Origin of the sequence: Acinetobacter sp. ASP199, assembly GCF_022700675.1 — a bacterium.
Lineage (GTDB): Bacteria > Pseudomonadota > Gammaproteobacteria > Pseudomonadales > Moraxellaceae > Acinetobacter.
Genome location: NZ_CP062182.1, coordinates 576715 through 634385, shown reverse-complemented (window position 1 = coordinate 634385; position 57671 = coordinate 576715). Strand labels below are relative to the sequence as shown.

The window sequence follows — 57671 nt, the reverse complement described above, 5'->3', positions numbered from 1 at the left end:
AGTGTTCAGCCCAAGGAGACTGCGTTGCATTGATATAGAAACCGGCACCCTGTCCGATGTCCCAGTTGTCTCCTTCAGCTACCCCCTCACCACGTGGCGAGGTATCTGGTGTAATCAGGATTAAGCCTAGCTGTGCTGCCAAACGCTGCGCATGCGCTTTAATCGCAAAGGTTTCTTCAGTACAGGTTAGACCTGCCAAATAGAATAACGCTGGACAGCTTTGTCCTGCCAAGGCTTGAGGCGGCAAAAAGATACCAAAGCGTGCCGGTTTTTTCAGCACTTTAGAATCAAAGCGATAGATGCGCTGTTCACCTTCAAAACTTCTATTATTCTGTAGCAGTTCCATCATGATTCCTTTTTCTATTTTCTAAAGTCATTGATCCGTTTAGGGTGTCAAAGCGACTGACCGGGAAGTTGAAACTGTTGTCGCTGGCGGGAAAAGACGTTGTTCAAGCTGAGGTAACATCAATTCCATATTCTTACCGATGACCCACTGCGGTTCCGACGGTTCAAAACCTTGTGCACTTTCCCACTTCGCTACCGTCTGGCGGGCTTGTTCAAAAGCTTCCTTGAAGCTGTCTTGCTCACGCATCGCTTCATCAAAGAAAGCACGGCCAAAGTAGGTATAGTCAGCTTCATTGGAACAGCCAAAAGACTGGCGATCTGCTGCTGAAGCGGTGATCACCAAGGTATTTTCATTTTGTAGCGCAGAGACAAAACTACCGGAATAACAGGCAGAAATCACAATGACCCGCCAGCGGATACCGGCTGCATCCAGCGTGTCACGCAGCCATTTTGGATCGACCTGCGCCAGATCTAGCGGCGCATTTTCCATTTCAAACACATTTGGCAAACCATGCGAGGTCATGTACAGAAATAGCACATCACTTTCACGATTCATCTGCTGACCAATACGGCGCAAAGCCAGCTCCATACTGGTTTTTGAAGCAATTGGCATTTCGGTGCGAGCCGCTGGATGGTTGACCAAAGCAATCGAACGACCAAAGGTTCCAAAACGGGTATCAAACTGCTCTTTGATCCGTTCAATTTCTGAATAGAACACATCTTGATAACTTGCACCTGCCACACCCAGGAAATACCAGTGCGACTGGGCAAACTCACCATATTCAATAGCATCCAGTGCTTTATTCAGTAAATTAGGTTGCGCATAGAAAGCATCTTCAGCAAAGCTTGGCGGTACCTCTTCTACTTTCCAGATCGGTTGGTCCTTTACAGAAATCTGCCAAACGACCAAGGTAAACAGGGTTGCCAGCATAATTAGTGCCCGTTCCCACCACGGCCATTTCAGCTCACGTGAGAATACCCAGACCACAGCCAGACTTTGCCAGACAAATAGCATCACAAATAAGGTCGGGATATAGTCATACAGGATGTACGGCAGATAGTCGAGATCGCCCAGATACTGTATCAGACACTGGAACAGCATGATGTGCGTATCCAGTACCAGCCAGAGCAAGGCCGGCACCAGCATCAAACGCGGATTATTGATCCGCTGTGACAGAAAAATCCCGACAATCAGGGCAATAAAAGGCCAGAGTGCGTAGCTAATCAGGCCTTGGGAGTTAAATTCCCCAATCCGGCCTGAACTGAGCCAGCTGAACAGGCTGTTGGCACAACCGCCCAGAATGCCCCAGAACACCAGTTGAAGAATGGAGGGACGTACCATTTGCAGGGAACGCCTCGACCCCAGAAACAACCATATTCCGGCAATTTGATTGCTCTTAAAATCGTGCCAAAAATTAATGGATGGTTTGAAGTCGATCATAGGATTTCGGGGAGATCAAGTGGCTCGCTAATTCGCAGAATAAGTTTATGCTTGATAGGACTTTTATCAATGCTATTTTTAACTATATAACAAATCCTTGGCGAATTTTGAAGCAATTATCTTATTCAGCTACAAGATCATGCTGAAAATACGCATCAAAGCGACAAGCATCCCCTTGCCATTGATGATCGGGTGCTTTATCAGCCAGAAAAACGGCAAGACGTGGACGTTTCACCACCACCCGTTTAGCAATTTTCTGGGCCAGTTCCAGCAGGTTATCACCGAGGTCCATTTCACCATCTTCGGGCAAGAGCATATGCAATAGCTGCATCTGTTTTTTAACCTGTGCCTGTTTCTTAAGTGCCTGCTGATTCTGGTCACGCTGCGGGAACATCGGATCCAGATAAACGACATCCACCACGGCGTTTTCTGCTGCCTGCTGGATTAAATAGTCAGCAGAATCAGAGAAGATCAGATGAATACGCGATACAACCGGATTCAGGAAAGCATCATTCTGTGCACGTGCATGAGTATCTTCCAGCAAGGTAAACAGAATCGGATGACGTTCGACCAGAGTGACATACGCTCCAAGATGTGCCATCAACAGGCTGTCATGACCAAGACCGGCAGTCGCATCAATCAGGGTCGGCTTTTCACCCAGGTTGCAAGCACGTGCAATCATTTCCGACTTCAGTGAAGCACGTTTTAAACGCCCCACTTCCGCTTTCCAGTCCGGTTGCATTTTCATGCCATTGGCACACAGCCATAAACCGTCCGCGTCTACACACAGTGCCAGTTCAGGATTCAGACGAAAGAAACGCGCATTGAGTTTTTCCACGGTTTCAATCTGAACCTGTACAGCACGAGAACAAAGCACAGCCTCAAAGTGCTGTGCTTTCTCGATATATGCAGCCTCGGTGTATAAGCGAATCTCGCTTACCATAATGTCCAGCCTGTGTATGCAAACAATAAAATGAGCAGTCCCGATACAATACGGTACCAGGCAAAAATCATGAAATCACGCTTCGCGACATAAGCGACTAACGCACGGATCAATAACAATGCTGAAATAAAGGACACTAAAAGACCAACAGTGAGTACCACCCAGTCCTGAGTCCCAGTAAACACGTCATAGCTCTGGTACAGGTCTAACAGGCCCGCACCGACAATTACCGGGATACCCAGAAAGAAGGAAAACTCAGTCGCTGCCTTACGTGATACACCGAGGAACATCGCACCAATAATGGTGGCACCAGAACGTGAAGTACCTGGAATCAGCGATAAGACCTGAATCAGACCAATCCAGATAGCATCTTTAATGGTCAGGTCTTCAACTTCTTGGGCACGGACTTGAGGTGGATTCTTTTCGATCCAGATGATGATCAGACCACCAACAATCAAGCCAATCGCAATCGCAATATTGTTGAATAACAATTCTTTTACAGTCTGACCAAGAGTCAGCCCGATAAGTACGATTGGAATCGAAGCCAGAATCAAACCAATACCGAGACGGCGTCCTTGTGGCTCACCGCTGACAATCCCGGTGGCGGCTCCCCACAGACGTTTCCAGTATTCATAAATTACTGCTGCAATTGCCCCCATCTGGATGGCAACCACGAAAACGTCACTCTTTTCCTTGGTCCAGAAGTTCATCCATTCTGAAGCCAGAATTAAATGCCCTGTACTGGAAATTGGTAAGAACTCAGTAATACCCTCAACAATACCCATGATTGCCGCTTTCAGCAGCAGTAAGAAATCCATGCTTAATCCTGATTAATTATGCTTTGCCTTGTTCTGGAATTTTTTTCCATGCGTTATCGCGTAAATACACCGGTAGTGCCAATTCAGCACTGACCCAATTTTCTGATGCTGCTGCCACACGCGCAATGGTCGCAATATCCTGTGCAGTTGCGATAACATCCTTATATTCAGTGACTTCTGTTTGAACCAGATGAGCCCCTGAACCCACTACAGCAAATTTTACTGTGGCCCTACCCTGTTCATAACCAAGCAACTGTTCTTCATCGATTGCCTGCATGATGCCCTGTGCATCCAGCTGATAGCTGGCGATGTAAACTTCATTCATGCGCGCATCGAGTACCGCAGTCACCTCTGTCAGACCATGCAAACGGTATGCCGCTTGTGCCAAGGCCTGTAAGGTCGAAACCGGTACCACAGGCAGGTCATTCGACCACGCCAAGGCTTGTGTTACCGCGGCATTAATACGCACACCGCTAAATGAACCCGGTCCACGACTAAATGCAATCGCAGTCAAATCAGAAACCGCCAGGCTTAAATCTTTTAAAGCCTGCTCGATCATTGGGAGAATTGTTTGCGTTTGTGCCTTTGCGCGCGCATCAAGTTGAAAAAATAATTCTTGAGTGTCATCAATCACAGAAACGGAACACTGCTCATTGGCAGTTTCCAATGCCAGCACTTTCATGCACAACCTTAATTCAGAGAATATAAAAAACGCAGATATGATACTCCACTCATATCCGCTACGCGAGATTTTCCCGAAACAGATACAAAAAAACCTGGCCATCGCCAGGTCAATAAATAGAGGGAGAAGAATTGCTTAAAGCTCAACCTGTTCCAGTTGCTGGAACTTCTGAAAATGGTTGGCATAGTGCAGTGCGCTCATTTTCAGCTTTTGTACAGTGTCTTCATCCAGCGTTTTTACCACCTTGCCCGGCGATCCCATCACTACAGAATTGTCCGGAATCACTTTTCCTTCTGGAATCAGCGCATTCGCGCCAATGATGCAGTTCTTGCCAATCACGGCATTATTCAAAATCACTGCCTGAATCCCAATCAGACTGTTATCACCGATGGTACAGCCATGCAGCATGGCCTGATGACCAATCGTCACATAATCACCAATATGCATTTCAATCCCCGCATCAGTATGCAGTACGGCATTTTCCTGCACATTGGTATAATCCCCAAGATGGATTTTGCAGTTATCACCACGCACCACGGCGCCAAACCAGATACTGACCTGTTTGCCTAATTCAACCTGACCAATCACGGTCGCTGTGGGTGCGACCCAACCATCCCATGGTTGTTGCAGCGCTTTTGGAGAATGTCCCTGAAATTTGTACAACATGCCTGAATATCCTCTTCAGTCCTGAAAGAATTTTGATCGTTTAAAAGCTGGTGAATTAAGTAAGAATGGCCAGTCTTTTTTATAGTCAAGGCCATACTGAAATAAAGAAATCAGCATACGTGCAGTCAGCCCCCAGACCACTTCATTTTCCACGCGCATACTCGGGAAATATAACGACTGCTGGGCAAAGCGTACTTCATAAGGTGTGGGTTTGGCTTCAAGTAAATGCCGCAGTGAGGCAAAGAAAATCCGGTCAATTTCGGTCGGCTGCGGAATCAGCTGAACTTTTGGTGGAATCAGTCCGACAATCGGTTTGACCAGCATGCCATTGCGTGCCTTTTGCATGGGCAGATCACCAATGAGCTGCACATCAAAAGGGTTCAGTGCGGTTTCCTCATAGGCTTCGCGTAGCGCTACGACGATATTGCTGGTGTCCTGCGGATCACGCTTACCGCCCGGAAAAGAAACCTCACCGGCATGATTGGACAGATAAGCCGAACGGCGGGTGAGTAAGACCTTGGGATTCGACTCATCCGTAATCGCAATTAACACGGCAGCATGCGCTGGCTGAATCCGCCTGGAAAAGCGCAAACGTTGCTGTAATCTATGTGTTAAATCGCGTTCATCCATCCACGCTTTCCTCATTCTCATTATGATTTCATCATAGCTGATTTTTGATTCCTGGGGATAGAATTGATGCCAAATTTCAATTTTTCAGTTATCCTGAGTCTACTTTTTGTCATTGATGATGAATATGAACTTCTGTACGGCCTGTGGACATAAGACAACTGAAAAAATACCTTTAGGGGATCAAAAACTTCGTCATGTCTGCAGCTCCTGTGGTTTTATTCATTATATTAATCCAAAGATTATTTGCGGGTCACTGGTGGTGTGGGAAGATAAAGTGCTGCTCTGCCGACGCGCGATTGAACCACGTTATGGTCTATGGACCTTACCTGCCGGCTATATGGAACTGTTTGAAACCATGGAACAAGGTGCAGCACGTGAAACCCGCGAAGAAGCCGAAGCTGAAGTGGAAATCGAACAGCTATATTGCATGTACAATATTCCACGTATCGGTCAGATTTATGTGCTGTTTAAAACTCAACTGGTGGAAGGCAAATTTGGCGCGGGTGAAGAAACCATTGAATCACGCCTGTTTGACGAAGCTGATATTCCCTGGGCCGAACTGGCATTCCCGAGTGTAGAAAGAACCTTACGTCATTATTTTGAAGACCGTAAAAATAATGTTTTCCCGATGCATCTCGAAACCCTAGGTTCACGTCTGGATCACACCGGTTAAAACAATAAACTACTGAATGCTACATATAAAAAAATGAGCGCCACTAAACGCTCGTTTTAGTTTTTGGAAAATGATGCTGTTTGCTTTAGCTATGAAACTGATGCAGCAACTTCCAAGGGTGTTTTCAAGACTTTATTCTGTAAATACTTCAGACCTTCGTTCATCTTTTCCTGCACCAACGGCGTCAGCGTATCCACCGTATGACCTTCTGTAGAAACCTCAGGCAATGCCATTAAATGTGCAGTGACATTTGGCATCTCTAACACTTTACGTACATGCTCAGCGAAACTGACCTGACCAATAAACGGCGCGACTGTATCCAGTTCACCCTGCTGATTGACATAACAAATCAGGCAAATCTGTACCGGGCGCTTTGCTTCAATTGCTGCACCTAGAATCCTGCCATGGACCTTCTTGATTGCACGTCCATCTGAAGTGGTGGCTTCAGGGAAAAACAGCACTGGAATGTCCTGTTTTAAAAATTCGGTAATCTGTTCGCGGATTCGGACTGAATCTCCCGACCCACGCTTGATAAATAAAGTTCCGCCGCCCTTTGCCAATTTACCAAGCAGCGGCCACTGTTCAATCTCGGCTTTAGCCAGGAAAAATACCCGTGCACCCGAACCAAGTACTGCAATATCCAGCCAGGACACATGATTACTCACCCAAAGTGCGGGTTCTCGTGGAATGGTGCCATGTACCTGCACTTCAATATTAAATACCTTGCATAGCTGGCGGCAGAAATACTGCACATATCGTGTGTTATGTGGATTATTCGGATTCTTATATAAACCGTGTCGGTAAACCAGATAGAACCCTTCACTTACTGCTGCGACAGAAGCAGCTATTTTTCTGCTATACAGCAAGAATTTTGCTAAACCACGAATTTCAGATGTTTCATTATTTACAGTCGAGTGCATACAAGGATCACTATTTTCCAGGTCGATTCAGGTCATCATTTTCACGTATCTTTACCATTCTATACTGTTCATTCTGAACATGCATTGATTATAAAAACCGTTCATACGGATTAAATTCTGCAATTTTTATTCAACTATACGGTGAATCATTATATTTCCATTGAATTTGTAAATTATGGAGTTTTATCATGCAGCAAGATCCCAATGGTACGACTAAAGCCCTTCAACCCACACAAGCACTAAAATACATTTTCGTGGCAACCGCATTCTATGCGGCTGTTTGGGGCGGTCTGACTCAACTTTTTGTTGCTGCACTCTAACCCAAAACTCACAGAGCCATGCTATCTGTCCCTGTCTTTTTCCACTAAAATGAATTCTATTAAAAATTTTTTTAAGTAGAGTGTGGACTGAGTGGAATATTTTGAACAGCATCGTGCCAAAGATCGTGTTATTCTGGTCAGTGTGACCGTGCAGATGCTGGAGGATCTGGATGCAGAAGAATTTCACCTGTTGGCCAGTTCAGCAGGTGCAGAAATTCTTGAGCATATGCATGCTCAGCGTTTAAGACCCGATCCTAAATATTTTATCGGCTCCGGCAAGGCTGAGGAAATTGCAGAAAAAGTTGAAGCACTTGAAGCTGATCTGGTAATTTTTGATCATACCCTGACTCCTGCTCAGGCACGTAACCTTGAGCGCGTCGTTAAATGCCGGGTGGTCGACCGTACTGAACTCATTCTGGATATTTTCGCGCTGCGCGCCCGCACTTACGAAGGTAAATTACAGGTCGAACTGGCCCAGTTACAGCATCTTTCTTCCCGCCTGATTCGCAGTCGTGGCAATCTGGATAGCCAGAAAGGGGGTATTGGTCTACGTGGCCCTGGTGAAACTTTACTGGAAACTGACCGCCGTTTGCTGCGCGTACGGATGGGACAACTGAAAGCCCGACTGGATAAAGTCCGTCAAACCCGGATGCAAGGCCGTGTCGCCCGTCAGAAAGCTGCGGTACCGACTATTTCTCTGGTGGGTTATACCAATGCCGGGAAATCTACCCTATTTAATATTCTCGCAGATAGTGATGTCTATGCAGCTGACCAGCTGTTTGCCACTCTGGATCCGACCTTGCGCCGTCTGGACTGGGAAGGCATTGGCACCGTTGTGCTGGCGGATACGGTAGGATTCGTACGGAATTTGTCTCACTCCTTGGTGGAATCTTTTAAAGCAACTTTGGAAGAAACTTTAGAAGCTACCCTGTTGCTGCATGTGATTGACTCCAGCAGTTCAGAAATTCTGGAACAGATTGATGCAGTAGAAAGTGTGCTGCATGAAATTGGAGCAAATGTACCGGTACTTCGTGTCTACAATAAAATTGACCAAAGCGGTGAAGAAGCCAAGATTATCTATCACAAACCTAATCAGCCAGAACGGGTCTATGTGTCTGCTCATACTGGAGAAGGGATTAACCTGCTACGTAAGGCGGTGCATGAAGCGTTGATGGGAGAACTGCAAAAGTTTGAACTTAAGTTACAGCCTGCACATGGCAAACTACGTAATCAGCTTTATGATCTGAATGTGATTCAGTCCGAGCATTATGACGAGCAAGGTCAGCTGCATTTGCAGGTCAGTATTGCTCCACAGAAATTGGCACAGATCATCCGGCAGGCACATCTATCCCTAGAAGATATTTTGGGTGAGCAAGCAGTTCAGTTTCAACGGCCACTTGAAGAATTTGAAATACCGCGTAAGATCGACTAAAACTCGATAAATCAAATTAAATAGACTCTAAAATGAACTGGATTAAGCACATAGATTGGCCAGCATGGATCGGCACGCTGCTTTTGATTATTGTTTTTCGGGAAGCAGCTGTATGGATCATGACCCAGCTAGAGCACCCTGAGTTAGGCAATCTGGTTGGTTTGATCAGCCTCCTCATCGTGCTGTTTAGCTGGCGTCGCTGGAGCAAAATTCCTGCCCGTCTGGTGGATACCAATAACAAGATTATGAAAGAAAGTGCCTTCGCATTTTTACCTGTCAGTGCCGGCTCATTGATGATGTTGGTACATATGGGGCATAAAATTCCAGCCTTTTTACTCATTTTGTTTGTTAGTACGCTCATTCCATTATGGGTCTATGCAAAAATGGCCAAACGCTGGCTTTAGGAGATCATTATGTTGTCTGTACTCTATGGTTTCCTGATCACGCTGGTGGCCTATCTTGCGGCCAAACCATGTAACCGTGTGATTCCTAAAATTCCTGTGATTGTCTTTGGCATGTTCTTTGTGCTGGCTATTCTGTTTGTACTCGGTGTTCCTTATGAACATTATACTGAAGACACCAATCCACTGTTTAACCGTCTTTTAGGCTACGTTACGGTGGCCTTGGCAATTCCTCTGGCAGCGATGCGCTATGATGACCTGCCATTAAAAGGCGTGATTGGAATTCTGATCTTTGCCAGTATCAGTGCAGTTGCCCTGCCAATGGGACTCGCTTATCTGTTACATATGGCAGCCGGTGACATTATGGCCTTTGCCACGCGTGCAGTCACCACGCCGATTGCCATTAATATCGCGACTTTACTAGATGCTCCAATAAGTCTGGTGATTCTGATTGTAATTCTGTCTGGTGTGATTGGTGCTGCATTTTCACCACTAATTCTACGGCATATCAATGACGAACGTGCTTCTGGTCTTGCACTGGGTCTGGCAGCTCACGCGATTGGCACAGCGCAAGCCTGGCAGCGTGGTAGTGTTGCAGGTCGATACGCAGCATTCGGCATGGCAGTGAATGCTGTTTTTACCGCCCTCTGGCTACCGACCTTTATTTTATATCTTCAGAATGTTTAATCTGACTACATCGTCATTTTTGGATGACTATATCTATTTTATATAGTCATCTTATTCTCCTACAGATAGATATAAAAATTTAAACAACTGATTTTTAATGGCAAATCAGTCACTTCATCAATTTATTTAGGTTTCATACTAATAATTAAATTGGCCTAAATGACAGATTTAAACTTAATAGTTTTATGGATTTATAATATTTTAAACATTTTAATATTGCTTAATCTACCTTATTTTCAACTCAACTATAGTTTGTCTCTTTAGTCACTTATTCTTAATATCTTCCTCTTAGTGTTTTCTATATTATTCAATATATATTAACAATCACATTTTCACTTCCAAGAATCTTGCTATAATCTCTTAGACTTAAATATGAATCTCCACCTATATTCAACTTGCATTTTTTTATATAAGGTTGTATGAATAATAAACATATAGATGTTTTTCATCTTTATGTATTAAAACTTCATATACAGCAAGAATGAAGTAAATCAAATGGATATTTGATTTTGAAATATAAGGAAATTAAATGAAAACCATGAGTGTTTTCAGGATATCAGGTACTGATTTATCATCGGGTCCAGTTTCTTGTGGAGAGGATTGGATAACCATCTGGCAACAGATGCATGATAATTCAGACTCCGCCATAAACCTGATTAAACCGGCGAAATATAAAGGAAGCAGCTTATCTAGAAATTTAAGCAGATCTTTATCTCACCCAGTTTTTGGTAATAAGCCAATGGAACGAGGTGCTGATCATTTGCCCTCCACTCAGTACGCATTTGAAATACTGGAGCCAGAAGCCTTCAACAAATTAAAATTCACTGCATTACATCATGCTGGAAATGCTACGCTACAAACGGCATCCGATATATATATTCATGACCTGATTAATCAGGTTGCTGTCGATGGTAATCCCTTAAATTTATATGACCATACTCAAATTTCGGTCATGGGACTTAAACACAACTGAATTCTTAGTGCAGACTGAACGAAAAATAATTAGTGACCGTCTGTAATAAACAACATGGGGATGATTAATATGAAAAAATCTAAAATCGCAATGATGCTAATGGGTGCATGTATGACTGTGTCAGCTTTTGCACAGGATTTGACCGGCACTTGGCAACAAATTGATGATAAAACTGGCTCCCCTAAAGCCATCATTGAAATTCGTCAAGAAAATAACGGTAGCTATGTGGGTAAAATCGTTAAAGTAACACCTCGCCCTGGTTATACCCCACAAAAAACCTGCAATAACTGCCCGGCACCATATACCAATCAGCCGATTCTGGGCATGGATGTCCTCACTGGTTTGAAACATGTAGCAGGTACCAATAACTATGAAAAAGGTCGTGTGATTGATCCACTTGCAGGCAAAATTTATGATGCCAAAGTACGTTTAAATGCGAGCGGTAAACGTCTGACGCTACGTGGCTATGTCGGTGTATCTGCTTTAGGCCGTAGCCAGACCTGGATTCGTCAGGACTAATCTACACCTGATTCAGCGAAATAAAAAAGCCATGTTTCAACGTGGCTTTTTTTATATTTGAAGATTTTAAACGACCGGATTATCGACGGCGAACATCTGCTGGTCTTCTAATCGATAAGCCAGCAATTGATTGCCCCAGACACAGCCACCATCCACATTCTGAATACGTTCAGAGATCGTCTTACCCTGTAATCCTGCCCAGTGCCCAAAGACAATCTGGTGCGTTTCGGCAGCTTTCGACTCAAACTCAAACCAGGGTCTGAAGCCTTCCGGCATTGGATCATTCAGTGAATCTTTAAAACTGTATTCCAGACGTCCTTCCGCATCGGTTAAACGCATCCGGGTCAGGTAATTCACAATACAACGTATACGCTCATGACCCTGCAACTGATCTGACCAGAGTGCGGGTTCTTTGCCAAACATGTCTTTCAGGAAAGCATCCATGACTTCAAAATCATCATGTGCGATCACTGCTTCCACTTCTTTGGCTAATTCGGCAGTCTTGACGACATCCCAGAGCTTCGGAATACCAGAATGTGTTAATACCGTCTGTTCATTTGGAAACAGGCACATCGGCTGTTTACGCAACCAGTCAATCAGGTCATCACTGTCGATGGCATCAATTACATCACGGACATTGTCCTTGTCTTTAATTGGCTTAATTCCACGCGCACAGGCTAACAATGTTAAATCGTGGTTGCCCAGTACTGTCGCAGCCACACCATTATCAACCAACTTTTTAATAAAACGCAGTGCACCAAGCGAATTTTCACCGCGAGCTACCAGATCACCTGCAAACCAGATAAAGTCCTGATCCGGATCAAAACGGATTTCTTTCAGCAATGCCTTCAAGGCTTCAAAACAGCCTTGCACATCACCAATCACATAATTGTATCGAACAGTGCGGGTCATTCTTTTTAAGCTACCATTTGATCAGATAAAGCTACAAATTGAGCAAGTGTCAGAGTCTCTGGACGTGCCATTGGATCTACACCTGCCTTTTCAAAACCATCCTCAACCAGCATGCCTTTCAGGCTATTACGAAGTGTTTTACGACGCTGGGTAAATACATGGGATACCAGACGTGCCAAAGCTTTTTCATTTTTTGCCACGATTGGCTTCACGTCATACGGCTCTAAACGGAACACCGCAGACGTCACTTTTGGTGGCGGATTGAAAGAGCCCGGCGGCACTTCAAACAGGAAAGTCGGTTTACAGTAATACTGGATCATTACGGACAAACGACCATATTCTTTGGTGTTTGGTGAAGCGGTAATACGATCCACCACTTCTTTTTGCAGCATGAAGTGCATGTCTTTAACTTTGTCACCGAATTCCAAGAGATGGAACAGCAATGGTGTCGAAATATTATAAGGCAGGTTTCCGACTACACGTAGCGGACGGCCGTCTTCAAATAAATTGGTGAAGTCGTATTTCAGTGCATCTGTTTCAACAATGGTTAAACGTTCAGGATGTGGTACACGACCCGGTAGACCCGCTGCCAAATCACGGTCAAGCTCGATCACTGTTAAAGCGTCACATTCACCAATTAAAGGTGAAGTCAACGCTGCCAGACCCGGACCAATTTCAACAATATTTTCGCCTGCACGTGGATTTACTGAACGTACAATTTTGGCAATGACACGTTGGTCATGTAAGAAGTTTTGACCAAAACGCTTACGCGTGTGATGCCCTTCATCTTTCGGGTTTAAGGCATTAATCTGATACATAGACATTTCCAACGTGTAATAAAGACGAGATCACTGACGCGCTAAATCCAGCGCCAAATCCACAGCCACATGTAAGCTTGAGCTTTTCGCAAGGCCTGTACCTGCAAGGGAGAGTGCTGTGCCATGATCGACAGAAGTTCGAATAAACGGTAAGCCCAAAGTAATATTGATGGCTTCACCAAAACCCTGAGATTTTAACACAGGTAAGCCCTGATCGTGATACATCGCCAGAACAGCATCCGCATCTTTTAAATTTTCCGGAGTAAATAAGGTATCAGCAGGCAGACTCAGGCTCATATTGATGCCTTGAGCACGGTAAGTTTCCAGCACTGGATTGATCACTTCAATCTCTTCCATTCCCAGATAACCGCCCTCACCGGCATGCGGATTCAGACCACAGACCAGAATATGCGGATGCTCGATCTTGAATTTTGATTTCAGGTCATGAATCAGAATATCAATCACCTGTTGCAAGCGCTCAGACGTAATCGCATCTGCGACTGCACGAAGCGGAAGATGGGTGGTTGCTAAAGCGACACGTAAGGTCTTAGTCGCCAGCATCATCACTACACACGGCACGCCAGCAAATTCCTGATAGTACTCAGTATGACCGCTAAAATGAATGCCAGCATCATTAATCACCGATTTCTGCACCGGTGCTGTTGCCACGCCGACACTCTTTCCAGTCATGGCATAATCAGCTGAACGACGTAATTGTTCCAGCACATAAGCTGCATTCTGCCTATTGAGTTCACCCAATATGACCGGCTCTGCCAAAGGCACATGCTCAACATAGAGCAGACCTTTTTCTGAAGAGGAAGTTTGCCCGGTATATGCAATCAGCCCTACTGCCAGATTTAACTGCTCGGCACGCTGTTTAAGCATTTCCATATCTGCCAGTACCACAATTGGACGCTCATCAACACGATCCGCCAAACTTAAACAGATATCTGGACCAATTCCGGCAGGTTCCCCACTGGTGACATATAAAGGCAGCATCTTTTTCTCTATTCACTAAGGCCTTCAATAGTATAGCCTGTTTCCATAAGGCGTGCCTGCCATGATCTATCTGTACAGTATTTTGGTTGGTTACTCTTCTGGAGAAAATCTGCGTTACAAATCTCGCCAGCTATTTTTAGGTAATCTGCTTAATTTTTCTTCCCTTATGCATGTAGATTATATAAAATACAGCGCTTGAAATTTTTAATTTTCATTTGTGATTCTTCACGTATTCGTTTAGAATCTCGTCTCCTTTTTGTTTGGGCCGCTTCCATAGCCCAAACCAACTATAATAGGTAGTGGTTTAATGAAAACTCTCAGCGCTAAGCCAGCTGAAGTTCAACACGACTGGTACGTTGTTGATGCTTCTGGCAAAACTCTAGGTCGCCTTGCGACGGAAATCGCTCGTCGTTTACGCGGTAAGCACAAGACTTCTTATACTCCTCACGTTGACACTGGTGACTACATCGTTGTTATCAATGCTGAGCAAGTTCAAGTGACTGGTAACAAATCACTTGATAAGAAATACTATCGCCACACTGGTTTCCCTGGTGGTATCCGTGAAACTAACTTTGAAAAATTAGTTGCTCACAAACCAGAAGAAATCTTCCAACGTGCTGTTAAAGGCATGTTGCCAAAAGGTCCTCTTGGTTATGCAATGATCAAGAAAATGAAAGTGTACGCTGGTGCTGAGCATCCTCACACAGCTCAACAGCCACAAGTTTTGGACATCTAAGGGATACAGCACATGGCTACTAACTATGGTACAGGTCGCCGTAAGACCGCAACTGCACGTGTTTTCCTATCTGCTGGTACTGGTAAACTCGTAATCAACAACCGTTCTTTAGAACAATACTTCGGTCGTGAGACTGCTCGTATGGTTGTTCGTCAACCTCTAGAGCTTCTTGAAGCGACTGAGAAATATGACCTTTACATCACTGTTGCTGGTGGTGGTATCGGTGGTCAAGCAGGCGCTATCCGTCACGGTATTACTCGTGCACTGATCGCTTCTGACGAAACACTTAAACCTGCTCTTCGTCAAGCTGGTTTCGTTACTCGTGATGCTCGTGAAGTTGAACGTAAGAAACTTGGTTTACGTAAAGCTCGTAAACGTCCTCAATTCTCTAAACGTTAATTCGTTTACCGAATCGGACAAAAAACCCTGGTATATCCAGGGTTTTTTTATGGCTTTAAATTGACCATTTAGCAGGATTCCAGGTTTATTGTTCATGAACATCTTTACCCCACACCCCTTCATGACACCAGAAAGACTTGGTCAGATAATAGTTGGCTATACCTATAATAATAAATACTATGATTAAGCCTAAATTCATAATCATCTTGTTTTGCTCCTTTCATTTTTTCTTATAATCTACCCTGTCAAAAGCCAATTGGTCTTTTATGCTTCGTGCTTTTTAGGTTTATTTTTAGTATCCTATTCTACTCACTAAAATTTGTTCAGGATTTATGTCAGTCGAAAGCGCGCCACTTCAAGGAATCACCTTATATAGCCATGCCGATGACTTTCGCTCCCATTGGATTCGCTACGTTCTTACCGAAAAACAAATTAAATATCATTTAATTTTGGTCGATAGTGATGATGAAGACTTGGCCAGTCTAAACCCTTATAATCAGCTGCCAATGCTGATTGAAAACGATCTCAAATTATTTATTACCCAGATCATTTCTGAATATATAGATGATCGCTATCGTCAAAACAAACTCTATGCCGATGCGCCAATGCCGCGAGCCGAGCAACGGCAATATCTATGGCGCTTTGAACATGACTGGCTAAAACTGGCTGACATCATGTTAAAGCATTCGGATTCTTTAGATCCAGCTGCAAAAGCTCAGGCACAAAAACAGCTTCGCGATATTCTCATTTCACTGATGCCATTGTTTCAACACTTCCCATATTTCATGTCGGAGCAGTTTAGTATATTAGATTGTATGCTTGCGCCGATCTTTATCCGTCTGCACAGTATGGGTATAGAATTACCTAAACAGCAATGCCGCCCTTTCTATCTGTATTGCCAGCGAATCTTTAGCCGTCCTGCTTTCATCAAATCGATGACGCTGCAGGAAAAAAATCGCTACGCTGCCCAGTTATCAAATTAATCGAGTAATCATTATGTCTGAACAGGAATTTAACCTTACGCCTACACGTCCTTATATGTCTCGTGCGATTTATGAATGGATCTGTGATAACAATATGACCCCCTACCTGTTAGTCGATGCTACGCGTCCTAATACCATGGTGCCAGAGCAGTTTATTAAAGATGGTCAAATCATTCTGAATATCGTACCGCATGCTGTACATGCGCTGCATATAAGCAATGATGCGATTACATTCTCGGCACGTTTCGGTGGTGTATCACGTGATATTTATGTACCCATGTCTGCGGTACTTGGCATTTATGCACGTGAAAATGGTCAGGGATTATTCTTTGATCCAAGTGAATATGAGCATACACAAACTGAAGAAGATGCCTTAAAATCAAACACTGAAGAAAAACCTGAAACACCTAAGAAAAAACCAAGCCTAAGGTTATTAGATTAAACAAAAACGGAGTAAGTGAATGGCTTTTGATTTAGTGCAATATTTTGTTGAACAGATAGAAACTCAAAAGCCTGAGCTTCTAAGTCAGTATCCAAAGCAGGAACGTCGTGCATATATTGCCGAGATCAGCGCACTGACTTTAGGCAAGCTGATCAGTGAATGGCGACTCAATCCCAATAAAATTTATAATGAAATTAACCACCCTGATGAACTTTACATTCAGGAAATCGCTCGTCACCTAAGTACGCTTAAATCCAATCAGTCTACTCTTTCTCTTGAAATGCAAGAAGCCAGTATTTATGAAATTTTCAAACTCCAACTCATAGAACTTAAGCAGTTGCATGATACCGGAAATCATAATCTGAACAGTATTCAGGAACTGTTGTATGGTCAGATTGAACATCTTTCTGGTCAAGCGGATGATTGGATTTGGACAACAAATAACCTAACAGAACTCAAAGGCTCTAAACCAATGCCACAAGAAGAGCTATCATTGGAGGCAACGATGAAGGAGTTTAATCAGATGGTCAGCCAAAATAATCAGCACCCTGAGCATGATGTTGAAGATGTGGTTGTGGTGAATGTACCAAACTGGGCAAAAATTGCAGAACCTGTAGTTGCAATCGTGATCCTATGGGTACTTGTAGATCAGGTTATGAAAGTATTTGCTTAAATCTTTCTACTTGGAAAAAAACCAGCTTTATGCTGGTTTTTTATTTTTATACAAACGTACAGCATATGATTAAAAATAAATGCTTATACATAAATTTTTAGTCATGTAATAAAAAGATTGGGCAATGTCAGTCTATTTTTATACAAGATAATAAGATTTTCAAACTGTACAATATTCGTTTACAGCTTATAGAACCTTTTATTAGCACCATATGGCTGTAGGGAAGCATCTGTACGACCAACTGCGCAATCAGCTTTTAATTACCCAGCGAAGCGAAAACAAAGCTTTATTTAATCTTTACTAGTTAAGCATCGATTCCAAATTTCTACAGCAATACTAAATCATCTTTAGAAATGCCATAACTTAACTACACTGAAGCTATTCACTCCTTTAGCAGCTTGATTCTGGCTGTAGTTTCCGCCTTGCCTCTGAAATCAAACTCGTAGGATAGCAATCTATTACGCTTGATATCGAAAATGTTAAAGCTATTCTTAGTACTATAGCTGTGCCTAGTCAGCCGTAAGTATTGCTGTGCTTGCAAAAAAGATATTCCACTTGGCCAAGCACTGTATGCAGTAAAGTCAGTCCCACCCTCAATTGCAGCAGTTGATGAATAAGATGAGTTCTAGAATATTTTTAGTACATAAAAAAACACCCCCTGTTGTCAGGGGGTGTTTTGGAATAATGAGCTGGCGATGACTTACTCTCACATGGGTAACCCCACACTACCATCAGCGCTAAGAGGTTTCACTTCTGAGTTCGGGAAGGGATCAGGTGGTTCACTCTTGCTATTGTCGCCAGCACAACTGTTTATGGATACTCGCTAGGTCTTATGGTTGCCTTGCTTTCTACCAAATGAGTTATTAACAGAGATACTTGAGTCAATCTAAGGTGTTCATTTTATCTAGCTTGATCACTAAATCAAGTTGCTTTGATTAATATGAAATCAATTGATGCTTTACATACAACTGTTTGGGTGTTGTATAGTCAAGCCTCACGAGCAATTAGTATTGGTCAGCTTCATGTATCACTACACTTCCACATCCAACCTATCAACGTCGTAGTCTTCAACGGCTCTTTAGGTGACATAAAGTCACAGGGAAATCTTATCTTGAGGTAGGCTTCCCGCTTAGATGCTTTCAGCGGTTATCCCTTCCGAACATAGCTACCCGGCGATGCGACTGGCGTCACAACCGGTACACCAGAGGTTCGTCCACTCTGGTCCTCTCGTACTAGGAGCAGATCCTCTCAAATTTCCAGCGCCCACGGTAGATAGGGACCGAACTGTCTCACGACGTTCTAAACCCAGCTCGCGTACCTCTTTAAATGGCGAACAGCCATACCCTTGGGACCTGCTTCAGCCCCAGGATGAGATGAGCCGACATCGAGGTGCCAAACACCGCCGTCGATATGAACTCTTGGGCGGTATCAGCCTGTTATCCCCAGAGTACCTTTTATCCGTTGAGCGATGGCCCTTCCATACAGAACCACCGGATCACTAAGACCTACTTTCGTACCTGCTCGACTTGTGGGTCTCGCAGTTAAGCGCGCTTTTGCCTTTATACTCTACGCGTGATTTCCGACCACGCTGAGCGCACCTTCGTACTCCTCCGTTACTCTTTAGGAGGAGACCGCCCCAGTCAAACTACCCACCAGACATGGTCCTCGCTCCAGATAATGGAGCAGAGTTAGAACCTCAATATTACCAGGGTGGTATTTCAAGGACGGCTCCATGGCAACTAGCGTCGCCACTTCAAAGCCTCCCACCTATCCTACACAAGTAAGATCAAAGTTCAATGTCAAGCTGCAGTAAAGGTTCACGGGGTCTTTCCGTCTAGCCGCGGGTACACCGCATCTTCACGGCGATTTCGATTTCACTGAGCCTCTGCTGGAGACAGCGCCCCCATCATTATGCCATTCGTGCAGGTCGGAACTTACCCGACAAGGAATTTCGCTACCTTAGGACCGTTATAGTTACGGCCGCCGTTTACTGGGGCTTCGATCAATAGCTTCGCTTGCGCTAACCACATCAATTAACCTTCCAGCACCGGGCAGGCATCACACCCTATACGTCCACTTTCGTGTTTGCAGAGTGCTATGTTTTTAATAAACAGTTGCAGGGGCCTGGTTTCTGAGGCTGTCGACAGCTCAAGGAGCAAGTCCTATCACCATCAACAGCGTACCTTCTCCCGAAGTTACGGTACCATTTTGCCTAGTTCCTTCAGCAGAGTTCTCTCAAGCGCTTTGGTCTACTCGACCTGACCACCTGTGTCGGTTTCGGGTACGATTCCTGTTTAACTGAAGCTTAGAGACTTTTCCTGGAAGTATGGTATCAGCCACTTCACTGTACAAGTACAGCTTGCTATCAGTTCTCAGCATAGAGTACCCCGGATTTGCCTAAGATACATGCCTACAACCTTCCACCTGGACAACCAACGCCAGGCTGACTTAACCTTCTCCGTCCTCTCATCGCATTAAACAGAAGTATTGGAATATTAACCAATTTCCCATCGACTACGCCTCTCGGCCTCGCCTTAGGGGTCGACTCACCCAGCCCCGATTAACGTTGGACTGGAACCCTTGGTCTTTCAGCGAGCGGGTTTTTCACCCGCTTTGTCGTTACTCACGTCAGCATTCGCACTTCTGATACCTCCAGCAGACTTCTCAATCCACCTTCATCGGCTTACAGAACGCTCCCCTACCACTTGCAATAAATTGCAAATCCGCAGCTTCGGCATATAGTTTTAGCCCCGTTACATCTTCCGCGCAGGCCGACTCGACTAGTGAGCTATTACGCTTTCTTTAAAGGGTGGCTGCTTCTAAGCCAACCTCCTAGCTGTCTATGCCTTCCCACATCGTTTCCCACTTAACTATAATTTAGGGGCCTTAGCTGGCGGTCTGGATTGTTTTCCTCTTGACTACGGACGTTAGCACCCGCAGTCTGTCTCCCGGATAGTACTCATTGGTATTCGGAGTTTGCATCGGTTTGGTAAGTCGGGATGACCCCCTAGCCGAAACAGTGCTCTACCCCCAATGGTATTCGTCCGAGGCGCTACCTAAATAGCTTTCGGGGAGAACCAGCTATCACCGAGTTTGATTAGCCTTTCACCCCTATCCACAAGTCATCCCCTGGCTTTTCAACGACAGTGGGTTCGGTCCTCCAGTCAGTGTTACCTAACCTTCAACCTGCTCATGGATAGATCACCCGGTTTCGGGTCTATACCCAGCAACTAAACGCCCTATTAAGACTCGGTTTCCCTACGGCTCCCCTATACGGTTAACCTTGCTACTGAATATAAGTCGCTGACCCATTATACAAAAGGTACGCAGTCACCGAACAAGTCGGCTCCCACTGCTTGTATGCATGCGGTTTCAGGATCTATTTCACTCCCCTCACAGGGGTTCTTTTCGCCTTTCCCTCACGGTACTGGTTCACTATCGGTCAGTCAGGAGTATTTAGCCTTGGAGGATGGTCCCCCCATATTCAGACAAGGTTTCACGTGCCTCGCCCTACTCGACATCATCATATCAGCCCTTTCGTGTACAGGACTATCACCCACTATGGTTGCACTTCCCAGAGCATTCCACTAAAACTGATATGACTTAATGGGCTGTTCCCCGTTCGCTCGCCGCTACTGAGGGAATCTCAATTGATTTCTTTTCCTAGAGGTACTGAGATGTTTCACTTCCCTCCGTTCGCCTCATTAACCTATGTATTCAGTTAATGATACCTGGCTTATACCAGGTGGGTTTCCCCATTCAGACATCTCCGGATCACAGGATATTTGCCGCCTCCCCGGAGCTTTTCGCAGGCTATCACGTCTTTCATCGCCTCTGACTGCCAAGGCATCCACCACATGCACTTAATTACTTGACTATACAACCCCAAACAGTCGTTTGTTCCTACAAGTAGAACAACCAACATAACAGTTTAGTGTCTTGTGAACTTAATCACTGTACAGCTTCAATTAGATTCATATACCAAAACGCTTGATTCAGTTTAATCGCTAGAACTCATTTCATTCAACTTTCACAATTGCTTGTTAGGTTGTTTAAAACGAGTTTGAACAAATTATTTCAACTCAAATATATTCTGTTAATGATTTCTCTAGCCTTCGTCAGGTCTAGATGCTGTGATAAATCACAGAATTTAATAAGATGCGCATATTACGCCAACTTCTTACTAAATTCTATAATCTAACAAACCGTTTGCTTATTACGTATCCGAAGGATACGTGGTGGAGACTAGGAGAGTCGAACTCCTGACCTCCTGCGTGCAAAGCAGGCGCTCTACCAACTAAGCTAAGTCCCCAGCTTATCAATAAGTCAATGTTTCTGATTTCTTCACTCTGCAATTGCTTGCTTGTCGTTAGTGGTGGGTCTGACAAGACTTGAACTTGTGACCCCACGCTTATCAAGCGTGTGCTCTAACCAACTGAGCTACAGACCCTCAGATACATCGTCATGAAGAACAACTTGTTGTGGATTCTTACCAATCGTCAATCTTTCGTTAAGGAGGTGATCCAGCCGCAGGTTCCCCTACGGCTACCTTGTTACGACTTCACCCCAGTCATCGGCCACACCGTGGTAAGCGTCCTCCTTACGGTTAGACTACCTACTTCTGGTGCAACAAACTCCCATGGTGTGACGGGCGGTGTGTACAAGGCCCGGGAACGTATTCACCGCGGCATTCTGATCCGCGATTACTAGCGATTCCGACTTCACGCAGTCGAGTTGCAGACTGCGATCCGGACTACGATCGGCTTTTTGAGATTAGCATCCTCTCGCGAGGTAGCAACCCTTTGTACCGACCATTGTAGCACGTGTGTAGCCCTGGCCGTAAGGGCCATGATGACTTGACGTCGTCCCCGCCTTCCTCCAGTTTGTCACTGGCAGTATCCTTAAAGTTCCCGGCATAACCCGCTGGCAAATAAGGAAAAGGGTTGCGCTCGTTGCGGGACTTAACCCAACATCTCACGACACGAGCTGACGACAGCCATGCAGCACCTGTATCTAAGTTCCCGAAGGCACCAATCCATCTCTGGAAAGTTCTTAGTATGTCAAGGCCAGGTAAGGTTCTTCGCGTTGCATCGAATTAAACCACATGCTCCACCGCTTGTGCGGGCCCCCGTCAATTCATTTGAGTTTTAGTCTTGCGACCGTACTCCCCAGGCGGTCTACTTATCGCGTTAGCTGCGCCACTAAAGCCTCAAAGGCCCCAACGGCTAGTAGACATCGTTTACGGCATGGACTACCAGGGTATCTAATCCTGTTTGCTCCCCATGCTTTCGTACCTCAGCGTCAGTATTAGGCCAGATGGCTGCCTTCGCCATCGGTATTCCTCCAGATCTCTACGCATTTCACCGCTACACCTGGAATTCTACCATCCTCTCCCATACTCTAGCTTTCCAGTATCGAATGCAATTCCTAAGTTAAGCTCAGGGATTTCACATCCGACTTAAAAAGCCGCCTACGCACGCTTTACGCCCAGTAAATCCGATTAACGCTCGCACCCTCTGTATTACCGCGGCTGCTGGCACAGAGTTAGCCGGTGCTTATTCTGCGAGTAACGTCCAAACATCTAGAGTATTAATCTAGAGTTCCTCCTCCTCGCTTAAAGTGCTTTACAACCAAAAGGCCTTCTTCACACACGCGGCATGGCTGGATCAGGCTTCCGCCCATTGTCCAATATTCCCCACTGCTGCCTCCCGTAGGAGTCTGGGCCGTGTCTCAGTCCCAGTGTGGCGGATCATCCTCTCAGACCCGCTACAGATCGTCGCCTTGGTAGGCCTTTACCCCACCAACTAGCTAATCCGACTTAGGCTCATCTACTAGCGCAAGGCCCGAAGGTCCCCTGCTTTCTCCCGTAGGACGTATGCGGTATTAGCGTTCCTTTCGGAACGTTGTCCCCCACTAATAGGCAGATTCCTAAGCATTACTCACCCGTCCGCCGCTAAGATCCAGTAGCAAGCTACTTTCTCTCCGCTCGACTTGCATGTGTTAAGCCTGCCGCCAGCGTTCAATCTGAGCCATGATCAAACTCTTCAGTTTAAAATCAATAGCACCTATAGGGTGCCAATCTTGGCTCATCAATTACTGACAAAAAATTTGCTCAAATAAACTTCGAGAAATTTCTACCAATTATCAATGAAAATAGTTTCGATTGATCAACCAGTAAAAATCCACACAAGTTGTTCTTCATAATCTCTTAATGATCTTCTTGTTGGTTCGTCACCAGCAAGCTAGGTCGGCTATATTACCCCCTATCTCTAGAAAGTCAATCAGTAATTCAAATTATTTTAAACTTCCCTTCTAAAACCTAACTTAATCAACTTTAACTAAGTTACTGTTTTATCAGAAGTTTTAATCTTCATCACCGCCGATAGATGTGCATTCTACAGCATTTCACATGCCTTGCAACCCCTTTTTTTAAATAATCTCAACGTATGTTTATTTTTTAATCTTTTACGTTTTTTTGATTCATTATTTGGTCAAATTTGATTAAATAGAGACTATAGACACCTCTTCACGTTTATTATTTTTATACTTTGTCGGCTTCGCTTCATCATTAAATAGAATTTTCTGGAATTTGCTATGCGTCATTCCTCTTATCTGTATGCTGGTTTAATCAGTTTAGTGACCAGCTCCTTTGTCTATGCAGAAGATCTCCAAACGGATCAATCTGCAAATACCGAGGCCTCTGCTGATTTATCTACTTCTCCTACTGAACTAGAAGCTACTACTCCTGAATCGACCAGTGAAACTGCCGAATACAAAAAGGCGCTAGCTGCCTGGAAAGAAAAACTCAACGTTAATGCCAGTGCTGCTCAGGCTGATGAACAAAAAGACCCGTTTCAGTCCTGGAACCGAAAGGTCTTTAAGTTTAATGACGCAATCGATCGCGCTACAGTTCGACCATTGGCAGTTCAATACACCGAGAAAGTCCCGCAGGATGTGCGTGGCTCTTATACTCAGTTCCGCAGCAATCTGAGTGAACCCTGGAATGCTGTGAACCAGCTTATTCAAGGTCGCCCGCTTCGTGCAGCTAAATCATTAGGGCGTTTTACAGTGAATACCTTAACTACTTTAGGTCTGGCTGATCCTGCTCGTCGTCTAGGCCTGGAAAATGAAGGTGAACGCTTTGGTATGACTTTGGGCTATTATGGTATTCCTTCTGGTCCTTATCTGGTATTGCCTGTCTTTGGTCCAAGTACAATTCGTGATGGTATTGGCCTTGCTGTTGACAGTCAGGCACGTCCACAGAAATATCTTCTGGAAGATCAGGAAGGTCTATACTGGTTTGATCAGGTATGGCGCGGTGTCGATGCACGTTCTCAATTACTTGAGATTGAAGGTGTATTAAGCGGTGATAAATATGCACAGATTCGTGACATTTATCTGCAACGTACCAGCTATGCAATTGCTGAAAAGAAAGGTCTGGAATCTGAAAGTCTATTCACTGACATAGATGACGAATTTGAAGATGAGTTTGATGAATTTAATGAAGATCAGACTGAATCGACAGAACCAGCCTTCTAAGTTCATAATTTCCGCAAGATTACCGGTGAAAAAGATTCGCTGGTAATCAATAGCTTGTTATAGTACATCTAATAAACAAACTTGGGATTAGTTCACTTCCTTATGTATTTTATTCAGCCGACTCGTGATGTTCCTTATCTTGACCAAGTCCTTGACACGCTTCCAGATGTGCAGATGATTGGTCTTGAAGATCATGAGTTGTATGACCAGACTATTCTCGCAATTTCTGACGTGCATGATTACCTGAAATACCAATGGGATTTTCCAACCATTGTACTGGCTTTGGAAAATGAAGGTGCTGAACTGTCTCAAGCCTGGGAGCAAGGCGCGCTTGCCGGGTGGATCTGGAATAAACTTCCAGCTCAACCTCTCCTCGCTTTACAAAAAATTGATGCGCAATATAAAAGAAACCAGGATAGTCGTGATTTACCTTCCGCAGCAGAATTACAACAAAAACTCCTGCCCAATCCCATTGAGCTGTTGAACTATCAGGTAGAAACGTATTTTCAGCCTTCTGCTTATCTGTCTGGTGATTGGTACGATTACTGGAAAATCAGCGATAAAGAGGTGATATTCTATCTGGCTGATGTCTCTGGTCATGGTGTCACCAGCAGCCTGCTCACCTCATGGATGGCAGCTTTCCACGGTCGCTCTAAATCACCACGCGAGCTCATTAAAAAGTTGAATGGGATGCTGGTTCAGGAAAATATTGAAAAGCATATCACCATGATTGCCGGGGTTTTAAACCTTGAAACTCATGTAGTGCGCTGGTCGAGTGCCGGGCATTATCCACCACCTATTATCTTTGAGCCGAATCAGGCACCAAAAATTTTATCCACCAGTAGTTTTCCTCTTGGACTAACTGAAGAACTGGAAGTCAGTGAACAGGAATTTGTCCTGAAACGTCATGCCCGCTTCATTTTATGTTCAGATGGTGCCCTGGAACCTTTTGATGGTGGCCTGAATGAACAGTTTTCACAGCTGGTCTATCACTTGCAAAATCAATCTTTTCAAGCGCCAGAGCATGTAGCAGACGATATTGCCTTCCTTAGCTTCATCCGCATGAATTAGTAATATAATTATTGTGTTAATAAATACTTAAATTGACTCAGACCTTCAGCTACTTGAGTATCAAACTACCCTATGGGATAATTTAATATCCTTCTCTGCAAATGGCATTTATATGTCAACAGGTCATGTTGAATATGCAAGTTTGAACGGAACGCATATTTTTAAACTTATTGGCGAAGTGCGTGCGCAATCTTGCATAAGTCTAGACAAGTTACTGAACAAAATTGAACAGCAAAATAATGTCGTTGGTGCGATCGTTGATTTAACCGAAACCAGTTTTATTGACAGTACTGTACTCGGCGTTCTTGCAAAACTGGGTTTGAAGCTGAAACAAGTGCATCATATCCAGGCTGTCATGCTCTCTACCAATTCAGATATCACCACCTTGGCCAATAGCATGGGTTTAGGACAGGTATTTGTGATCCTGAATTATTGTGGAGATTCACATGTCTGTACGCGCGCCCTCATTGAAGAACATGTGACACATCGCAATATGCTGACCACAGTTCTGGATGCGCATAAGACATTGATGAAACTCAATGAAAGTAACAAGAATATGTTCGAGCCTTTGGTCAAACAACTGCAAAAAGAGCAGGACAATCTCGATAAGGTGTCCGAACCCAATATTTAATCTTAATTTTCCAGGAAGGAAACCATGACTTTACTCTCTGTTGTACAAATGAATTCTCAGAATGAAATTGAAGACAATTTCAGAACGATAGAATCCCTGATCCAACAGAGCAAAGCCAATGGTGCTGAACTGATTGTCTTTCCTGAAAACTTTGTCTGCTTTGCTGCCGGAAAACAACGCGAAACCGCAGCTCAGTTTGAAGCTATTCAGCAACGTCTTGAAAAACTGGCACATCAATATCAGATCTGGATGATCGCCGGTACCCTGCCTTGCCCTTATCGTCCGGATGGCTCAGTCATTGAAGATGGTCGTGTTCGCACAGTAAGCCTATGCATTAGCCCGGAACAGACTGAAGCACGTTATGACAAAATTCATTTATTTGATGTACAAGTCGGTGATGCCGTCGGTGGCTATCAGGAATCCAAATTCTTTGAACCTGGTACAGATGTCATGGTGGCGAAAACCCCATTTGGCAATATTGGTCTGATGGTGTGTTATGACTTACGCTTCCCGGAGCTGGCTTTAACCTTACGCCAACAGGGCGCAAACATTTTGACTGCTCCTGCTGCATTTACCTATACGACTGGTCAGATGCACTGGCAATTATTACTTCAATCACGTGCCATGGACACCCAATGTGCCGTTCTTGGTGCCGCGCAACAGGGTTGGCATGGAGAAAAACGTCAAACTTGGGGACATGCTGCTGCAACCAATAGCCGCGGTCAGGTGCTGGATATGGTACATGCGGAAGGTGCTCAACTGATCACGGTAGACTTTGATTTAAATGAACAGCATAAAGTTCGTGAATCCATGCCATTGATGCAACATCGCAAATTGATGCAGTTTTAGAATTTGCGATTTTCCTGCATAAAATAACAAAATCCCTGCTTATTCCTGCCTAAAAATCATTGAGCATAGAAGCTCCATGAAAAAATAACAGGGATTCATATCATGTCATTAGAAAAAGCTGTCTATACCGCACATGCCAAAGCGACAGGTGGCCGCGATGGTCGTGTCACTACGGATGATCAACTGCTGGATATGCAACTCGCAGTACCGAAGGAAATGGGTGGTCCTGGCGGCAGTACCAATCCGGAACAACTCTTTGCTGCTGGCTATTCGGCCTGTTTCCTCGGTGCCATGAAATTTGTGGCCAATCGCGATAAGCTAAATATCAGTAAAGATGCTTATATTGAAGGTGATGTCGGTATTGGTCCAATCCCAACTGGCTTTGGTATTGAAGTCACCCTAAATATTCATCTGGAAGGTATGGATCAGGACGAAGCTCAAAAGCTGGTGGATGCTGCACATATCGTCTGTCCATATTCTAATGCGACGCGGAATAATATAGATGTGACACTCAACGTCATCACCCAACTTTAAATTACACTGATAAAACTCAAGGGCTGAACTCAAATATAACCACAACCATAAAGTTTCAGAGTCTAGCCATCTACCAAAAATAGCAGCCTGATTGGCTGCTATTTTCTATAGGCATTATTCTTAATTTAAAGTCGGTCTTTTTAAGCTAGCTCAGCAGCTTCATTGGTGACACGCAGTACTTCTTCAACCGTGGTCTTACCTGCCAGCACTTTACGTAAGCCATCATCACGAATAGAACCAGATTGTTGGCGTGCGTAGCTTTCCAACTCATATTCTGGCGCATTACCATGAATCAGACGGCGCATGTGATCATCCACCGGGACAATTTCATAGATCGCAGTTCGACCAGTAAAGCCGGTATGTGAGCAGCGCTCACAACCTTTCGGTTGTGGTAACTCTAATTGTGTCCCGTCATAAACATGGGCAAATAGACCTTGCTCATATTCGTCCGCCACATGCCAGGTCGCACAATGTGAACAGAGCGTACGTACCAAACGCTGGGCAATCACCCCGATCAATGAACTGGATAATAAGAAAGGTTCAATCCCCATATCCTTAAGACGGGTTACTGCACCAATTGCAGTATTAGTATGCAGGGTTGATAAAACCAGGTGACCGGTTAAAGATGCCTGCACGGCAATTTCTGCTGTCTCCAGGTCACGAATCTCACCCACCATGACCACATCAGGATCCTGACGCAACATCGCTTTTAAAGCACGGGCGAAGGTCATATCCACTTTGGTATTTACCTGAGTCTGACCAATACCCTCTAGCTGATACTCGACCGGATCTTCCGCGGTCAGGATGTTCTTGGAACCATCATTCAGGTCAGATAATGCTGCATAAAGTGTCGTCGTTTTACCTGAACCAGTTGGGCCAGTGACCAGAATAATCCCGTGTGGACGATGCACTAAAGTCTTGAGGCGATCATAGTCATTATTCATCAGACCCAAGTGGGTCATATTCAGACGACCCGCCTGTTTGTCCAGAAGACGCATTACCACGCGCTCACCATAAGAAGATGGCAAAGTAGAAACACGGACATCAACTTCACGCCCTGCTAAGCGCAGGGAAATACGACCATCTTGGGGAATACGCTTTTCGGCAATATCCAGTTTGGCCATGACCTTGATACGAGATACTAACAGTGGTGCCAGTTCACGACGTGGCTGGACAATTTCACGTAACTGACCATCGACCCGCAAACGCACTGAAAGTTTCTTTTCAAAGGATTCAATATGAATATCGGAAGCACCTACACGGATGGCTTCTGAAAGTAAGGCGTTAATCAGGCGGACAATCGGCGCATCATCTTCCTGATCCATCAAATCTTCGGCTTCAGGCACAGAGTCGGCCAGACTAAGTAAATCTGGATGATCTTCCAGACCAGCTGCGACCTGTTGTGATTCACCGCTGTCCCCAGCGAAACTGCTGCTGAGTAATTGACTGAATTCGTGATCATTGCAGAGCTGATACTGGGCAGCATGACCCAAAAAACGGCGTGCTTCCTGCAATGCAAGCATCGAGGTATTATCACGACGGACGATAAAGACCTGATCCCCTTCATAACGTAACAACACCCCATGGCGTTTGGCAAAACTATAAGGGATTTGTAATTGTTTCAGTACTTGCATCGCGGAATTATAATAATAGTGAAAAAATTTAAATTGAGTGTACTCTAAGCACATGACAGCGTGAAGTATGTTTAGAAAGATTTAGTACGAAAGGACAGCCGCATTGCCACAAGATCAAGTTGATTTTTCCTCTACTCAGCCCTCTATTCATTGGTGGGGTGAACAGAATTTTGAAATAAATGAATCCAAAGCATGGCAATTTGGTTCGCTGCTGTTCCGCCTGACACGTGGCTTGCAGGAATGGCGGTTAGAGTATTACCGCCCTGTGGTACAGTTTGACTATGAGCAGAAATGGTATCAAATCGAAGATCCGCACTTTGCCTTTCCTCCGCCAGTGAAAATTGAACGCTATATGTTCAAGTCAACCCAAAGTAAACTGCAACTGATGCCTCGTCTGGCAGACCGTTCTGTCGTGATCAAACCCGTCGATCCCATTTATATTCCTGCCGGGCAACGTGGAACCTTGTATATCAGCACGCCACTATGGATTGCCGGTTTTGTCGATGGACAGCGAGATCCGATTTTTGATGTCCCGGTCATTCTGCCGAAAGATACCTGGTTTGGCCCGAATCATCGTTCTGGGGAAATCTGTTATGCCACAGCAGTCGATGGTCGTACTGAACTGAAACAGCTGACACCGCGTGCATTTCGTGCTGTGACGCCAATTGAGTTCCACAATACCAGTAATCAGCAACTGCGCTTTGACCGCATGAATGTGCCCGTACCTGCCCTACCGCTATTTTTTAGCGCCAGCACTGGACGCCTTTGGACCTCACAAATTAAAGTCCTGCATGAAGGTCTGGATCGTCCACCTCGAATTCGGATTGAAAACCGTACGCCACCGCATGCTGGTGAAGTGGACTATCTGCATCCGCCGCGTGATCCTGCAGGCAACCTGTTTAATATGTTCGATTCATTCTTTTAAGGACGGCTAATGGCAAATTCAAGTATTTCTTCTGAAGTCACCAGTAGCCTGAAAGGTGTATTTACCAATATCAATACCGACCGGCTAACGGAAATCGCCGTTGCAATCGTGTTGTGTTTTATCGGCTTCCTCATTGCACGCTTTTTCTCGAATGCCTTTATCCGGACAATTGGTCTTCGTTTTAATGCCCATCAGCAAATGGTCTGGCGTCGCGGTATTTTCTACTTTATTTTCCTGCTGTTTGTTATGGCCAGCTTAAAGGAAGCCGGCTTTAAGCTCAGTGTCTTCTTAGGTGCAGCAGGTATTTTAACGGTTGCACTGGGTTTTGCGTCTCAAACCTCTGCATCCAACCTGATCAGCGGTATCTTTCTGATCGGTGAGGGATCTTTTGAAGTTGGCGATACCATTCAGATTACCCTGATTCGTGGACATACCATTGAAGGTGAAGTGATTTCGATTGACCTGCTCTCAGTCAAATTATTAACGCAGGACAATATCTACGTCCGTTTGCCGAATGAACAGCTGATTCGTGCCCCGGTACAGAATCTGTCCAAGTTCCCGATCCGGCGTATTCCGATTACGCTGGCAATTAACTTTCATGAAGATATTATCAAAGTGCGTGAAGTGCTGCTGGATGTGGCAAATGCATATCCAATGGTGCTTGCCGATCCGAAACCGGCTGTCACGGTAACCGCTTTCCGTGAGTCTTCAATTGAGTTGCTATTTGCAGTCTGGTGTCAACGCGAAAACTTTTTGAAAGTTCGCGATGAAATGCAGGAACGCATTCGTAATGGTTTCCTGGAAAATCATATTGAGATTCCCGTACCGAAAATGGGCTTTGTAGATCATCCTCTCGCGCGTCCGCTGGGAAATGAGGATATTGATCAATATGCCAATGAGAAAGAATTAAAACGGGAACCGGATTTAAAATAATCCTTTAATCTCCCTCACCCCAACCCTCTCCCACAGGGAGAGGGAGTTGTCATTAAATAAATACTTTTTTCAATCTTAGATTCTCAAATGCAGATTCCCTCTCCTTTCAAGAGATGAGAAGCACTGCTTCGCAAGGGAGAGGTAAACTCTTTACCCCCAATGAGAGAGGCAGATTCAAACCCGCTTATCTCCATCCGGCATTGGTGCAACATAAGCAATCAATAACATCACCCCACCTGCCAGCAAGAACGATAATACTCGAGTTAAGGTCCCGATATGAGATAGGTCAAATAGCACCAGTTTCAACGTCACAATCACCAGAATACTACTGCCCAGAATCCACATCGGTTTTAGGGATTTCAATGCCGCAAGCCACATCGTTGCAAAAGCCAAGAGCACCCACAGAACCGTCAAACTCAACTGGACTGTGGAATTACTCCAGACTTCCCAATTGTTCAACGGCGTTTCTAAATACATATGCAAAGCACGTAATACGATATAGCTGGATAGCCAAAGTAAACTCAGTACCATGAGCACCGCCATCATACCTTTATCTCGCCCTGCTCGAATCTGTTGCAGCAACATCCAGATAAAGCCGATCAACATGGCGATACTCACCAGATCAAAAGGATTTAGGGCAGGAAGCAAATAGAACTCAAAGGCCTGCTGACTGAGCAGCTGTGAACACAACAACCAGGCTGCCATCAGGATTAGGGCACTGTTGCTTTGCCACAGCATCGGCCAAGCAGAGTCTGCAGATTGTTTATAAGACCAGAAACACAAGCCTAAGGGTAAAATGACCATACTGATATAGGGCATATCTGGAATCAGACATAGACTTGCCAGAGTCAGACTCACTAAAGCCCCTAAACTCACCCATTCTTTGGAAAGCAACAAGCCTGAAGATGGTCGCAGCCATTGCCAGGCTAGCAATAAGCTAGATAACCCAAAGATCATCCGGGCAAATTGACTCTCCCAAATCAGTACGCCATTTTCACTATGATCAATTGCCAAAACCACACCAGCAAAAACTAATGGCGTTAAGCCGCACCATTTCGGCACCAGCCAGCTCCAGTCCTGATTTTTTCTGAAGATAATTTCATTAAGAACAGCAAAAATCAGTGCGACCGTAGCCAGACTATAAATATGGGCGTCTGACGAGGTGAACACGTCTTCCAGTAAGGCAAACAGCATCAGGCTGGCTGAGAAACTGAGTAAGCTCAGAAAGCCCGTACTCAACCCATCGAGTTGCTGGATATAACGCTCTTTGAACTGGCTGATCAGGATCACTGCCAGATAACAGCCACTGAGTGTCCAGAAGATATGTCGCGGTGCGGGATTCAGTTCAACCAGATAATACAGACTGCTCAGCCCAGCCATGATCAGCAAGCCCATACTCAAGTATTGCCCAACTTTGAGATTCTTTTCCAAAGCCCAGAAATAAATCAATACGCCTTCTACTGCCCAACCCACGACACTCCATTCACCTTCCAGCAAAATTGGTGGAATCAGGGCAATAAAAATCAGCATCAAACTGAGATAGCTATTGGCAATAATATTCAGAGTATGGCTACGGCGCGACCATAACCAGCAAGCTGCGAATACTGCAGCAAATATCAGGCTGAGTCCTGCCTGCCACATGCGTTCATTAAAATGAATCAGATACAGGGAAATATAAGCCGTAATCGGTGCGGCAAAGATCAGCGCAATATCCAGAATTGGCTTGAGCTGGAACCTGCTCAGATCATCTTTAGCAAGCAACTGACTGAAGCGAAATCCCAGCCAAATAAATATGGCACTATGCGCCAGAATCAGGCCAGTCATGCTGTAGCGTTCAGAAGTGTAGCCATGAATCAGCGCATAGATGCCTCCCACAATCGCGGTGACCAGAAAGGCAATCTGATTGAGCGTCTTCCAGGGTTTTAAGCTGGTCAGCGTTGCTACTCCGATATTAATCACCAGATAATAAGCAATCAGCTCTACGGCGGTGGTATCCCGTACAGGTAAGGTAAACGGTGCGATATAGGCAATCAGCACCGCCATCACTGTCAACTCAAAACTATTCTGCTTAAAGCTGAGATATAGCGTGATGGCCATAATCAACACAAATAGCCCTGATGCCATTAACAGGCCAGGAATGACCAGATTGTAATAGGCAAAGAATAAGGTCAGAAACAGCGCGCCTAATCCCAGCCCTTCTAATGCCAATGCAAAACTGCGGTTTTTCTCGATCAACCAATAGCCCAACCCAGCAACAGCCATACTTGCCAAAGCAATCAGGCCCAATTTCATGGCTAGACTGATTTGCCAATGCTCCGTTGCAAAACGGAGTAACAGGATAATCCCGATCACCAGAATCCCGATTGCAGCCTTAAGCACCGGATTGCCTTGAAAAATCCAGCGCTGGATCTGATCGAATAAACCCGGTGAAGCATGATCAACTTGAGTTGGCTGATGAAAGGCTGGCAGTGGAACTGGCTGAGAATTTAAAGTGTCCGGGCTTGGCATCGAATGAATACGATGCTGTAACTGTTGCAATGACAGCTCTATTCGTTGCAGCCACCGGAACAGAAAGAAAATCCAGGCCGTGACGCCCAGCCCCATCAACCATTTCAGGTCAATGACGCCGCCTACAATGGCAACTAGGGAAGAAATATATAGTGGAACTTTGGAATAACTGGGAATAGACGACTGATGCTGGCCAGCGATTTCTTCAAGTGGCTGTTGCACCGCATTGACATACTGCATGACACTTATCAGAAAACCGAGCCCACATAAATAGCTGACAATTTCGTAACCCAGATACCAGGTACTCAGGCCTACAATCACCAGACTAATCAGCCACATCATACGCAATTCATTTTGCCCTGTTGTCATTCTTATATTTTCCAGTCCCATACACCTCCATCATACAACATGCCGCTGCCGGTTATTTCATCTTCGGTCATTATTCGCTAAGCTGTTGCCTCAGACTTGCTCAGCGGGCACGCTAAAAATCACGTACAATAACGCTATTATTTGAATAAGGAATTGAATACATGCCACCATTTGTCTTGGTCGATGGCTCTTACTTTTTATTTCGCGCCTTTCATGCGCTGCCACCGTTAACCACGTCAACCGGTTTACACACCAACGCAATTCGTGGTGCAATTTCTGCCATTCAAAAACTGATGCGCCGTGTCCAGCCTACACATATGGCGGTGATTTTTGACACCCCTGAACCCACTTTTCGCCATGAACTGTCACCAATCTATAAGGGTGACCGCCCAAGCATGCCGAGCGAGCTTGCCGAGCAAATTCCCTACCTGCACGCATTAATCAAAGCCTTAGGGATTCCATTACACGTCCTGCCAGGTGCAGAAGCCGATGATATTATCGGCACACTGGCAAAACGTGCTGAAGCCATGGGACATCAGGTACTGATCTCTACGGGTGATAAAGATATGGCCCAGCTGGTGACTGAAAAAGTAACCTTGGAAGACAGCTTTAAAGAAAAGCCACTCGATGTAAATGGTGTATTTGAAAAGTTTGGGGTCTGGCCAAATCAGATTATCGATTACCTGACCCTCATGGGCGATGCCTCAGACGGTATTATGGGTGTACCTGGCGTCGGTGCCAAAACCGCAGCCAAATTACTGAATGAATATGGCTCAATTGGTGGCATTCTGGAAAATGTCGACAAGATCAAAGGTAAAGTCGGACAAAATATCAAAGACAATGTGGAAGGCATTACGCTGGATCATCAACTGGCCAGTATTGTGATCGATTTGGATTTGAGCTTTGGTTATGATGATTTAAAACTTGCTGAGCCAAATGTTGCCAAACTACGCGAACTCTATACCGAGCTTGAATTCCGTAATCAATTGCAATCTCTGGATCATCCAAATAATCCGAATAATAGTAATTACAAGCAGGCAGCTCAGTCAATCACTGCTAAACCTGCAGCTCCGGTAGAAGAAAATCATGCTTCATTGACCAGCAGTGATGATCAGCTTGGTCAAGCGACTTATCACACCGTGCTGAATCAGGCAGATTGGGATGCACTATTTAATCGTTTAAACACAGCCAAACGTTTTGCTTTCGATACTGAAACCACCAGTCTAGATTATCGTATTGCTCAAATCGTGGGCTTCTCGGTGGCTTTTGATGCACAGGATGCCTATTACGTACCATTAGCACATGACTATGATAGTGCGCCTGAACAGTTAGACCGTGAAACCATTCTTGCGCAAATCAAACCAATTCTGGAAGATAACAATATTCAGAAAATTGGTCATCACCTGAAATATGATGCCCATGTCTTGGAAAATCATGGCATTCAAATGGCAGGCTGGTACTTCGATACCATGCTGGCCTCTTATGTCCTTAATTCCGTAGCAACACGTCATGGCATGGATGATGTGGCGCGACTTTATTTAAGTCACCTGACCACGACCTTTGAGCAGATTGCCGGTAAAGGGGTGAAACAGAAAACCTTTAATCAGATTAATATCGAAACTGCAGCACACTATGCTGCAGAAGACGCCCATGTCACTTATCGTCTGTATGAAGTGCTACATGAAAAACTCAAAGCGTATCCAGAACTACTCAACATCCTGCTGAATATTGAAATGCCGGTCGCACGCGTACTAACCAGCATGGAAGAAAATGGTATTCAGCTGGATCTGGCTTTCCTGGATCAGTTGGGCTGTGACTTTGCTGAGACCATGAAAAATCTGGAGCAGCAGATTGAAGAAATGGCGGGTGAATCCTTTAATGTCAGCTCTCCGAAACAGGTCGGCGAAATCCTGTTTGATAAGCTGGGACTGAAAGGTGGCAAGAAAACTACAACAGGTCAGTACAGCACCAGTGAAAGTATTCTGGAAAAACTCGAGCATCCGATTGCAGAACTGATCCTGAACTACCGTGGTCTGTCCAAGCTAAAAAGTACCTATACTGATGGACTCTGCAAGCAGGCAAATAATGACACTCATCGTGTGCATACCAGCTATCATCAGGCACTGACTGCAACCGGCCGTCTATCCTCAACCGATCCAAACCTGCAGAACATTCCCATTCGTGAAGAAATTGGCCGCCAGATCCGTAAAGCCTTTGTTGCTCCGGAAGGTCGCATTCTACTTGCAGCCGATTATTCACAAATTGAACTACGTCTGATGGCGCATTTGTCTCAGGATGATGCACTGGTAGATGCCTTTATTCATGGTCAGGATGTACACCGCCGTACCGCTGCAGAAGTTCTCGGTATCGCCCTGGAAGATGTCACCAATGACCAACGCCGTCAGGCTAAAGCAGTAAACTTCGGTCTGCTTTATGGTATGTCTGAGTTTGGTTTAACTCGTCAGCTCGGCTTTACCCGTCAGGAATCACAGGAATACATCAAGCAGTATTTTCACCGCTATCCGGGTATTTATGAATATATGCAGCGTACCCGTCAGGTTGCGCTGGAACAGGGCTTCGTAGAAACCATTCTTGGCCGCCGTCTGTATACACCAGATATTGATGCCCGCAATATGATGATAAGAAAAGCTGCTGAACGTGCTGCAATCAATGCACCATTACAAGGTTCAGCTGCCGATATCATCAAGCTGGCGATGATTGAAGTCGACAAGATATTGCCAAAAGACCAAGCCAAAATGCTGCTGCAAGTCCACGATGAATTGGTATTTGAAGTTGATGAGACAATTGCTGACGAGCTGGCACCTAAACTGGCTGAAGTAATGCAGTCTGTAGTGCAAATCTCTGTACCGTTACTGGTAGAAGTGGGCAAAGGCAAGAATTGGGATGAGGCACACTAAATTGCTTTAATGCCCCTCTTTCATAAAGAGGGGTTGGGGAGATTTTTTCTTCACCTCCCCCAAGGCAGAGGAATTTTAGTTTTATATTCGCAAGAACTAAATATTTCATCCCTCCCAACCTCCCTTTTTAAAGGGAGGAGTTCAAACCAAAAAAAAGGACGCCTAAGCGTCCTTTTTTATATTGTTGAATCTTAGAAACCAGTCAGCAATACCATAGCCACTTCACGCATGATCAGATCAATCACCATCAGCGCTAGAATCGCCAAAATTGGAGACAGGTCGATCATGCCAATATTTGGCATGATACGACGGAATGGTGCCAACAATGGTTCTGCCAGTTCCTGAACCACCTCAATATATGGTGAACGGGATTGAGTAAACATCACCACCCAGCTCAAGATGATCGTCGCGAAAATCAGGTAACGACAGAAACGGATCAGATCCTGAATCATGGTCACAAAAGTCAGTACTATCAGATGAATTGGACCATTTGGCATCCCCCCTGACAGGTACATCATGCCGAAGATTTTCAGCAAATACAGCACCACCAACAATGCCAGCGCTGCAGTATTCACCCGTCCCTTTGCCAAGGTTGGCAGAATACGACTAAACACATCTACAATTTTGGTGGCCTTTATAGTCGAAAGTACGACCGGATTGTAAGGAGTTACCGAAGCCAGCTGCATTAAAAAGCGGAAAAATACGAGCAAAATTGCGACGTTAATGATAATGCCAAAAATTAGCGCAGAATTTGCACCCATACCTGAAGGTTCCTAAATATTAAATTTGAAAATTTACTTACTGTTGTCGCTAAGCTCTTGAGCGAGCTCCTGACTGCGTTTTGCAGCAGCAGCCAGAGCTGCCTGAATGTTTTGAGAAATCTGGGTATGATCAAAGACGTCAAGTGCAGCCTGAGTCGTGCCATTCGGTGAAGTCACATTTTTACGTAATTCAGCTGGTGTATTTGCACTGGTAATTGCCATTTGCGCTGCCCCCAATGCAGTTTGCAAGGTTAATGCAGTCGCAACTTTCTCATCCAATCCCAGATTGACGCCAGCGCGGATCATGCTTTCCATCATATAGAAGAAATAAGCCGGACCTGAGCCAGAAACCGCAGTTACAGCATCAATTTGCGCTTCAGAGTTTACCCAAATTGTGAGTCCGGTTGAAGCCAAAACCTGACTCGCCAGCTCACGGTCTGCTGTACTCATGTCTGCATTGGCAAATAAACCATGTGCGCCGGTCTGTACCAGTGCGGGTGTATTCGGCATCACACGCACAATACGATCAGTACCAAGTAAGCTCGACAAGGTCGCAATTTCAGCACCTGCTACAATAGAAATGACCAATTTACCGTCCAACAAACCTTGTAGCGGTTTAAGTACATTGGCTAGCACCTGCGGTTTCACTGCAAACAGCACAATATCGGCATTTTTGATTGCAGCAATATTATCATCGGTAACATTCACTTCTTTTTCAGCAAGCAGTGAACGTACTTTTTCGACCGGATCAGAAACTGTAATACGTGTCGCAGGCAAACCACGCGCAATCAAACCACCAATCAGGGCTTGAGCCATGTTACCACCACCAATAAAACTGATATTACAATTTAAAGCTGCACTCATTTTTAATGCTCGTCTTTGTGTTCTGAGATTGAAGAGACTAAAATTGGCCGCCACCCCTCCGCCTCACAATAGGCAGATTCAGCCAGCCAAAATCCTTTAGGCGTAAATACGCCTAGCATAACATCATCTATGCTTAATATTTGAATTGTATGCCGCATCCATGGAAATATTTGCGCATCCTGAATGGCTTTTTTCAGCGGCCAGGAGCCCACTCGCCCCTGTAAATGAATCTTTTCGCCACCTTGGCGCTGTGTCAGTTTCAAGTGCTGATTCAATAAATCCAATGATAAACCGATCGCTGCAGGCTGAATCTGAAACTGTCCTGAAGGCAGATCAATACGCTCCTGAAGCCTGAAATTCGTCTGCTGTTCGCCAGGCAATGGCTGTTGATCTGCCAGATAAATCTCTTTACTGAGCTTATAGACCTGCTGCTGATAACGCACATAATAAAAACCTTGCCAATGTAATGCTGCCTGGGCATCTGCACGGGCATGAATTACTTCGCGCTGTAAGCGCTGCACCATATCCAGTGCAGGACGATACTGTCCTTCCCCTTTCATCCAGTTAGATAACAGCTGGCGCTGGCGTGCTAAAGACAGTTTAGAAAATTTAGATAAGTCTAAAATATTATCTTGAATACACGTCTGAGTATCCTGCTGTAGCACATCCTGCAAGATTTCCTGAGCATCCTGCATCAGATCCGTAGTCCGAGCTAACGCTGCCTGCATTTTTGGAAAGCGCTCACTTAATAGTGGCCACAAGATTTGACGTGCCCAGGCACGATCATAATAGTGATTCTGATTGGTCGGATCTTCAATGTTTTGAATATTCAGATCAGCTACCCATTGGCAAATCTGCTCACGGGAAACATCCAGCAGTGGACGCCAGAGGGTTAAATCTTCCCGTACATCTACCCGCTTCATGGCAGACAGGCCATCGACTCCTGCCCCAGAGAGCAAACGCAGCATCAGGGTTTCTGCCTGATCCTGCTGATGATGCGCGAGAACTAAAATTTCATTCGGCTGCAAATGCTGCAAATAAGCCTGATAGCGTGCTTCTCGTGCCTGATTTTCCAGATTCCCCTGTGCCACCTCAACTGGCTGAACAATAGAAGGAATATTTAGCTTTTGACATTCCTGCTGGACAAATTGGCCCCATTCAGCGCTAGGACTTTGCAGCTGATGATCGACATAAATTGCACGGATTTTTTCTGGACACAAAAAAAACATCAGATGCAGTAACAGCATGGAATCCACGCCGCCACTACATCCGATGAGAAATTTTGTCTCTGCAGGAAAGTCCTGCAGCTGTTTTAAGAAACCAGACCTAAATTGTCGCTGCCAAACTTCATTAAACGCTGGTAACGTGCTTCGCATCGTGCCTCGGCTTCCATCGGTTGCAGTTCATTCAGCGCTTCTTTCAATACCGCTTTCAGGTCTTGCATCACCTGATCAGGATTTAAATGCGCGCCTTCACCTTCATCTACCACATATTCCACAATGCCCATATGCTGCAGTTTTTCTGCAGTCAGTGCCAATGCTTCACTGGCTTGTTCAGCTTTGTCCGCAGTTTTCCACAGAATCGATGCACAGCCTTCTGGTGAAATCACAGAATAGATACTATGAGATAGCATCACTACACGGTCTGCTACACCAATACCCAGTGCACCACCAGAACCGCCTTCACCCAGTACAGTGGCAATCACAGGTACTTTCAGGTTAGACAACTGTGCCAGACTTGTGGCAATCGCTTCAGCCTGACCGCGCTCTTCTGCGCCTACACCCGGGTAAGCACCCATCGTATCAATAAAGGTAAATACAGGCAGATTAAAACGCTCTGCCATATCGAGCAGGCGTTGTGCTTTACGGTAACCTTCAGGATTCGCCATCCCGAAGTTATGCTGTAATTTTTCACGGGTACTACGGCCACGGTGCTGACCAACGATCATCACAGGCTGACCGTCAAGACGAGCCAGACCACCGATCATTGCACCATCGTCACCATAGAGACGGTCACCATGTAAAGCATCAAATTCAGTGAATATTTCACCCACGTAGTCCAGGAATTGTGGACGTTCAGGATGACGTGCAATTTGCACGGTCTTCCATGCTTTTGATGGAGTCGCTTTATTTTTCATAGGTTAACCGTTTTCATCCCTATAAAGGTGTTAATCAACAAATTGTTCAGACTGAATTGCGAGATCAATTTCCCAATTCCCAAACTGCACCTGTTCATCATGCAGTTCAGCCACCAGTAAAGGCCATTGTTGGGCATCACCGGCTACGCTGAGTTGCCATTGTTGCGCATTCTTCACCTTCAGTTCAATGGCAGGAAGCATCTCATCGCTACGACTGTGATTGACCAAAACCGCCAGACGAAGCAGTAAACACAGGTACAAAAGTCGAGAACCACCGACTTTCTTGACATCTACCCTGGCATCAGCGCGCAATTTACGACGATGATGTGCGACCAAATGTGACAGATAATTCTGGTCGACTTGCGAGAAACCGGCAATGTCCGAGTGCTGTAACAAATAAGCCCCATGACGATGATAACCACTATGACTAATCGCCAGACCAATCTCATGCAGATAAGCTGCGCGACGTAATAAATCACTATCTTCGCTATTTAAAGCCAAAGGTAGTTTCACATCCTCAAACAGTTTTTGCGCGGTTTTGACTACACGTTCAGCCTGTTTGGTATCGGCATTGTAACGCCCCATCAAGGCATGCACAGAACGGTCACGGATATCCTCGTGCTGGAAACGCCCCAACAGGTCATACATCACGCCTTCACGTAATGCCCCATCAGAATAGGTCAGATAATCAATATTTAGCACATCAAAGACTGCATATAGAATGGCAATTCCTGCTGGTAAAACCGCCCGACGGTCTTCTTTGAGACCTTCGAATTCCATGTCTGTGACATGTTTATATTTGAGCAATTTATCTTTGATTTTTTCCAGGCCTTCACGCGTCAACTCCTCGCGCTCGTTGCTCCAGCCCATATTGACACAGATCTGGCGGCAAGCCTTGATGGTACCACTCGAACCGACCACAGCATCCCAACCTGCTGCTTTATAGGTGTTTGCAATACCGGAAATTTCTTTACGTGCTGCTGTAACGGCTTTATCAAAGGCTTTTTGAGTAATATCACCATCTTCGAAATAAGCTTTGGTAAAGGCAACACAACCCATCTGCACGGATTCGGTATGAATCGGTTCAAATTCTTCACCAATAATCAGTTCAGTTGAACCACCACCGATGTCCACAACCAGACGACGGCCACTATTGGCCATGGTATGTGATACCCCTAAATAGATCAGACGAGCTTCTTCTCGACCTGCAATAATTTCAATGGGTTTGGGTAAAATCTCTGCTGCTTTTTGAATGAATTCATGACCATTTTTGGCCTGACGCAAGGCATTGGTCGCCACGATACGTAAACGGTTTGGCTGAACCGAGCCCAAACGACCAACAAAACGTGCCAGACAGGCTAAACCGCGCTGCTGCGCAGCTTCGGTTAAATTTTTATTTTCATCCAGACCTGCTGCAAGCTGAACTTTTTCTGACATTGATGCCACTTTTTTGACTTCACCGTGATCCACTCGAGCGATAGCCAAATGAAAGCTGTTTGATCCCATATCGATAGCGGCAAGTAATTCTTCATCAATCAAAAAGTCAGCCATTCCAGAAATAAACCTTTAACGAATTGTGCTTAGAGTAATTCACAACCATGCAATTTAAAAGCCATTTGTATCGACAATTTCCTCCCTTTCCATTTTTTCTTGCTATGTGACAATTGTGTTACACGATCATCTCTATCGTGATCATCCATTAGACAAATTGACAATATAGGTTGAAAATTTGCATATTCCCCTACATTGTTAAAGAAGGCTATGTAATACTAAGAATTATAGTCATCTTTAAAAAATTATTTTCTGGAGCATTCCATGTCTGGCAACATCATAAATACTACTGACGCAAACTTCGAAGCAGACGTTCTTCAATCAGACGTTCCTGTATTGGTTGATTTTTGGGCTGGCTGGTGTGCGCCATGTAAAGCAATTGCTCCGGTACTGGAAGTACTTGCTGACGAATACCAAGGCAAAGTAAAAATCGTTAAAGTTGATGTGACTTCTTGCGAAGCAACTGCAGTGAACTATAGCATCCGTAACATTCCTGCACTATTGATGTTCAAAAATGGTGAAGTGGTTGCGACTCAAGTGGGTGCAGCACCTAAATCTAAATTAACTGCGTTCATTGAAGAAAACATCTAATTGACGCTGTTTTAAAGATAAAAATACGCGATTAAACCTCGCGTATTTTTTTCGCCTAGAATAAATTGACAAACGCCTGTTTCTCTCTTATATTGCTCATTCAAGAGATCAGGAATATTAAATCCTGTCAATTTCTTACAAGACACAATACATAAGATGCCGCTCGGCAATAGAAATTGTTTTTCACATTTCTCTTTGAAACAATCAAACAAACCTCTGAATTGTTCTTGTGCAAATTCAATTGCTGTCGTTTGAATGCTTGTATGCGGCCGAATGTTACTCCCTTTCTAACCTGTACCTCAGAACTTTGATTCTATCCGACCACCTATGAATTTAACCGAACTCAAGAAAAAACCGATTGGCGAACTCATCAAGATTGCCGAGTTTATGGGCCTTGAAGGCATGGCCCGTAACCGTAAGCAAGACATTATTTTTGCCATCTTAAAGCGCCATGCGATGAATGGTGAAGAGATTTTTGGTGATGGCGTTTTGGAAATTCTGTCAGATGGTTTTGGCTTCTTACGCTCTGCGGCAGGCTCTTATCTGGCAGGTCCTGACGACATCTATGTCAGCCCTTCACAGATCCGTCGTTTTAACCTGCGTACAGGCGATACCATTACCGGTACGATTCGTCCACCTAAAGAAGGTGAACGTTATTTTGCACTGTTAAAAGTGAACCAGATTAACTACGACACACCTGAGAACTCTCGTAACAAGATTCTATTTGAAAACTTGACCCCACTCTTCCCAACTGAGCAATTGGTGATGGAATTGGGTAATGGTACTACTGAAGATTTGACAGCTCGTGTGGTCGATCTGGTTGCCCCGATCGGTAAAGGTCAGCGTTCTATTATTGTTGCACCACCGAAAGCCGGTAAAACCATGTTGTTACAAAACATCGCGCAGTCGATTGTTCGTAACAACCCTGAATGTTTCCTGATTGTGCTTCTGATTGACGAACGTCCTGAAGAAGTAACTGAAATGGAACGTACGGTTCGTGGTGAAGTGGTTGCTTCAACCTTTGATGAATCTCCAGCTCGTCACGTACAAGTAGCTGAAATGGTGATTGAAAAAGCCAAACGTCTGGTTGAACACAAAAAAGACGTTGTGATTCTGCTTGACTCAATTACCCGTCTGGCACGTGCTTATAACACTGTGATTCCTTCATCAGGTAAGGTATTAACAGGTGGTGTCGATGCTCATGCGCTGGAACGCCCAAAACGTTTCTTCGGTGCGGCACGTAATATCGAAGAAGGTGGTTCACTGACAATTATTTCTACTGCACTGATTGAAACCGGCAGTAAAATGGATGAAGTGATCTACGAAGAATTCAAAGGTACAGGCAACCAGGAAATCACGCTTGATCGCCGTATTGCGGAAAAACGTGTATTCCCGGCAATGAACATCAAGAAATCTGGCACCCGTCGTGAAGAACGTCTGATGTCAGAAGACAATCTGCGTAAAGTATGGATTCTCCGTAAGCTCTTGCATACTCAGGACGAACTGGCGGCAATGGAATTCCTGCTTGATCGTATGAAAGAAACCAAGACTAATGATGACTTCTTCGATCAGATGAAGCGTAAGGCATCTAACTAAGCCCTGTAAATTATAGAAAGGTCATCTAAAACGATGGCCTTTTTTATTGAGGTTGACATTGATTACACAAAGAAACAAAGTCCACCGGAATTTGTAAACTTATTTGCAAGTTTATGATTAATAAAATAATGGTAAAAAAAATTGTATAAGTTTTAGGGGTTTAAATCGCCTTTCTCCAATGTAAGTCTTTCCTTTAATTGTTATTTTCTGTTAAAAAAATCATGAATTTCATATGTTTTTCGCACTTTTTTAGACTTGCCCTGTAGCAATTAAAAATGCGCAGTGATAGCATATTTGCAGACCAGTTAGACTGCTCCTGCGTTGTTAGTACCTAACAAAATTAGGAATAATAAAAGCACATAACAGGCTAACGTCGGTTTTTTTTTAATCTCAATTTTTAGAGAGTGATGCCATGTTATTCAAAAAAATCGCTATTGCTGCTGCAGTTGCTACTACTTTAGCTTTCGTTGGTTGTGCTAAAAAAACTGAAGATGCTGCTGCTGACGCTAACCAAGCTGCTTCTGAAGCTGTAGAAGCTGCTTCTGAAGCTGAAGCTGCTGCTGACGCTGCTGCTGTAGAAGCTACTTCTGAAGTTGCTGCTTCTGACGCTGCTGCTGCATCTGAAGCTGCTGCAGTTGCTACTGACGCTGCTGCTGACGCTACTGCTGCTTCTGAAGCTGCTGCTCAATAATCTAACGATTATTCAGTACAAAAAAGAGAGCCATTGGCTCTCTTTTTTTATGCCTATAAAAATCGAAATTTCTACAGGCAATCCATGTAAAGAAAAAAGCAGATCAATTGACCTGCTCAGTTCCTACACGTTGACGGAACTTCTGTCCCGCACGGAAGGTTACAACCCGGCGTGCAGAAATCGGAATTTCTTCGCCAGTCTTTGGGTTACGGCCTGGACGTTGACGCTTATCACGCAACTCAAAATTACCGAAACCTGATAGTTTTACTTGCTCACCCGAGATTAGCGCCTGGCTAATCTCGTCGAAGAACAACTCGACCATTTGTTTTGCTTCACGACGGTTTAAACTCGTGAGCTCACTTAAATGATCAGCCATCTCTGCTTTAGTTAGTGCTGTCATGAAGCCCTCAATGTCGCATGATAAGTGTTTTCTAACACTTGCAGGATATTATCCATGCCTGATTTAATTTCAGCATCTTCCAGGGTACGGGTTGGATGCTGCCAGAGAAGAGCAAATGCTAGAGAACGCTTGCCTTCTTCTACCCCTTGTCCAGTGTACACATCGAACAACCAGGTTGACTCTAGGAGCTCACCACCAGTCTTTTCGATAAGTCTCTGAATTTCGCTAACATTAATCTTATCACTAATTAAAAGCGCAATATCACGTCGAACCGATGGAAAACGTGATAATTCTGTAAAATTAGATACATAAGTTTGCAAAACGGCTTTTTGATCGAGTTCAGCGACCCAAGTGGTTGCCAAATCCAGCTCATCTTCAAGCGATGGATGTAAACGACCCAAATAACCAATCGACTGACCATCAACCATGATTTCAGCAGATTGACCCGGATGTAGCCATTCACGCTCAGAACGTACATATTCAACATTCAGACGAGCTGCTGCCAGAATTTCCTCAACATCACCTTTAAAGTCAAAGAAGTCCATTGGCTGTGCTTTACCATGCCATGATTCATTGGTACGTGAACCAGTCGCAATCAAAGCGAAAGTTGGAATTTGCTTGAGGTCATGAATCGATGCAGCATCCTGATAATCAAAACGCAGACCCAGCTCAAAGAAGCGTACACGGTTTTGCTGACGGTTGACGTTGTACTGTACACATGGAATCAAGCTGGATAACAGTGTTGAACGCATCACGGCCAAATCACTTGAAATCGGGTTTGCCAATGCCAATGGATTTACACTTGGATTCAATTGTTTTTCAAGTTTCAGGTCAGCAAAGCTAAAGCTAATCGCTTCTTGATAACCCAAAGTCACCGCAGTTTGACGAAGCTGAGCCACTTCAAATTGGTCTTGGTATTTAGCAAGTTTGACATCAATCACAGGCAAGCTGATTTGAATGTTGTCATAACCGTGAATACGTGCAACTTCTTCGATCAAGTCTTGGTAGATCGCCATGTCATAACGGTGCGACGGTGGTACCACAGACCATTGACCTTGTGCTTTCACAGTCACTTCACAACCTAAGCGTGTCAGCGCGTCAGTAATGAAGTCTGATTCAACTTTATAACCCAGAAGTTGATCCACTTGCGCTTGTTCAAGCTCAATCGCTTCACGTGTTGGCAATACTGCTGCATTTTCAGCAATGGTAATTGGACCAAATTCACCGCCTGCAAGCTCGCTAATCAGTTGAGATGCACGATGCATTGCGATCATTGGCAATTCAAAGTCCACACCACGCTCATAACGCTGCGATGCATCGGTATGTAAACCAAAGCTACGCGCACGACCTGCAATGTGTAATGGTGCGAAGAATGCTGATTCCAAGAAGATTTCAGTGGTTTCATCGGTTACAGATGAAGACAAGCCACCCATGATACCTGCAATTGCCAATGCTTTTTCATCATCTGCAATCACCATCACTTTTTCATGCAGTTCAACTTCCTGTTCATTTAACAGCACCAGCTTTTCACCGGCTGTTGCTTGACGAACGTGAACTGCACCTTGAACCTTGCCACCATCAAATGCGTGTAACGGTTGACCCAGCTCGATCAATACATAGTTGGTAATATCGACCAAAATGCTGTGTTGACGAATACCTGAACGTGCCAATGCACGCTCCATCCATTCAGGTGTTGGTGCTTTGGTATTAACGTTCTTGATCACACGACCTAGGTAACGTGGACAACCTTCAGTCGACACCACCACTTTCTTTTCATCAGCAATGGTTGCAGCCACTTCTTGAATTTCTGGCGCAGTCACAGGAAGTTGGTTAATCACACCAATTTCACGTGCAATACCACGAATGCTGAAACAGTCACCGCGGTTTGGTGTGATGCTGATATCAATCACATTGTCATCTAAGTCTAGATATTCACGGATGTTGACACCAACAGGCGCATCATCAGGAAGCTCTAATAGACCATCAATTTTGTCTTCAAGATCAATTTCTGACGCACCGCACAGCATCCCTTGTGATTCAATACCACGAAGTTTACCTTTTTTGATTTTGAAATCGCCCGGGAGTACTGCACCAATTGTTGCAACAGGCGCTTTCATACCTGCACGTACGTTTGGTGCACCACACACGATTTGGAGTGGTTCACCTGAACCGATATTCACGGTAGTTACACGTAAACGGTCTGCATCCGGGTGCTGTTCAACAGTCAGAACTTCACCAACAACCACACCAGTAAATGGTTTCGCTGCAGGAGATAAGTCGTCAACTTCCAGACCCAACATGGTCAGTTGATCGGATAATGTGTCGCTATCGATGGCTGGGTTAACCCATGTGCGTAGCCAATTTTCGCTAATTTTCATTGATATAAAACCTGTAATTCAAATCTTTAGAATCCCCTCTAACTCCCCTGTATCAAAGGCGGAGAACCCTGTGTCATAGTTGTACAACCCCTCTCCTTTTAGGAGAGGTCAGGGAGAGGTATAAATTTGTTTTAAGCAAACTGGCGTAAGAAACGCACATCGTTTTGGTAGAACATACGCAAGTCGTTAATGCCATAACGAAGCATCGCAAAGCGTTCTACACCTAGACCAAATGCAAAGCCTTTGTATTTATCGGGATCGATACCCGCAGAACGGAGTACGTTTGGATGTACCATACCGCAACCCAAAACTTCTAACCATTTGCCACGCTCATCCATGATATCCACTTCAGCGCTTGGCTCTGTGAATGGGAAATAAGATGGACGGAAACGTACTTTCAGATCTTTTTCAAAGAATTCATTCAACAGATTCACCAGCAAACCTTTCAGTTCAGCAAAGCTGGTATTTTCAGCAACGTATAAACCTTCGATCTGATGGAACATTGGTGAGTGGGTTTGATCCGAGTCACAACGGTATACACGACCTGGGCACACAATACGAATTGGTGGCTGTTGTGTTTCCATGGTACGGATCTGCACACCAGAGGTATGCGTACGTAGCAAGTGATTTACATCAAAGTAGAAAGTGTCGTGCATGGCACGTGCAGGGTGATGGCCTGGAATGTTCAGGGCTTCAAAGTTGTGATAATCATCTTCAACTTCCGGGCCTGTTGCCACTGTAAAACCTGCTTTGGTAAAGAACTGGCAGATACGTTCCTGTACTTGGGTCACTGGGTGGATACTGCCCACCTGCTGGCCACGACCAGGTAATGTAATATCAATTGTTTCGCTGGCAAGCTTTTGCTCCAGCGCAGCTTTATGCAGTTCTGCCTGACGTGCTGTCAGTGCACCTGTAATCGCTTCACGCACAGCATGGATTTTTGCACCGAATTCTTTACGTTGTTCCGGATCCATTTTACCCAGCGACTTAGATTGTTCCGCGAGCTGGCTTTTTTTCCCCGTAAATTGCACTCGTACTTGATCAAGTGCAGCAAGGTCTTCCGCTGCTGCAATCGCAGCGAGCGCTTCAGTGGTCAGGGCTTCCAGTGACATAGTAACTCTCAAAGCAACAGGTTAAAAAATTATTTTAAAAACCCCATATTCTAACAGTTTTTAGGCACATTGATGAAGATGGCATACAATGAAAATTAGATTGGCAGATGCAAAAATAAAAAGTATAAAATAAACATGATATCAATTAGATCAAATCACTATGGCAATCGATCAAATTTGGAAACAGCAACTTACTTTAGTGACTTATGGAAATGAGTACCTGTCTCAGGATTTAAGTTTCAATCGCTGGCTTCAGCATTCCATCTTTAATCAACATCAATTTGCCTTTCGTGATCTGATTTCACAGCATCTTTTAGCACAGCATTTCCAGGTTTGGCTGGAAGGTTTGAAAAAACAGGGCGTACAGCGTCTAAGTTTGCACCGCTCTACCCTGCTTGAAGATGAACAGAATCCCAATGCAAATGTAGAGCTGCTGCCATTTGAATATTTCATTGTGAGCCATGAAGCCCAGAAAAAAAATGCCTGGATTATTGGTAAGGAACTACCAGAATGGTATACGGCAGACAATGACTATGAAGCGCCTGCTACGCAGCGATCCTCTCTACGTCATGAAACCTTCTGGCAATATGAACTCAACAGCAAACTGGCCAGACGTGTACTTGCAGATCTGGAACAACCAAACTGGGATGATATTCAGGTCTTTATGGATCATGAATTATTTGATACCAGATTTGCGCAAGGTTTTGTTCAACCCGCTCAACTTGGACAGCCTTATTATGGGGTTTCTTCTACTACGGATACAGGCATCGGTAGTAAACTTGCGTTACTGCCAACCGATTATGCGGCTGACTTTGCCCATGACATGCTATACCGCCTGGATGCGTTGGAACAACTGATCGAAGCCAAAATCCAGCATCCTTATCATGAAAATGGTGAAGTACTGACACCCGATCAACAGCTTGATCTACGTCATTTTGCGCAAAAGCTGGATGATCTGAAAGCGAAGTTTATTGTCAAAATCGCGAATCATTACAAGACCGCTAAACTGAGTCCAAAAATCAGTGCCGATCCATTTGCCGGGATGAATACCGAAGAACATGTGACCAAACTATCTAAATCACACAAGCCTCACGATACAGCCAAATCCAATTCAGGCAATGTCATTACCCTGATTATTATTACGGTGATCATCTGTTTGATTGGGTATTATTTTGGTTTATAGACTTTCCTTATAGTTTAATACGTAAGAATAGCTCCTAAATTTAAAAAATTTAGGAGCTATTTTTAAATCCCATAAGTGAATATCTGGGTTTCACTTCTCTTTTCAAATTGAGTAAATAAGTTTACATCATAGAATAAGATTAATTAGCCATCAAATTTAGGTGACAAAATTAAATATTTGAAATATTTAGTTGACGTTTTTAAACTTTTGAAATAACTTGTAAGTTCGCTAACCTTAGGTAAAAATTAGAAAAAGGAGCCGTTATATGGGAAATTACCCCCATCCTTGTACATTTGACAAAGAACTTACTGATGAAAAATTAATATATGTATCAAAATTAATGCTTTCATCATTTGATAAAAGTTTTAGGGATACACGAGATCCTGATGATGATAACTATACATTTGGAACAGTATTCTTTAAACGTACTCATAATCGTTTAAAGAAAGAATTTGAAAGCAATACATGTCCTTATAACATTCAAATTTTAGATCGAACTAATAAATTTATTTTTCAAATTGGGCAAACTCCTTGTCGTTTTTTTGAAGAAAAAGACTACTATAATCCAACGAAAAAAGGCGCATTTGTTCTAAATGAACAGCTAAGCTTATTTAGTGATATTGGCTTGCCCTGTTATTCTAACTTCTATCTTATGTATTCATTAGATGAAGATGGACTTCCATTAGCAACTGTACGTTTTGTTAGTTATGATGTTAACGAGAATATAGTTTCTTTCTGGGAATATAATTCTTCCAGCTCATCCCCATCAATCCCTTCAGATGATCTGTATACCCCTGATAATCGTAAGCCGAAACGCACTCGAAACCTATCAAGCAAGCGAAACAAAGCTGACAGATCTGATGAGAATTGAATTAATTACTAGGTTTTATAATGTTTAATTCTTTCAATGGACTCGAACTCAAACTGCTTAGATTATTCAATGAGTTATCCCTTGAAGACGTAGCAGTTAAAGTTGGTAAGTCAAAACAATATATACATAAGCTAGAAACAGGTCTTAGCTATCCAACCGATGACCTTTTAGTGGAGTTATGCAATTTTTTTGACGTGAAAAAGGATTTTTTTTATCAAGTTCATTCCCCGCTTCAAGAAGATCAAATTCATTTCCGGAGTCTCAAAACTTCTAGGCAGTTTGCTAAACAAGTTGTTATCTCAAGGGCTGAACAGTTAAATCGATTAATTCGATTTATTGAAGAACATGTTGATTTACCTCAATACCTAATTAATTCTATTGAGGTTGATCATACTCAATTGACAGGCGACCAAATTGAAAAAATTGCTGAAGACTTTAGAAAAGAATTTGATTTAGATTTAGCCCCTATTAGCAATTTAACTGAGTTCTGTGAAGATATTGGGGTTGTTATAACTGATTTTAACTCAATCTCAAGTGAAGTCGATGCTTTATCACTAATTTGCCAAAGACCTATTATCGTTCGCAACACAAGTAAAAATAGTGCATGTCGACAAAGATTTGATATTGCTCATGAGATTGGTCACATGGTACTCCATAATGGAGTCACTACGGGGGATACATTAACTGAATCTCAAGCACATAGATTTTCCAGTGCCTTACTATTACCACAAGCCATGTTAAGAACAAATTTTCCCATTTTATTTAAAGGCGGAAGATTTGATTGGAATAAAATGAGTGAGTTTAAGCAAATTTGGGGGATTAGCAAAGCAGCTATCTTATATAGAGCCAAGCAGCTCAATCTGATTGATGATAATCAATATAAAACTGGCGCTATTCATTTAAGAGTTAATGGTGAGGCAAGACAAGAATCTGAGGATATCAGGATGCCTATTGAAACACCCTCGTTACTTCAAGATGCCATAAATATCATACTCAGTGATGGTATTTCTGCTGAACAAATTTCTAATGAGTTGAATATTTCAATCTCTATACTTGAAAAGCTCACTAATATGAAATTTTTTACTCCAGAAAAGAAACTTAGAATTATCTAAAAAAAAGACCGCTAAAGCGGTCTTTTTTCTAAGTCATAAAGACTTATGCAGCCAATGCATCTTTAGCTTTAGAAGCTAGAGCTGCAAACGCAACTGCGTCATGCATAGCGATGTCAGCAAGTACGCGACGGTCGATAATCACTTGAGCTTTTTTCAAGCCAGCGATCATACGGCTGTACGACAAACCATTTTGACGAGCACCAGCGTTGATACGCGCAATCCATAGAGCACGGAATTGACGTTTCTTCTGACGACGGTCACGGTAAGCATATTGACCAGCTTTGATTACCGCCTGGAACGCTACGCGGTAAACGCGTGAACGAGCACCATAGTAACCTTTAGCGCGAGCAAGAATTTTTTTGTGACGGCGATGAGCCTGTACACCACGTTTTACACGAGCCATTTATAATCTCCTTAGATGTACGGGCACATACGACGAACTGAAGCAACGTCACTTACGTGAACCATTACACAGCCGCGCAATTGACGAATACGCTTAGCAGATTTTTTGGTCAAAATGTGGCGTTTGAACGCTTGTTTACGCTTAAAACCGTTAGCAGTCGCTTTGAAGCGTTTAGCTGCACCACGGCGAGTTTTCATCTTAGGCATAACAACCTCTTTTGAACACCTGTTCGGCACGTCTGCACCATTGCAAAGACGCCCTGCAGGTAAGGGAGCCGATATTCTAATGCATCTTTGTTTAAAACAAAAGCAGTATTAAAAGTAAAAGATAGATGACTGACGTTTAGTCCGACTTTCCATAAGCATTATGTGATGAAATACCAAGCATCCCAATCCAAGCTTTTTTATAATCTGTGCATCTTTCTATAAAAAGCTCCCGACTCCTGCCATGATGCATTTGCAGCCTTACGTAATTATGAGACAGAAAAATAAAATATTTTGAATGAGATACTTGCCAGCACTACCAATTCAGGAAATACTGCGCTTCAAGATTGACCACCCTCTCTGCTTGATTCAAGACCGAAACTTATGAAACGTATTCTGTGCATGACCCTATTGATGGGCTTCCCTTTTGCAGCAAGCTATAGCGCATCCACAAAAAAAGCCCCGCAATTACCTACACAGACCATTGATGTACAGCCGATGCATTTAACTACACGCATTGAGTGGACCAAGTTTCCCAAACCGAAATACAGCAATGCAGATTTAAAAGGTCAGAACCGTTCTGCGGTGGTACGCATCTATGCCAACGAGCAGGGACAAGTCAAACAGGCTGCCATTCAGGACAGTACCGGTTATCAGCAATTGGATCAGCTACTACTTAATGCCGTGAAATCTGCGAAAGTTAAACCGCATATTGAAAATAAAACAGCACTACCGATCATTGGCTATCAGGTGTTTAATCTGAAACTAACTGAGCAAGATCAGGAATTTTGTGAATACAGCTTTAATTCCAAAAACTGGCAAGCGCAACAGCAGCATCAAAAGACTAAATTTCAGTATCTGAATCAGCCTGAACTAAACGTTGATACAGATTTACTGAATGAACATGACCGTAAAGTGGCATTCCAGATTAAAGCCAATCGTAAAGGTGAAATTAAAAAGGTCAATATCAGAAAAGGCTCAGGCATTTATCAATTAGATCAGCAAATCGCGAGTGCATTAAAAGGTACACAGATCAGTACCAAACGCCGCGCAAGTACCCTATGGTTGTATAAACCATCCAGCTTTAAGGATGAAATTCAGTTTAAACTGAATGAATGTAAATAAACCAAAAGAGGCTTTAAGCCTCTTTTTTAAATCATGCTATAGGCCATGTAAGTAAACAGATAGCGTCCAATTTTCGCAATACTCACAATCACCAAGAATCGAGTAAAATTTTCCTTCAGCAGGCCTGCAATTAAGGTGATTGGATCACCAATAATAGGCACCCAACTCAGCAGCAAGGACCAATAACCGTATTTCTGATAGATCCTTTGTGCTTTTTGCATCTGCTGTTCAGAAACAGGAAACCACTTCCGATCTTTATACTGTTCAATTTTCAGACCTAAATACCAGTTCACGCAAGAACCGAGGATATTTCCTGCACTGGCGACGGTGATCAGTAGCACAGCTGAATAACTACTATTGACCAGTAATCCTAACAACACAGCTTCTGACTGCAAAGGCAGTAAAGTTGCCGCACCAAAGGCAGACAGAAACAAAATCAGCAATGTCATCTAAGTGATCCGAACAGCTTAGCGTGTCAAACCTAACTGTTTTTTGGCTTTCAGATATTCCATATTTGACCAGAAGATCGCGAGCGCTATCACCAATATACGAGACCATTTATATTTAGTTGCCAATGGCAAAATTGCCTCAGCCAACACATTCTGATCCTTGGTATTCAGTTCATTGATAATGACTTGAATATGCACAATCTCTGCCACAAACAGAGCTAAACAGGCAGCCAGACCAAAAATAATACTCCAGTAAATTCGAGGATTAGCTTCTACAATTCGAGTGAAGTTCAGGAAAAATGCATTCATGCTCATATCCAATAAAAAACCACCTGAATCGGTGGTTTTAATAAATTTTGTACATATTAACATAACAACAGCAGATTAACTGACCTGAATCGCTAATGCCTTTTGCACTGCAGGACGTGCCTGTATGCGCTCAATATAACGGCTCACTTCAGGATAATCTGCCAGATCAATACCTTGCCATTCATAGCGTAGCAACCAGGGGAAAATTGCCATATCAGCAATTGAATATTCACCAGCAACATAGTCCTGACCAATCAACTGTTTATCCAGTACACCATATAAGCGCTTGCTCTCATTTACATAGCGTTCGGTCGCATAAGGTATCCGCTCTGGAGCAAAACGGCTAAAGTGATGATTCTGTCCAAGCATTGGGCCTAGCCCCCCCATTTGCCACATCAGCCATTGCTCCACTTGAATCCGCTTAATTTCATCGGATGGATAAAACAGTCCGGTTTTACGTCCCAGATACTGCAAAATGGCCCCAGATTCAAAGATTGAAATCGACCGATTGTCTGGTCCCTCCTGATCGACAATGGCTGGAATTTTGTTGTTCGGTGAGATTGCCAGAAAGTCTGGCTGAAACTGGTCATTTTCCAGAATATTAATTGGAAAGATCTGATAAGGCAGTCCCATTTCTTCTAATGCAATTGTAATCTTATGGCCGTTGGGTGTACCCCAGTAATATAAATCAATCATTCGTGCCTATACTCCATGCACCTATTATTATGGTGTTTCAACAAAATAATAGATCTGCTTAAAAACAACAAGCAGTGCTTAATAAAATAATTTTTAATTTAATTTCAATAAATTAACATTGATTCATTAAAAAATTCACTTAAATTCCTTGAAAATTTCCGGCCTGAACACATATTTATTTTTGCATAAGGATGATCCATTCATCTTTTGCCCTGTCGATGATCATCATGACAGAGGCGTTTTCTTATTTTTAAAACTTTGCTGACCTCAGGAGGTTCTAATAATGAGTAATATCAATCTACATCCGTTATTCCGCCGCAGCATTGGCTTTGATCGTCTCAACGATTTCATTGATTATGCCATGCAAAGCGATGCGCCAAATTATCCGCCCTACAATATCGAAAAACATGCTGAAAACCGTTACCGCATTGTCGTAGCCACTGCTGGTTTTAATCAGGAAGAGTTAAGTATTTCCCTTGAAAATCGCTTGCTGACAATTTCTGGAAAACCTGAAGCTGTTCAGGTTGAAGGTACTGAATATCTACATAAAGGTATTGCCCGTCGTGCCTTCAAACTGTCACTGCGTTTAGATGAACACATTGAAGTGCAGCAGGCAGATTATGCGAACGGTCTACTCGTAATTGACCTACAGCGTGTAATTCCAGAAGAAAAACTGCCAAGACAAATCCCGATTGGCAAAAAATTGTTGCTGGAAAATCCGGAAGAAGTCACTGAAAAAACAGTAAATCCGGAATAAATAAATGTACAGAATATTCTGGAAAGGCCCTTCGGGGCCTTTTTTTGTTTTTAAGCCAGTCTGGATTGTGGAGTTAATAACAGGCTTTCTAACTGTTGAACACTACGAACCAGATAATGCGGCTGATGAGCCACCAGTGCTGATTCACTATTAAAACCCCAAGTCACCGCAGCAACAGTAACCCCATTCTGATAAGCTGATTCTATATCAATGATCTGATCACCAATATAAATCACCTGTTCTGGATGCAGTTTTGAATTCTGTACAATTTTTCTAATCTGTTTGGCCTTGCCATAAATTGAAGCATTGCTTTCGACCCAGTCAAATAACTGAAATAGCTCACGACCTAAATATTTGCGGCAATTATTTGGAGTATTTGAGGTGACAATTGCCAGGCGAACGCCCTGCTGTTTCAGATGATGAAGTAGATCTGCAATTCCTTCAAATAATTCTGGAGTTTTGCCACTACGCTGCATCTCTCGTTTACAATCATACATTAAGCGAAAAGTCTGGAACATTGATAGATTGAGTGCCCGACGGATCTGTCGTGGCGGCAAAGCTCTTAAATGCTCGACCTGATCCTTATGCATCAATGCATAGCGATATTTACCGGCAAAGCGATTCAACAACTCGATAAACTGTTCAAAGGAATCAACCAGGGTGCCATCTACATCAAAAATGACCATTTGATACGGTACAACAGGATTATTTAACAAAGCCATAAGGCAGTCATCCAGCAATTGATACCAAGACTAAAAAATATATCTCTTCTCTACTCATATTTGTGACGTTTATATATGTAATCTTGGTCAAAATTATTTTCAGTACAAATAATGCGTCATAGTTTAGTTGTTTTTTTGAAGCTTTAGATGGGTGACAGAGGTTTATTATTTTTGTCAGAACAGTTACAACCAGATACTTCTTTATTTTTAAAGACCAAAAAATGATATGAGTTAAAAAATATATAAAAATTAAATGCTAGTGATACAAAACAGATATATTGCCATAAAAAAAGCCCTGCAATTGCAGGGCTTTTTTCGCTTAATGAGTGCTTACTTTTTCTTTTTAGGACCAAGCAGCATACCCATTTGACGGCCTTCCATTTTTGGAGACTGTTCAACTACACCAATTTCAGCTACGTCAGCTTCAATTTTTTGTA

56 protein-coding genes, 2 tRNA genes and 3 rRNA genes (2 of these 61 only partly in view) are annotated in these 57671 nt (G+C 43.9%); 28 read left to right on the top strand and 33 right to left on the bottom strand.

The window, feature by feature from the left end; translation table 11 throughout:
* From fghA to IHE35_RS02930, 7 genes are all read right to left on the bottom strand, one after another.
* On the bottom strand, window positions 1-346 hold the start of the coding sequence (gene fghA, locus IHE35_RS02960; RefSeq protein WP_242789938.1) for an S-formylglutathione hydrolase. Its footprint begins 491 nt before the window's first position; 346 of the gene's 837 nt are visible here — the first part of the coding sequence; its start codon is at window positions 344-346; its stop codon lies beyond the left edge, outside the window.
* Between the two features lie 39 nt (window positions 347-385).
* Window positions 386-1786 carry a C13 family peptidase gene (locus tag IHE35_RS02955; RefSeq protein ID WP_242789243.1) on the bottom strand — a complete coding sequence of 467 codons (1401 nt, stop codon included), beginning with the start codon at window positions 1784-1786 and terminating at the stop codon, window positions 386-388.
* A 121-nt stretch (window positions 1787-1907) separates the two neighbouring features.
* Window positions 1908-2729: a class I SAM-dependent methyltransferase gene (locus IHE35_RS02950; protein ID WP_242789242.1), complete on the bottom strand. Its 822-nt coding sequence runs from the start codon at window positions 2727-2729 to the stop codon at window positions 1908-1910.
* Window positions 2723-3547 carry an undecaprenyl-diphosphate phosphatase gene (locus IHE35_RS02945; RefSeq protein ID WP_242789241.1) on the bottom strand — a complete coding sequence of 275 codons (825 nt, stop codon included), beginning with the start codon at window positions 3545-3547 and terminating at the stop codon, window positions 2723-2725. Before IHE35_RS02945 ends, IHE35_RS02950 begins: the two co-directional genes overlap by 7 nt.
* A gap of 16 nt (window positions 3548-3563) precedes the next feature.
* The gene (gene tsaB / locus IHE35_RS02940; protein ID WP_242789240.1) at window positions 3564-4229 is read right to left on the bottom strand and encodes a tRNA (adenosine(37)-N6)-threonylcarbamoyltransferase complex dimerization subunit type 1 TsaB; all 666 of its coding nucleotides are present in this window, start codon (window positions 4227-4229) and stop codon (window positions 3564-3566) included.
* 135 nt (window positions 4230-4364) lie between these two features.
* Window positions 4365-4895: a gamma carbonic anhydrase family protein gene (locus tag IHE35_RS02935; protein WP_004811270.1), complete on the bottom strand. Its 531-nt coding sequence runs from the start codon at window positions 4893-4895 to the stop codon at window positions 4365-4367.
* A gap of 15 nt (window positions 4896-4910) precedes the next feature.
* Window positions 4911-5525, bottom strand: a complete 615-nt coding sequence (locus IHE35_RS02930) for a CoA pyrophosphatase (protein WP_163172029.1) — start codon at window positions 5523-5525, stop codon at window positions 4911-4913.
* Window positions 5526-5649: 124 nt separating this feature from the next.
* Here IHE35_RS02930 and IHE35_RS02925 point away from each other — a divergent pair, with 124 nt between their 5' ends.
* A complete protein-coding gene (locus IHE35_RS02925; protein ID WP_103800242.1) occupies window positions 5650-6198 on the top strand; it encodes an NUDIX hydrolase in 549 nt (182 codons plus the stop codon).
* Between the two features lie 89 nt (window positions 6199-6287).
* On the opposite strand, the gene IHE35_RS02920 is transcribed toward IHE35_RS02925, so the two are convergent.
* Entirely contained in the window at window positions 6288-7118 is an 831-nt protein-coding gene (locus tag IHE35_RS02920; protein WP_242789239.1) for a lysophospholipid acyltransferase family protein, read from the bottom strand.
* Window positions 7119-7306: 188 nt separating this feature from the next.
* Here IHE35_RS02920 and IHE35_RS14650 point away from each other — a divergent pair, with 188 nt between their 5' ends.
* The 6 genes from IHE35_RS14650 (at window position 7307) to IHE35_RS02895 (ending at window position 11450) form a co-directional block, all read left to right on the top strand.
* On the top strand, window positions 7307-7438 hold the full coding sequence (locus IHE35_RS14650) for a hypothetical protein (RefSeq protein WP_275975176.1): 132 nt from the start codon (window positions 7307-7309) through the stop codon (window positions 7436-7438).
* 91 nt (window positions 7439-7529) lie between these two features.
* Window positions 7530-8870: a ribosome rescue GTPase HflX gene (gene hflX, locus IHE35_RS02915; protein ID WP_242789238.1), complete on the top strand. Its 1341-nt coding sequence runs from the start codon at window positions 7530-7532 to the stop codon at window positions 8868-8870.
* 32 nt (window positions 8871-8902) lie between these two features.
* A complete protein-coding gene (locus IHE35_RS02910; RefSeq protein ID WP_004811284.1) occupies window positions 8903-9274 on the top strand; it encodes a hypothetical protein in 372 nt (123 codons plus the stop codon).
* A 9-nt stretch (window positions 9275-9283) separates the two neighbouring features.
* On the top strand, window positions 9284-9958 hold the full coding sequence (locus IHE35_RS02905) for an LrgB family protein (RefSeq protein ID WP_242789237.1): 675 nt from the start codon (window positions 9284-9286) through the stop codon (window positions 9956-9958).
* A gap of 529 nt (window positions 9959-10487) precedes the next feature.
* The gene (locus IHE35_RS02900) at window positions 10488-10931 is read left to right on the top strand and encodes a hypothetical protein (RefSeq protein ID WP_242789236.1); all 444 of its coding nucleotides are present in this window, start codon (window positions 10488-10490) and stop codon (window positions 10929-10931) included.
* 69 nt (window positions 10932-11000) lie between these two features.
* On the top strand, window positions 11001-11450 hold the full coding sequence (locus IHE35_RS02895) for a DUF2147 domain-containing protein (protein ID WP_242789235.1): 450 nt from the start codon (window positions 11001-11003) through the stop codon (window positions 11448-11450).
* A 66-nt stretch (window positions 11451-11516) separates the two neighbouring features.
* Here the strand turns inward: IHE35_RS02895 and IHE35_RS02890 are convergent, their stop codons facing one another.
* The 3 genes from IHE35_RS02890 to pdxA are packed head-to-tail and all read right to left on the bottom strand — an operon-like array spanning window position 11517 to window position 14179.
* Window positions 11517-12362, bottom strand: coding sequence for a symmetrical bis(5'-nucleosyl)-tetraphosphatase (locus IHE35_RS02890; RefSeq protein ID WP_242789234.1), 846 nt, complete (start codon window positions 12360-12362; stop codon window positions 11517-11519).
* Between the two features lie 5 nt (window positions 12363-12367).
* Window positions 12368-13180 (bottom strand): 16S rRNA (adenine(1518)-N(6)/adenine(1519)-N(6))-dimethyltransferase RsmA, encoded by an 813-nt coding sequence (gene rsmA, locus IHE35_RS02885; protein ID WP_242789233.1) that lies wholly within the window; start codon window positions 13178-13180, stop codon window positions 12368-12370.
* Window positions 13181-13210: 30 nt separating this feature from the next.
* Window positions 13211-14179, bottom strand: a complete 969-nt coding sequence (gene pdxA / locus IHE35_RS02880; RefSeq protein ID WP_242789232.1) for a 4-hydroxythreonine-4-phosphate dehydrogenase PdxA — start codon at window positions 14177-14179, stop codon at window positions 13211-13213.
* Between the two features lie 307 nt (window positions 14180-14486).
* On the opposite strand from pdxA, the gene rplM reads away from it, so the two are divergent.
* The 5 genes from rplM to IHE35_RS02855 all read left to right on the top strand — a co-directional run bounded on the left by rplM (window position 14487) and on the right by IHE35_RS02855 (window position 17412).
* On the top strand, window positions 14487-14915 hold the full coding sequence (gene rplM, locus IHE35_RS02875) for a 50S ribosomal protein L13 (protein ID WP_004909012.1): 429 nt from the start codon (window positions 14487-14489) through the stop codon (window positions 14913-14915).
* A gap of 12 nt (window positions 14916-14927) precedes the next feature.
* Window positions 14928-15314 carry a 30S ribosomal protein S9 gene (rpsI, locus tag IHE35_RS02870; protein WP_004785251.1) on the top strand — a complete coding sequence of 129 codons (387 nt, stop codon included), beginning with the start codon at window positions 14928-14930 and terminating at the stop codon, window positions 15312-15314.
* 332 nt (window positions 15315-15646) lie between these two features.
* Entirely contained in the window at window positions 15647-16297 is a 651-nt protein-coding gene (locus IHE35_RS02865; protein ID WP_242789231.1) for a glutathione S-transferase N-terminal domain-containing protein, read from the top strand.
* Window positions 16298-16310: 13 nt separating this feature from the next.
* Window positions 16311-16739: a ClpXP protease specificity-enhancing factor gene (locus IHE35_RS02860; protein WP_242789230.1), complete on the top strand. Its 429-nt coding sequence runs from the start codon at window positions 16311-16313 to the stop codon at window positions 16737-16739.
* 19 nt (window positions 16740-16758) lie between these two features.
* The gene (locus IHE35_RS02855) at window positions 16759-17412 is read left to right on the top strand and encodes a hypothetical protein (protein WP_242789229.1); all 654 of its coding nucleotides are present in this window, start codon (window positions 16759-16761) and stop codon (window positions 17410-17412) included.
* Window positions 17413-18099: 687 nt separating this feature from the next.
* Here IHE35_RS02855 and rrf read toward each other — a convergent pair.
* The 5 genes from rrf to IHE35_RS02830 form a co-directional block, all read right to left on the bottom strand.
* Window positions 18100-18214: ribosomal RNA gene (gene rrf / locus IHE35_RS02850) — 5S ribosomal RNA — on the bottom strand.
* Between the two features lie 181 nt (window positions 18215-18395).
* Window positions 18396-21289, bottom strand: a 23S ribosomal RNA gene (locus IHE35_RS02845).
* Between the two features lie 359 nt (window positions 21290-21648).
* A tRNA-Ala gene (locus IHE35_RS02840) sits at window positions 21649-21724 on the bottom strand.
* A 61-nt stretch (window positions 21725-21785) separates the two neighbouring features.
* Window positions 21786-21862: transfer RNA gene (locus tag IHE35_RS02835), tRNA-Ile, on the bottom strand.
* Between the two features lie 61 nt (window positions 21863-21923).
* Window positions 21924-23463, bottom strand: a 16S ribosomal RNA gene (locus tag IHE35_RS02830).
* The 16S, 23S and 5S rRNA genes sit together here with 2 tRNA genes alongside, the layout of an rRNA operon.
* 543 nt (window positions 23464-24006) lie before the next feature.
* On the opposite strand from IHE35_RS02830, the gene IHE35_RS02825 reads away from it, so the two are divergent.
* The 5 genes from IHE35_RS02825 to IHE35_RS02805 all read left to right on the top strand — a co-directional run bounded on the left by IHE35_RS02825 (window position 24007) and on the right by IHE35_RS02805 (window position 28036).
* Entirely contained in the window at window positions 24007-24951 is a 945-nt protein-coding gene (locus IHE35_RS02825) for a VacJ family lipoprotein (protein ID WP_242789228.1), read from the top strand.
* A 102-nt stretch (window positions 24952-25053) separates the two neighbouring features.
* Window positions 25054-26022 (top strand): RsbU family protein phosphatase GigA, encoded by a 969-nt coding sequence (gigA, locus tag IHE35_RS02820; RefSeq protein ID WP_242789227.1) that lies wholly within the window; start codon window positions 25054-25056, stop codon window positions 26020-26022.
* Window positions 26023-26134: 112 nt separating this feature from the next.
* Window positions 26135-26653 (top strand): anti-anti-sigma factor GigB, encoded by a 519-nt coding sequence (gene gigB / locus IHE35_RS02815; RefSeq protein ID WP_180184634.1) that lies wholly within the window; start codon window positions 26135-26137, stop codon window positions 26651-26653.
* A 24-nt stretch (window positions 26654-26677) separates the two neighbouring features.
* The gene (locus tag IHE35_RS02810) at window positions 26678-27502 is read left to right on the top strand and encodes a carbon-nitrogen hydrolase family protein (protein ID WP_242789226.1); all 825 of its coding nucleotides are present in this window, start codon (window positions 26678-26680) and stop codon (window positions 27500-27502) included.
* Window positions 27503-27604: 102 nt separating this feature from the next.
* The gene (locus IHE35_RS02805) at window positions 27605-28036 is read left to right on the top strand and encodes an organic hydroperoxide resistance protein (RefSeq protein WP_242789225.1); all 432 of its coding nucleotides are present in this window, start codon (window positions 27605-27607) and stop codon (window positions 28034-28036) included.
* 140 nt (window positions 28037-28176) lie between these two features.
* Here IHE35_RS02805 and gspE read toward each other — a convergent pair whose 3' ends face one another.
* Window positions 28177-29670 (bottom strand): type II secretion system ATPase GspE, encoded by a 1494-nt coding sequence (gene gspE, locus IHE35_RS02800; RefSeq protein ID WP_242789224.1) that lies wholly within the window; start codon window positions 29668-29670, stop codon window positions 28177-28179.
* Window positions 29671-29773: 103 nt separating this feature from the next.
* Here gspE and IHE35_RS02795 point away from each other — a divergent pair, with 103 nt between their 5' ends.
* Both IHE35_RS02795 and IHE35_RS02790 read left to right on the top strand, forming a co-directional pair.
* Window positions 29774-30595 carry a hypothetical protein gene (locus tag IHE35_RS02795; protein WP_242789223.1) on the top strand — a complete coding sequence of 274 codons (822 nt, stop codon included), beginning with the start codon at window positions 29774-29776 and terminating at the stop codon, window positions 30593-30595.
* Between the two features lie 9 nt (window positions 30596-30604).
* Complete coding sequence (locus IHE35_RS02790; RefSeq protein ID WP_242789222.1) at window positions 30605-31528, top strand: mechanosensitive ion channel family protein; 924 nt, start codon at window positions 30605-30607, stop codon at window positions 31526-31528.
* Between the two features lie 174 nt (window positions 31529-31702).
* On the opposite strand, the gene IHE35_RS02785 is transcribed toward IHE35_RS02790, so the two are convergent.
* On the bottom strand, window positions 31703-34405 hold the full coding sequence (locus IHE35_RS02785) for a DUF2339 domain-containing protein (protein WP_242789221.1): 2703 nt from the start codon (window positions 34403-34405) through the stop codon (window positions 31703-31705).
* Window positions 34406-34566: 161 nt separating this feature from the next.
* Here IHE35_RS02785 and polA point away from each other — a divergent pair, with 161 nt between their 5' ends.
* Window positions 34567-37323, top strand: coding sequence for a DNA polymerase I (gene polA / locus IHE35_RS02780; protein WP_242789220.1), 2757 nt, complete (start codon window positions 34567-34569; stop codon window positions 37321-37323).
* A 191-nt stretch (window positions 37324-37514) separates the two neighbouring features.
* On the opposite strand, the gene IHE35_RS02775 is transcribed toward polA, so the two are convergent.
* The 5 genes from IHE35_RS02775 to ppx are packed head-to-tail and all read right to left on the bottom strand — an operon-like array spanning window position 37515 to window position 42636.
* Entirely contained in the window at window positions 37515-38084 is a 570-nt protein-coding gene (locus IHE35_RS02775) for a YggT family protein (protein WP_242789219.1), read from the bottom strand.
* Between the two features lie 33 nt (window positions 38085-38117).
* On the bottom strand, window positions 38118-38948 hold the full coding sequence (gene proC, locus IHE35_RS02770) for a pyrroline-5-carboxylate reductase (RefSeq protein ID WP_242789213.1): 831 nt from the start codon (window positions 38946-38948) through the stop codon (window positions 38118-38120).
* A gap of 2 nt (window positions 38949-38950) precedes the next feature.
* Window positions 38951-40324, bottom strand: a complete 1374-nt coding sequence (gene tilS / locus IHE35_RS02765; protein ID WP_242789211.1) for a tRNA lysidine(34) synthetase TilS — start codon at window positions 40322-40324, stop codon at window positions 38951-38953.
* Window positions 40261-41085, bottom strand: coding sequence for an acetyl-CoA carboxylase carboxyltransferase subunit alpha (locus tag IHE35_RS02760; RefSeq protein ID WP_242789209.1), 825 nt, complete (start codon window positions 41083-41085; stop codon window positions 40261-40263). The genes tilS and IHE35_RS02760 overlap by 64 nt, the downstream gene beginning before the upstream one ends.
* Before the next feature lie 30 nt (window positions 41086-41115).
* A complete protein-coding gene (ppx, locus tag IHE35_RS02755) occupies window positions 41116-42636 on the bottom strand; it encodes an exopolyphosphatase (protein WP_242789207.1) in 1521 nt (506 codons plus the stop codon).
* A gap of 264 nt (window positions 42637-42900) precedes the next feature.
* On the opposite strand from ppx, the gene trxA reads away from it, so the two are divergent.
* From trxA to IHE35_RS02740, 3 genes are all read left to right on the top strand, one after another.
* On the top strand, window positions 42901-43227 hold the full coding sequence (gene trxA / locus IHE35_RS02750) for a thioredoxin (RefSeq protein WP_242789200.1): 327 nt from the start codon (window positions 42901-42903) through the stop codon (window positions 43225-43227).
* A 327-nt stretch (window positions 43228-43554) separates the two neighbouring features.
* Window positions 43555-44823, top strand: coding sequence for a transcription termination factor Rho (rho, locus tag IHE35_RS02745; protein ID WP_067731074.1), 1269 nt, complete (start codon window positions 43555-43557; stop codon window positions 44821-44823).
* A gap of 412 nt (window positions 44824-45235) precedes the next feature.
* Complete coding sequence (locus IHE35_RS02740) at window positions 45236-45514, top strand: hypothetical protein (protein ID WP_242789198.1); 279 nt, start codon at window positions 45236-45238, stop codon at window positions 45512-45514.
* A gap of 103 nt (window positions 45515-45617) precedes the next feature.
* Here IHE35_RS02740 and IHE35_RS02735 read toward each other — a convergent pair whose 3' ends face one another.
* From IHE35_RS02735 to pheS, 3 genes are all read right to left on the bottom strand, one after another.
* Window positions 45618-45914: an integration host factor subunit alpha gene (locus IHE35_RS02735; RefSeq protein WP_004813003.1), complete on the bottom strand. Its 297-nt coding sequence runs from the start codon at window positions 45912-45914 to the stop codon at window positions 45618-45620.
* Window positions 45911-48292, bottom strand: a complete 2382-nt coding sequence (gene pheT, locus IHE35_RS02730; protein WP_242789197.1) for a phenylalanine--tRNA ligase subunit beta — start codon at window positions 48290-48292, stop codon at window positions 45911-45913. The genes IHE35_RS02735 and pheT overlap by 4 nt, the downstream gene beginning before the upstream one ends.
* A gap of 131 nt (window positions 48293-48423) precedes the next feature.
* A complete protein-coding gene (gene pheS / locus IHE35_RS02725; protein ID WP_242789195.1) occupies window positions 48424-49404 on the bottom strand; it encodes a phenylalanine--tRNA ligase subunit alpha in 981 nt (326 codons plus the stop codon).
* A 160-nt stretch (window positions 49405-49564) separates the two neighbouring features.
* Here pheS and IHE35_RS02720 point away from each other — a divergent pair, with 160 nt between their 5' ends.
* From IHE35_RS02720 to IHE35_RS02710, 3 genes are all read left to right on the top strand, one after another.
* Window positions 49565-50587, top strand: coding sequence for a glutamine synthetase (locus IHE35_RS02720; protein WP_242789193.1), 1023 nt, complete (start codon window positions 49565-49567; stop codon window positions 50585-50587).
* A 265-nt stretch (window positions 50588-50852) separates the two neighbouring features.
* On the top strand, window positions 50853-51458 hold the full coding sequence (locus tag IHE35_RS02715) for a hypothetical protein (RefSeq protein ID WP_242789192.1): 606 nt from the start codon (window positions 50853-50855) through the stop codon (window positions 51456-51458).
* Between the two features lie 20 nt (window positions 51459-51478).
* On the top strand, window positions 51479-52570 hold the full coding sequence (locus IHE35_RS02710) for an ImmA/IrrE family metallo-endopeptidase (protein WP_242789190.1): 1092 nt from the start codon (window positions 51479-51481) through the stop codon (window positions 52568-52570).
* Between the two features lie 43 nt (window positions 52571-52613).
* On the opposite strand, the gene rplT is transcribed toward IHE35_RS02710, so the two are convergent.
* A complete protein-coding gene (gene rplT, locus IHE35_RS02705) occupies window positions 52614-52973 on the bottom strand; it encodes a 50S ribosomal protein L20 (RefSeq protein ID WP_004647525.1) in 360 nt (119 codons plus the stop codon).
* A gap of 11 nt (window positions 52974-52984) precedes the next feature.
* Window positions 52985-53179, bottom strand: coding sequence for a 50S ribosomal protein L35 (gene rpmI, locus IHE35_RS02700; protein WP_004278281.1), 195 nt, complete (start codon window positions 53177-53179; stop codon window positions 52985-52987).
* A gap of 381 nt (window positions 53180-53560) precedes the next feature.
* Here rpmI and IHE35_RS02695 point away from each other — a divergent pair, with 381 nt between their 5' ends.
* Window positions 53561-54301 (top strand): TonB family protein, encoded by a 741-nt coding sequence (locus IHE35_RS02695; protein ID WP_242789188.1) that lies wholly within the window; start codon window positions 53561-53563, stop codon window positions 54299-54301.
* 26 nt (window positions 54302-54327) lie between these two features.
* Here the strand turns inward: IHE35_RS02695 and IHE35_RS02690 are convergent, their stop codons facing one another.
* The 3 genes from IHE35_RS02690 to IHE35_RS02680 all read right to left on the bottom strand — a co-directional run bounded on the left by IHE35_RS02690 (window position 54328) and on the right by IHE35_RS02680 (window position 55755).
* Window positions 54328-54750, bottom strand: coding sequence for a YqaA family protein (locus tag IHE35_RS02690; protein ID WP_242789186.1), 423 nt, complete (start codon window positions 54748-54750; stop codon window positions 54328-54330).
* An 18-nt stretch (window positions 54751-54768) separates the two neighbouring features.
* Window positions 54769-55059, bottom strand: a complete 291-nt coding sequence (locus IHE35_RS02685) for a hypothetical protein (RefSeq protein WP_242789185.1) — start codon at window positions 55057-55059, stop codon at window positions 54769-54771.
* Window positions 55060-55134: 75 nt separating this feature from the next.
* Window positions 55135-55755 carry a glutathione S-transferase N-terminal domain-containing protein gene (locus tag IHE35_RS02680; protein ID WP_242789183.1) on the bottom strand — a complete coding sequence of 207 codons (621 nt, stop codon included), beginning with the start codon at window positions 55753-55755 and terminating at the stop codon, window positions 55135-55137.
* Window positions 55756-56038: 283 nt separating this feature from the next.
* On the opposite strand from IHE35_RS02680, the gene IHE35_RS02675 reads away from it, so the two are divergent.
* Entirely contained in the window at window positions 56039-56512 is a 474-nt protein-coding gene (locus IHE35_RS02675; RefSeq protein WP_242789181.1) for an Hsp20 family protein, read from the top strand.
* A 50-nt stretch (window positions 56513-56562) separates the two neighbouring features.
* Here IHE35_RS02675 and IHE35_RS02670 read toward each other — a convergent pair whose 3' ends face one another.
* Both IHE35_RS02670 and infC read right to left on the bottom strand, forming a co-directional pair.
* A complete protein-coding gene (locus IHE35_RS02670) occupies window positions 56563-57234 on the bottom strand; it encodes an HAD hydrolase-like protein (protein ID WP_242789179.1) in 672 nt (223 codons plus the stop codon).
* A 330-nt stretch (window positions 57235-57564) separates the two neighbouring features.
* Window positions 57565-57671, bottom strand: partial view of a translation initiation factor IF-3 gene (gene infC, locus IHE35_RS02665; protein ID WP_242789937.1) — the 3' portion only. It continues 445 nt past the right edge of the window; 107 of the gene's 552 nt are visible here — the last part of the coding sequence; its start codon lies off the right edge, out of view; its stop codon occupies window positions 57565-57567.

What these genes read in the sequence shown, in the direction of transcription:
- IHE35_RS02775 (WP_242789219.1), bottom strand. Translation starts at nt 38,084, where the DNA reads ATGGGTGCAAATTCTGCGCTAATTTTTGGCATTATCATTAACGTCGCA.
- IHE35_RS02860 (WP_242789230.1), top strand. Translation starts at nt 16,311, where the DNA reads ATGTCTGAACAGGAATTTAACCTTACGCCTACACGTCCTTATATGTCT.
- trxA (WP_242789200.1), top strand. Translation starts at nt 42,901, where the DNA reads ATGTCTGGCAACATCATAAATACTACTGACGCAAACTTCGAAGCAGAC.
- tsaB (WP_242789240.1), bottom strand. Translation starts at nt 4,229, where the DNA reads ATGAAAGTGCTGGCATTGGAAACTGCCAATGAGCAGTGTTCCGTTTCT.
- ppx (WP_242789207.1), bottom strand. Translation starts at nt 42,636, where the DNA reads ATGGCTGACTTTTTGATTGATGAAGAATTACTTGCCGCTATCGATATG.
- tilS (WP_242789211.1), bottom strand. Translation starts at nt 40,324, where the DNA reads ATGCGAAGCACGTTACCAGCGTTTAATGAAGTTTGGCAGCGACAATTT.
- rpsI (WP_004785251.1), top strand. Translation starts at nt 14,928, where the DNA reads ATGGCTACTAACTATGGTACAGGTCGCCGTAAGACCGCAACTGCACGT.
- IHE35_RS02900 (WP_242789236.1), top strand. Translation starts at nt 10,488, where the DNA reads ATGAAAACCATGAGTGTTTTCAGGATATCAGGTACTGATTTATCATCG.
- IHE35_RS02720 (WP_242789193.1), top strand. Translation starts at nt 49,565, where the DNA reads ATGGCAATCGATCAAATTTGGAAACAGCAACTTACTTTAGTGACTTAT.
- IHE35_RS02740 (WP_242789198.1), top strand. Translation starts at nt 45,236, where the DNA reads ATGTTATTCAAAAAAATCGCTATTGCTGCTGCAGTTGCTACTACTTTA.
- IHE35_RS02930 (WP_163172029.1), bottom strand. Translation starts at nt 5,525, where the DNA reads ATGGATGAACGCGATTTAACACATAGATTACAGCAACGTTTGCGCTTT.
- IHE35_RS02925 (WP_103800242.1), top strand. Translation starts at nt 5,650, where the DNA reads ATGAACTTCTGTACGGCCTGTGGACATAAGACAACTGAAAAAATACCT.
- IHE35_RS02905 (WP_242789237.1), top strand. Translation starts at nt 9,284, where the DNA reads ATGTTGTCTGTACTCTATGGTTTCCTGATCACGCTGGTGGCCTATCTT.
- IHE35_RS02935 (WP_004811270.1), bottom strand. Translation starts at nt 4,895, where the DNA reads ATGTTGTACAAATTTCAGGGACATTCTCCAAAAGCGCTGCAACAACCA.
- IHE35_RS02805 (WP_242789225.1), top strand. Translation starts at nt 27,605, where the DNA reads ATGTCATTAGAAAAAGCTGTCTATACCGCACATGCCAAAGCGACAGGT.
- IHE35_RS02735 (WP_004813003.1), bottom strand. Translation starts at nt 45,914, where the DNA reads ATGACAGCACTAACTAAAGCAGAGATGGCTGATCATTTAAGTGAGCTC.
- gigB (WP_180184634.1), top strand. Translation starts at nt 26,135, where the DNA reads ATGTCAACAGGTCATGTTGAATATGCAAGTTTGAACGGAACGCATATT.
- IHE35_RS02685 (WP_242789185.1), bottom strand. Translation starts at nt 55,059, where the DNA reads ATGAATGCATTTTTCCTGAACTTCACTCGAATTGTAGAAGCTAATCCT.
- IHE35_RS02695 (WP_242789188.1), top strand. Translation starts at nt 53,561, where the DNA reads ATGAAACGTATTCTGTGCATGACCCTATTGATGGGCTTCCCTTTTGCA.
- pheT (WP_242789197.1), bottom strand. Translation starts at nt 48,292, where the DNA reads ATGAAAATTAGCGAAAATTGGCTACGCACATGGGTTAACCCAGCCATC.
- proC (WP_242789213.1), bottom strand. Translation starts at nt 38,948, where the DNA reads ATGAGTGCAGCTTTAAATTGTAATATCAGTTTTATTGGTGGTGGTAAC.
- IHE35_RS02785 (WP_242789221.1), bottom strand. Translation starts at nt 34,405, where the DNA reads ATGACAACAGGGCAAAATGAATTGCGTATGATGTGGCTGATTAGTCTG.
- pdxA (WP_242789232.1), bottom strand. Translation starts at nt 14,179, where the DNA reads ATGCTGCCTTTATATGTCACCAGTGGGGAACCTGCCGGAATTGGTCCA.
- IHE35_RS02895 (WP_242789235.1), top strand. Translation starts at nt 11,001, where the DNA reads ATGAAAAAATCTAAAATCGCAATGATGCTAATGGGTGCATGTATGACT.
- IHE35_RS02680 (WP_242789183.1), bottom strand. Translation starts at nt 55,755, where the DNA reads ATGATTGATTTATATTACTGGGGTACACCCAACGGCCATAAGATTACA.
- IHE35_RS02955 (WP_242789243.1), bottom strand. Translation starts at nt 1,786, where the DNA reads ATGATCGACTTCAAACCATCCATTAATTTTTGGCACGATTTTAAGAGC.
- polA (WP_242789220.1), top strand. Translation starts at nt 34,567, where the DNA reads ATGCCACCATTTGTCTTGGTCGATGGCTCTTACTTTTTATTTCGCGCC.
- IHE35_RS02945 (WP_242789241.1), bottom strand. Translation starts at nt 3,547, where the DNA reads ATGGATTTCTTACTGCTGCTGAAAGCGGCAATCATGGGTATTGTTGAG.
- IHE35_RS02855 (WP_242789229.1), top strand. Translation starts at nt 16,759, where the DNA reads ATGGCTTTTGATTTAGTGCAATATTTTGTTGAACAGATAGAAACTCAA.
- rplM (WP_004909012.1), top strand. Translation starts at nt 14,487, where the DNA reads ATGAAAACTCTCAGCGCTAAGCCAGCTGAAGTTCAACACGACTGGTAC.
- IHE35_RS14650 (WP_275975176.1), top strand. Translation starts at nt 7,307, where the DNA reads ATGCAGCAAGATCCCAATGGTACGACTAAAGCCCTTCAACCCACACAA.
- rpmI (WP_004278281.1), bottom strand. Translation starts at nt 53,179, where the DNA reads ATGCCTAAGATGAAAACTCGCCGTGGTGCAGCTAAACGCTTCAAAGCG.
- IHE35_RS02710 (WP_242789190.1), top strand. Translation starts at nt 51,479, where the DNA reads ATGTTTAATTCTTTCAATGGACTCGAACTCAAACTGCTTAGATTATTC.
- IHE35_RS02825 (WP_242789228.1), top strand. Translation starts at nt 24,007, where the DNA reads ATGCGTCATTCCTCTTATCTGTATGCTGGTTTAATCAGTTTAGTGACC.
- IHE35_RS02890 (WP_242789234.1), bottom strand. Translation starts at nt 12,362, where the DNA reads ATGACCCGCACTGTTCGATACAATTATGTGATTGGTGATGTGCAAGGC.
- IHE35_RS02810 (WP_242789226.1), top strand. Translation starts at nt 26,678, where the DNA reads ATGACTTTACTCTCTGTTGTACAAATGAATTCTCAGAATGAAATTGAA.
- pheS (WP_242789195.1), bottom strand. Translation starts at nt 49,404, where the DNA reads ATGTCACTGGAAGCCCTGACCACTGAAGCGCTCGCTGCGATTGCAGCA.
- IHE35_RS02920 (WP_242789239.1), bottom strand. Translation starts at nt 7,118, where the DNA reads ATGCACTCGACTGTAAATAATGAAACATCTGAAATTCGTGGTTTAGCA.
- rsmA (WP_242789233.1), bottom strand. Translation starts at nt 13,180, where the DNA reads ATGTATCAGATTAATGCCTTAAACCCGAAAGATGAAGGGCATCACACG.
- IHE35_RS02865 (WP_242789231.1), top strand. Translation starts at nt 15,647, where the DNA reads ATGTCAGTCGAAAGCGCGCCACTTCAAGGAATCACCTTATATAGCCAT.
- rho (WP_067731074.1), top strand. Translation starts at nt 43,555, where the DNA reads ATGAATTTAACCGAACTCAAGAAAAAACCGATTGGCGAACTCATCAAG.
- IHE35_RS02675 (WP_242789181.1), top strand. Translation starts at nt 56,039, where the DNA reads ATGAGTAATATCAATCTACATCCGTTATTCCGCCGCAGCATTGGCTTT.
- gspE (WP_242789224.1), bottom strand. Translation starts at nt 29,670, where the DNA reads ATGCAAGTACTGAAACAATTACAAATCCCTTATAGTTTTGCCAAACGC.
- IHE35_RS02670 (WP_242789179.1), bottom strand. Translation starts at nt 57,234, where the DNA reads ATGGCTTTGTTAAATAATCCTGTTGTACCGTATCAAATGGTCATTTTT.
- IHE35_RS02910 (WP_004811284.1), top strand. Translation starts at nt 8,903, where the DNA reads ATGAACTGGATTAAGCACATAGATTGGCCAGCATGGATCGGCACGCTG.
- gigA (WP_242789227.1), top strand. Translation starts at nt 25,054, where the DNA reads ATGTATTTTATTCAGCCGACTCGTGATGTTCCTTATCTTGACCAAGTC.
- IHE35_RS02790 (WP_242789222.1), top strand. Translation starts at nt 30,605, where the DNA reads ATGGCAAATTCAAGTATTTCTTCTGAAGTCACCAGTAGCCTGAAAGGT.
- rplT (WP_004647525.1), bottom strand. Translation starts at nt 52,973, where the DNA reads ATGGCTCGTGTAAAACGTGGTGTACAGGCTCATCGCCGTCACAAAAAA.
- IHE35_RS02715 (WP_242789192.1), top strand. Translation starts at nt 50,853, where the DNA reads ATGGGAAATTACCCCCATCCTTGTACATTTGACAAAGAACTTACTGAT.
- IHE35_RS02690 (WP_242789186.1), bottom strand. Translation starts at nt 54,750, where the DNA reads ATGACATTGCTGATTTTGTTTCTGTCTGCCTTTGGTGCGGCAACTTTA.
- IHE35_RS02950 (WP_242789242.1), bottom strand. Translation starts at nt 2,729, where the DNA reads ATGGTAAGCGAGATTCGCTTATACACCGAGGCTGCATATATCGAGAAA.
- IHE35_RS02760 (WP_242789209.1), bottom strand. Translation starts at nt 41,085, where the DNA reads ATGAAAAATAAAGCGACTCCATCAAAAGCATGGAAGACCGTGCAAATT.